Genomic DNA, 53,448 nt, shown 5'->3' with positions numbered 1-53,448 from the left:
TGTTCGCATCATTGTCAGTTAAATTGAATACGCCAGCCGTAGTGCCATCGTCGCACTGGTATAAATCTATAGGGGGGTTGGCGGTGGGTTGGGGTCTAAATGTAATTACAACCGAATTACTATCTACCCTACAAATACCATCAACGGCTTCAACTGAGTAAATACCATCCGTAGTTACTACCAATGTTGAGTTTGTAGCACCGGGAATTGCAGTACCGTTTCTAAACCATTGAATGTTAAACGGTGGATCGGTAACTCCTGAATCTAAAATAACTGGTCTCCCTAAACAAGCCGGGCCTGGGTTAAGAAGAATACCAGCAGTACTTAAATCTACTGGGTAAATATCTTCATTATTACTTTCATCTGTTTCTGACACAATACCAGTTCCATTACCAATATCATCAACTACAGCGCGTAAATTAAAGTTATTGGGGGTGGCAATAGGAATGTTAAGCGTAATGGTTCCACTTTCAGAACCACCAATGGGTATAATGTTGTTGGTAGTAGTTTGGCCAATCAATACGGCATCAGCATAAAACGCTATGGGTACATTGGCCGGTAGCGGACTCGTACTATTTACATTATAAACAGTATATTCAACATCAATATTATTGTTATCACAGAGTACACCGAGGTCATCAATTTCTATGGTAGCGTCTGGTAATTCAGAGTTTACACTAGTAATTATATTATTTACCATTATAAAATCTTGGTGAGACTCCAATTCAATGAGGATACTTGTATCTCCTTGAGCTACAATTCCTACTAAATCGTAATAATCCAAATCCATATTATAATTCTGCGCATTACCGGGCGGACCTATATAGGAATTAGTTCCATTAAAAGCATTATCAGCAGGGTTTAATGGTGGGTTGTCAATCAAAGTGCCATTAATAAACAAACTTTCTCCATTTGCTATTTCTGCCTCTCCTTCCCAAGCTAAAAAACCAATTTTTGAAAGCACATCAGAGCTAACATCAATATTTGTTAATGTAATATTTAAGTTATTATTATTTGCTGAAACACTTTCCAAGCCATCAAAAAGACTTATTTGATTTAGCAACAACGATGGATCTTCATAAATTACATAGATAGCCCAACCGCCAAAATTGGTACCGCAATACTGAGGAAGCAATGCCTGCACATCCATATCAGAAAAAGTATAAGTGCCGTTTCCAGTAGCACCTACCAAGGCTGTTACATCCGCATAGGCAGAAAAATATGGATCACCGTTAAAGGTATGGCTAAAAATTCGCTGGGCAGAAATAGGCGTGCCATTTATGGCAACGTCAAAATCACCAGTTCCTATTGAACCCCAATAAAGGTGTGCAGAAATAAACGTTTGTCCCTGATTAAGATTTAGCGTGGCGCTGCTCTGTAGCATTTGGCCGCAATAACCATTAAAGTTGGGTTGTGCATTTAATGTATTTCCAACCGCTGTAAAGTCATACCTCCCGTTAAATTGCTGAAATAGATCAATGGGCTGTGAAAAAACAAAAAGTGGAAAAAGTATAGTAAAAAAAAGTATTAATTTTTTCATAAATCTGGGTATTACAGTGCCAAATATATTGAATACATTGTTTTTCTTTTTATATTTTCGCAAAAAAAACAGCTTAATGTCCCAATTTAACATAGATATTTCAGAAACCTCCAATCCAAATATTATTAAATTTGTTGCAAACTCGTTCTTAACCCGCTCTACCAGCTACGAATTCAAAAATATTGACGAGGCAAAACAGAGTCCTTTGGCCCAACAACTTTTTCACCTCCCTTTTGTTAAAACGGTTTATATTTCGCAAAATTTTATCGCTATCGAGAAATATAACATTATTGAGTGGAAAGATGTTCAATTAGAAGTTGCCGAATCTATCGCAGAATACCTAAATACTGGCAATTCGGTAATTGTTGAAGAAAGCACTCCCAAAAAAGTTGCGATAACAATTTACGCCGAAAGCACTCCAAATCCCACAGTAATGAAATTTGTGGCCAATAAATCTCTGGCTACTGAAATATTAGAGTTTAAAAATATAGACGAAGCTGCAAGTTCACCACTGGCAAAATCGTTGTTTAATTTTCCTTTCGTGAAAGAGGTTTTTATTAGCGACAATTATGTTTCGGTAATGAAATACAATATGGTGGAGTGGCAGGATATTGTTTCGGAAATGCGTGAATTCATCAGAAAATATCTGGAGGATGGCAATCCAATTTTAAATGAAGAAGCCAACACCGCAGGTACCAACGAAACTATTTCTTCAACTGAAAACAATTCAGAAAACATTTCAGAAAAATATTCGGCACTCGAAAAGGAAATAGTTTCCATCTTAGACGAGTACGTAAAACCAGCGGTTGCTAGAGACGGCGGGAACATTCGTTTTGATTCTTTTAACGAAGAAACCAAAACGGTAAAAGTTATTCTGCAGGGTGCATGTAGTGGTTGTCCTTCTTCTACCATAACGCTGAAAAACGGAATTGAAACGATGTTAAAAGAAATGCTTCACGGCCAAATAAACAACGTTATTGCAATTAATGGATAATATTTCTGCTGCTTGCAAATTGGCGCTTCTTTTTAACTTAATATTTTGAAAATTAGCGCCTATTGTTTGTATTTTGAAGATTCACTATTTATTAACCTTTAAAATATTAATTATGGCAGTATTAAAAGTAATTGAAGTTCTTGCAAGTTCAAATAAAAGTTGGGAAGACGCCACTAGAAATGCAGTAAACGAAGCATCGCGAAGCGTGAAAAATATTCGTTCGGCATATGTTAACGAGCAGAGTTGCGTGGTTGACGGCGATAATATTTCGCAATTCCGAGTAAATGTAAAAATCACTTTTGAAGTGAAATAACATTTTAAAGTCTTAATTAAAGTACGCTTTTGGCACTTCAAAAGCGTATTTTTGTTTTTCTCAAAACCTTGCCATGCGATTGATATTTACACTTTTTGTACTACAAATATTAATAGGTTGTAATTCTTCAACAAAAAACACCTTGGAAACACCTAAACACACAAACGATTTAATTACCGAAACCAGCCCGTATTTACTGCAACACGCGCACAATCCGGTAAACTGGAAACCCTACGGCCAAGCGGCGTTACAACAGGCAAAAAAAGAAAAAAAATTAATTGTAATAAGCATTGGTTATGCGGCCTGCCACTGGTGTCACGTAATGGAGCACGAAAGTTTTGAGGATAGCACGGTTGCAGCCGTAATGAACAAGAATTTTATTTCGGTAAAAGTAGATCGCGAAGAACGACCCGATGTAGATCAAACCTACATTAACGCGGTACAATTAATGACGGGAAGCGCCGGCTGGCCCTTAAATGTGGTTACACTTCCAGATGGAAGACCGGTTTGGGGCGGCACGTATTTCAAAAAAAATGATTGGATAAATGCCTTGGAGCAAATTCAGGAAGTTTACAATACCGAACCAGAAAAATTGCTCGCCTACGCCAACCGATTGGAAGAAGGTATTAAAAGCATGGATCTAATTCATTTAAACACCAACGAGATAAGTTTTAAAGATTTTTCCACAGCACAAATTATCACCGATTGGTCGCAGAAATTCGATACTAAAAACGGCGGATTTAGAGGCGCTCCCAAATTTATGATGCCCAACAATCTTCAGTTTTTACTGCGAAAAGCCGTTGTACAAAACGACACCCAATTACTAAATTTTGTTACTCTAACTTTAAACAAAATGGCTTATGGCGGACTGTACGACCAAATTGGCGGCGGATTTTCGCGATACAGTACAGACGAAAAATGGCACGTGCCACATTTCGAAAAAATGCTTTACGACAATGCCCAACTCGTAAGTCTGTACAGCAACGCATTTCTAATAACCAAAAACCCACTTTACAAAGAAATAGTTGAAGAAACCTTAAATTTTATAACAACAGATTTAACTGACGAAGAAGGCGGATTCTACTCGTCGTTAGACGCAGATAGCAAAGATGAAAACGGCAACCTGCAAGAAGGAGCTTTTTACGTTTTTACTTCGGAAGAATTGCAGGCGCAGTTAAAAGATGACTTCAATATTTTTAAGGAATACTACAATGTAAACAGCTACGGAAAGTGGGAAAACAACCATTATGTATTAATTCGGAAAAAGACAGATGCCGAAATAATTAAAGAATTTGGGCTTACTTCCGAAGCATTTCAACAGAAAAAGAAAAACTGGAAAAAAACACTCCTCACCTACCGCAACAAAAGGCACAAACCGCGATTGGACGACAAAACACTAACGTCTTGGAATGCGTTAATGTTGAAAGGATATGCAGATGCTTACAAAGCTTTTGGCAATAAAGAATATTTAAATGCAGCTTTAAAAAACGCAGCTTTTATTTCTGAAAAACAACTTCAGAAAAACGGGGCTTTATTTCACAACTTTAAAAACGGCAAAAGTAATATCAACGGATTTTTAGAAGATTACGCCTTCACTATTGAAGCTTTTATAGATTTATACCAAATTACGCTGGATGAAAAATGGCTCAATCTTTCAAAGAAAATGGCCGATTATACAAGGGTTAACTTTTTCGATTCAGAAAAACACATGTTTTATTTTACGTCAAAGGAAGATCCGGCTATAGTTACCCGTAGTTTTGAATATCGCGACAATGTAATTCCGGCTTCAAATTCGGTGATGGCGAAGAATTTATTTCTGCTATCAAAATATTTTGAAGAAACTGGTTTTGATGAGATTTCGCATCAAATGCTTAAAAACGTTTCCGAAGAAATAAAACAGTACCCCAGTGGATTTTCCAACTGGCTAGACTTATTACTCAATTTTAAAAACGGCTTTTACGAGGTTGTAGTGGTAGGCGAAGCTGCGCCTAAAATAGTAAAGGAACTCAATACAAATTACCTGCCCAATATTATTATTGCGGGTAGCCAAAGCGAGAAAGACGGGCCGCTTTTTGAAAATAGATTTGTACCCGGGGAAACCCTAATTTATGTTTGCGAGAACAATACTTGCAAACTGCCCGTGACAGAAACAAAAATTGCAATTAAATCTTTAAACAAAAAAGAATAAGTTTTTATGGAAAAATTTAGTGACTTAGATATTTATCTTGACAAGTACGGACAAAAATTAATCGATTTTTTACCCAGTGTAATTGGCGCAGTGTTAATGTTGCTAATTGGGTGGTGGCTTATAAAGCTTATAAATCGTTTTATTCGCAAGTTTTTCGACAAGAAAGATTACGACCCAACACTCGAAAACTTTATAGCAAGCCTTATAAATTGGGGATTAAAAATAGTACTCTTTGTTTTAGTAATTACCCAACTTGGAGTAGAGTCTGCGTCGTTAGTGGCAATTATTGGTGCAGCCGGTTTAGCAGTTGGTTTGGCCCTGCAGGGTTCGCTGGCAAATTTTGCGGGCGGCATTCTTATATTATTGATAAAACCTTTTAGAGTAGGCGATTTTATTAGTGCTCAAGGCGTGGACGGAACGGTAAAAGACATATCAATATTCAATACAAAACTTACTACTTTTGGCAATCAACTCGCCATTGTACCCAATGGAAAATTGAGCAATGACAACATAATTAATTATACCGTAGAAGGAATTCGACGCGAGAATTTAACTTTCGGCATAGGTTATGATGATAATATCAAAGAAGCAAAAGATATACTTTTAAATTTGGTGAATGCGCAAGAAACGGTACTTAAAATTGAAGACAAGTTACCCATGATTGTAGTTGCCGAATTGGGTGATAGCTCTGTAAACCTCAGCCTGCGTTATTGGGCAAAAAATGAAGACTTTTGGGCACTCCGCTGGTTAATTTTGGAAGAAGGAAAAGCAAGACTGGAAGCAGCCGGAATTTCAATTCCATTTCCACAGCGCGATCTACACCATTATAACTTGGAAACACTCCAAAAATAATTTCATAAGTTTGTAGAAATAAATATTACATTTATAAATTATATTAAAAATCTAAATAATGAAAAAAATAATATTTACAACCACATTTGTTTTAATGGCAATTTCGGTTTTTGCTCAAGATAGACAGAGCAGTTATACTAGCATATATGACCGAACTATAGATATCAATCAAAAATCTTTGGCTTTTGGACTTACCGAAGCACAATTTGAATCAATTAAAGATGAAGCGTATGCAAACCCAAACTTTGTACAGGGAAAAATTTTTCAAGACGATAAATTATTGAGAGATGATGTTCCCATGCGTTACAATGCTTATGCAGATGAAATTGAAATAAAGAAATCTCCTATTGATGCAAATTATGGCGCATTAATGAAATCGCCAGATATTTATGTGAAAATGTTTAGAGACATTTATGTTTTTATTCCTTTTGAAGGAAGCAATGCAAAAGGTGGGTATTTCAATGTACTTACCGATGGAAAAACCTACGATTTATACAAAAAAACAAAAGCCGTTTTTAGAGAACCGCAAAAAGCAAAAACGAGCTATCAAAGAGATTCTCCTCCGTCTTTTCCAAAAACCGTAACCTACTATTTAGTTCAAAACGGTGTGTTTTTAGAAATGCCTAACAGCAAATCTAAAATTTTAAAAATGATGGACATCAAGAAAAGTGAGATGAAGAAATACATTAAAAACAACGATATAGATTTAGATAAAGAAGCCGATTTAATTAAAACAATTACCTATTTCGACTCTCTTTTATAAAACAGCAATATTATCCCAACATAAATTCCTTTAAATAAAAAGGTTCAAAATAAGCGACATTTTCTGTGTCGCTTATTTTGTATTTGGCCTCTGCCAAACTTGCCATTCCAGCAGATGACGGGTATTTACTATCGAGAAAGCGGGCATTTTTATGTGAGCAAAGTGCTTTAAACTTAATTGAGCCATCGCCGAGAAAAACGGTTTTTCGCGCTTCCAAATACGCACTGAAAGAATTTATGTTTACTATTTCGGCTTTTATTTCACTTATTTGCTTTATTTCGGAATTAAAAACCGCAGAATACACTTCCATCCTACGAGCGTCAAGTAGCGGAATAATGTAGCAATCTTTCTCTTCTACTTGTCGCGCAAGTATTTCAAGCGTTGAAATTGACAACAACGGAACGTCCAAAGCAAAACACAGTCCTTTTGCGGCCGATACCCCAATGCGCAGGCCAGTATATGAGCCGGGGCCTTTACTAATCGCAATGGCGTCTAGTTTGCTTTTATCTATTTTAGCTTCTGCCAAAACTTCTTCAATAAAAACGTGAAGCTTTTCGGCGTGTGAAAATTTTTGATTGTTTTCTTCACGAATGGCTTTCACTTCTCCGTCCACAGAAATTGCAACAGAACAATTTGTAGTAGCCGTTTCAAGACATAAAATAATAGCCATTATTAATCTTTTTTATCTGTTTTGGGTTCGGCAACTTCAACTTTGTCGCCTTGTTTTAACGATTTGGTAACGGTGTTATAAGGCCCCGTTATTACTGTTTCACCTTCTTTTAGACCAGAGATTATTTCAATGTTAGAATCGTCTTGAATTCCCGTTTTTACAACGCGCAACTTAGCCTCATCACCTTCTTTTAAATACACGGCTTCAAATTTTTCGTCTGTTGTAGTAGTAGTTTCAGCGGTATATAATTTTTTGGCGTCGGTGGTATCTGTTTTTATAACGATTGCACTTATTGGTACGCCGATAATATTTTTCTTTGTGTTGGTAATTATATCAACAGTAGCCGTCATACCTGGTCTAAAAGGCGAATAACTTTCGGGCTTTCCTTCGGTTAAGGCTTTATATGAATCTGGAAGAATTCGCACTTTTACTTTAAAGTTTGTAACCTGATCTGCCGTTAACGCACTTTCTGCACTGTTTGCAATTTCGCTAACCACGCCTTTAAATTCACGCTTTAAATACGCATCTACCTCAACAATGGTAGAGTCGCCTACAGCAACCTTTACAATGTCGTTTTCATTCACGTCAACCACAACTTCCATATTTTGCAGGTTTGCTACGCGAACAATTTCGGTTCCTGCCATTTGCGCTGTTCCTACTACGCGCTCTCCCAATTCTACGGAAAGTTTTGAAATGGTGCCGCTCATTGGGGCATAAATAGTAGTTCGAGCAAGGTTGTCTACAGATTGTTTTACATTTGCCGAAGCACTTTGCACATTGTAATAAGCTGCTTTTGAATTTGCTTTTGCCATATCGTAATCAGAGACAGATTTGTCCCATTCGGCTTTAGAAATTACGCCTTTTTCAAAAAGTGTTTTATTGCGCTCATAGTTTAGTTTTGCATTTTTTTCACTGGCTTGGGCTTGCGTTAACTGAGCGCGAACGTTCTGCAAACCAGCCTGCGATTGACTTACTGCAGCTTGTATAAGATCTGGATTAATTTTAACCAGCAAATCGCCCTTCTCCACAGTTTGCCCTTCTTTAACGGGAAGCTCAATAATTTCTCCAGAAACTTCAGAGGAAAGGGCTACTTCAACTTCGGGTTGAATTTTTCCAGTGGCGGCAACGGTTTCAACAATATTAATTGGTGAAATTTGGGTGATTTCAACTTCTTTAAAATCGCCAGTTTTGCCAAACCAACCTGCTTTTTTTCCAACTATTAGCAGTACGATTAACAAAGCAATCGCAATAATAACCCAAAGGAGTGTTTTTTTCTTCATACTTAAAATTTTAATTCGCTTGCTGGAACTCCAAAATATAACTCCAAAACCTTCAATTTAAAAATATATTCAAATTTAGTTCTGTTCACTTCTATTTTCGCATTGTCATAACGTAATTTTGATTGACTAAAATCGAAGGCGTTTGTCAATCCCACATCGTAACGATCTTTAGCGTATTGATAGGCAAGTTCCTGCGATTCGAGCGCCACGGTTGCTGCTTCATAGGCTTTAAGGGCGCCATTGGCATCTACGTAAGCTTGATATACGTTTGACTCTAAATCGAGCTTTGCCTGTTCTAATTGATACTCGGTATTTTTTAAATTAATTTTGTTTCGCTTAACATTACTTCTTACTGAAAAACCATTGAAAATTGGCACATTCAACTGTAGGCCATAACCAATACCGTCGTTTAAATACAGTTGTTCCACAAACGCTCTATCTAGCGGATCGTTATCTGCATAGCGCGTATTGTATCCAAAAAATGCGGAAAGCGTTGGGTAATATGCCCCGCGTGAAATCTGCAAATCTTTTTCGGCTAAGGAGACATTGCTTTGCGCTATTTTAACTTCAGAACGAGTTTCTTTCGCACTTGCAATTATTTCAGAAACATCCTTATCTGCAATGCCGCCATCAATAACTTCGTAATCTTGATCGGCAATATCAAAAGTTGAATAGTCTTTAATCAGCAATAACTGAGCTAAGCTTATCAACGAAATTTTCACGGTGTTTTCGGCTACGGCGATTCGTTGTTTTTCGCCGGCATCCGTCGCTTTAATTTCCAAAAGATCGCCACGTGGCAGCGTTCCCGCCTCTACAAGACTGTTGGTTCTATCGAGTTGTTGAAGTGTAACCAGGTTTTGCGATTTGGCAACTTCTAAGTTTGCTTTATTCAGTAAAACTTGTAAATATGAATTTGCAACAGCCAGTGCAATATCGTCTTTCATTTTATCTAACCGATATTGGGCCGCTAGTTTAGACAGTTTAGAGCGTTGCAATTGACGAACATTTCGAAGTCCATCAAAGAGCGTTAGCCCCACATTTATTGCTGCCGAAGCTGATCCAAAAGTTGTATTTTCCAGCTGGTTGTTTGTTGGGTTTAACCCCAAACCTGTATTTTTTGATGCACTGGCATTACCGTTTACTGCGGGTAAAAAATTACCAATTGCCTCCATTTTATCAATCTCGCTGTTCGCTACATCTAACGCACTTTGTTTAACCGAAATGTTATTCTCCAAAGCGTGGGTTACACATTCTTGAAGTGTCCACTGTTTTGTTTGGGCATTGAGCGAAAATCCGAGAATTAAAAAAAGGAAAGGGATTATTAGTTTCTTCATAAGTTTTACTGTTATTGAATAAGTCTTTTGCTTTGCTATTGCGTTACAAAATTTATGAAATTATAATTTTATATTGAATTTTCTGAAATGTTTCCGCAGTAACTTAAACGCTACTACCTAATAGCCGAAGGCGATTTTAATTGATTCCAAACTTTGATATTATCTTCTTTTGAAACACCGTTTTTTATTTCCACATCTATTCCATCACTTACGCCCAATTCAACATCTCTTCTTTCAAATTTTTGATCGCCAACCATTACTTCTACAAATGGCTTTTGTGTTTTAGGATCAAATTGAACCAATGCTTCTTTAATGGTTAAAACATCTTCTGCTTTGGCCAAAATAATAGATGCATTGGCACTTAAACCCGCGCGAATAAAGGTAGTGGTTGTGTCTAAATGTTTCATTGTTCCTTTAATTTCAAACTGGATTGCGCCATTTTCATCTACTCCTTTTGGGGCGATGTAATCTAAATCTGCATTAAAGGTATTGTCCGGTAGCGCGCCCACGGTAATTTCTAGCGGAAGGCCTTCTTTTATTTTTCCTACTTCGCTTTCATCTACTTTGCCTTCAAAAATCATTTTATCAACATCGGCCAAGGTAGCGATCGTAGTTCCATCGTTAAAATTGTTGGCTTCAATTACTTGGTTTCCCGTTTTCACCGGAACGTCCAACACCATTCCTGAAACGGTTGCACGGATCTCGGTATTTGCTGACGCGCCCATTCCGCTCGTAGTTCCAGTTTTTACGATATCGTAGTTTTGAGTGGCGGCGGTAAGCCCAACCTTTTCTTGTTTTAATCTTTGCTCGGCTTGATTGTAAGACAATTGTGCATTGTCAAACTCATTGGCAGAAATTACACCTTTTTCAAATAATTCCTTTTGGCGATTGTAAATGCTCTTTTGATTTTCGAAAGCAAGCCGCGCCGTTTCAACTTGTGTACGTACGCTACTAATGTTGTTTTTAGCACTGTTTAAAGAGGAAACATTCGGCACAACTTTCACCTTTGCAATGAGGTCTCCGGCTTTTACAATCTCACCAGCTTCCACGAAAATTTCATCGATAATTCCGGAAATATTTGGTTTTATAAGCACTTCTTCCTTCGGAACAATGCTGCCGGTGGCTACCGTTTTTTTAACCACCGTTCCCATAGCAGGTTTTTCGGTTTCGTACACAACGGGATCTTCAATATTTTTTGAATAGAGCCAATACATAGAAACTGTGAACAATACTGCGATTGTAACGAGGATGATTATGGTTTTTGTCTTTTTCATTTTGTTGATTATTGAAATTTTAATCTTTAATTGATGGTTCTTTCAGGTTTAATTATGTTCCCAACATTGGCAAATGTTTAACCTTATGGTATGTAAGCGCTAATGCGATACAGTGTTGTAATTCCTTCACCGGTAATTTTTCCTTTAATTTGAAAACGATAGCCCGATTGTTTTCAAACTTGAATTTGTCTTTATAAAGTATTCTAAATGTAGAAACCAGCTTGGATGTACATTTAAAATAAATGGCAAACTGATCTGGGTTCTTTTTCTTCCAATCCATTCGAACAGTGCTACCGTATTTTGTTAAATAACTCGGCTCGCTCCATTTGAGGGTTTCTTCAAGTTCAATAGGCTCATCGATCATAGATGCCGTTTTTAAAACCAACTCACGAAGTTGAAGCATTTGGCCCTTCACTTGTTTGGGGTAGTTTTCAAAAACTGCTGCAACTTTTGGATCGCTTTTTAATTCCATTACTGCTTAATTATTCAGTTCGTAATGCTTCAACAGGTTTAATTTTAATGGCATTTTGTGCGGGAATTAACCCTGCCAAAAGCCCAGAAACAATTAAAATAGTTAATGCTATAAATACAACGCCAATGTTGACGGACGGATTAATAAACATCATTTCGCTAGTATCCATACCGTCTAATTGATAGTTTACAAGCCAAAGCACAGCCGATGCCAATACAATTCCTGCCATACCCGAAACAATGGTCAAGAAAATAGATTCTAACAAAACCTGCGAACGAATGCTCCACGGCGTCGCTCCTAAGGCACGACGAATTCCAATTTCTTTAGTGCGTTCTTTTACCACGATAAGCATAATATTACTAATGCCGATAATTCCTGAAAGCAACACCAATATTCCAACGAAATAGGCAACAAAATTAAGGGCCGTAAACAAGCCCGTAATTTTGCTAAATTCTTGATAAAGGTCGAAATTTCCTATGGCACGATCGTCGTTCGGATTTATGGTGTGACGTGTTTTTATAACATCGAATACTTGCGATTTTAAATTGGTGATGGAGTATTCATCTTGGGCAGTAATCGCCATCCAACCTACGATATCGCCCATATTAAATGCTTGGGAAAATGCGGTAAATGGCACGTAAATTTCCTTTTGCATTTCTTCGGGATCGCCGTTATTGCCTTTCTTTTTATAGGTGCCTATAACCATAAAATTTACGCCATTAATCTTGAGGTAGGAACCTATAACTTCCTCTCCGGGATTATATAAAGCACTTTGGACGCCACTGCCAATAATTGCAACTTTGCGCTTTTCGTTTATATCGGAATAATTTATAAACCGTCCCGAAGTGATGTCCATTGGTTGTTGCTCGATAATTTCGGGATAATCGCCATAAACGTTGAAGGCGCCTGTTTGAAGCCCGCGCACAACGTTATTACTTCCGCGAAAGCCTCCCAATTGGTTTCTGGGAGAAACAAAACGCAAACCCGGAACATTTTGTTTAATAGCAGCAACATCATCTGTTTTAAAATTGTATCTGCGACCTTTCGGCAAGCCTTTATACGGTTGTGATGCAGTCTGCGACCACATAAACATAGAGTTGGTGGCCATGCCGTTAAAGCCTTGTTTAATTCCGTTTTCTAAACCGTTGCCTGCAGCTAGTAAAATAACCAAGATAAAAATGCCCCAAAGCACGCCAAAAGCTGTCATAACAGTTCTGAACCAATTGCTGCTAAGGGCTTCAATTATTTCGGCCCAGCTGTCTCTACTAAATAGTTTACTCATCGCGCAGGGCATCTATGGGTTTAATATTTGCGGCTCTATACGCAGGAAAAAATCCAGCAATGGCACCCGCAACAACAAGTATAATTACGGTTGTAATTGCTACTGAAAAATCTACCGAAGGATTTCTAATGTAGTCCATTTCAATAAATGGCCCAACGAGTTGCAAGAGAATTAGGCTGAAAATTAAGCCTACAAAACCCGCAATTGCGGTTACAAAAATAGATTCGTGAAGTATCATTCCAATTATGGACCACGGCTCGGCACCAATTGCTTTGCGAATACCAATTTCCTTTGTGCGTTCCTTTACTATTATTAGCATAATATTGCTTACCCCCACTACGCCCGCAATGATGGTGCAAATTCCCACACCCCAAAAAAACCAGCGAATCATATTATTGAGGTCGTAAAAACGTTTAGCATTTTCTAAAGTATTGTTTACGTTTACCGCTCTGTTATCTTCGGGGGCGATTGTGTGTTTGGCTTTTAAATCTGCTTCTAATTCTGCCGAAAAAGCTTCCGAAGCTGCCAAAGCATCTTTGTATTTATCGTGCTTCTGAAGGGTAAAAGCAATAGATCTAAGTTTATCGCCGGCGTTATAAACGCGTTGCGCTGTAGTTAACGGAATAAAAACACGAGTTTCTTCGCGTTCGCCACCGGGATCGGTATAAACTCCAACTACTTTAAATTTTATTCCGCCAATGTCTATATATTCACCAATGGCATTTTTTCCTTTAAAAAGATCTAAAAACACTTGATGCCCAATGACCGCATTTTTTTCGAAGTAATTGAGGTCGTTCTGATTAATATATCTTCCGGCGACTAAAGTTTCGTTTTCTAGAAATTGATAATCGCCACCAACACCTTCAACTCTATAGCTTCCGCTTTCTTTTTTATAGGTAGTTAATTGACCCCAACGGCTATAAACTCCCGATTTAAGTTCTATTTTATCGCTGTTTTTTTTGACAGCCATGTTGTAATCGCGATTGTCCATTTCTATTCTTCGGCCGGGATTCATCCCTTTGTATTCTACCGAAGTAACATTAGTCCAAACGCTAATACGGTTAGTAGCGTCGTTTTCAAATTCTTTTGCAACTCCATTAGACATTCCCTGCCCAATAGCGAGTAGAATAACCAAAATGAAAATACCCGAAGCTACGGAAAGCCCCGTTAAAAAGGTGCGCAGCTTATTCTTGCCAATGGCTTCAAAAATTTCTTGCCAGCGTTCAAGACTAAACATAAGCTTCATTTTTAGCTCGAACTTGGTTTACCACAGAATCGTCTATTATAAGCCCGTCCTTTAAGTTTACAATACGCTTGGTCATGTGCGCAATATCTTCTTCGTGGGTTACAATTAATATTGTTTTTCCCTCGTCGTTAATACCTTGAATAAGGTCCATTACTTCGTATGACGTTTTTGTGTCTAAGGCTCCTGTAGGTTCATCTGCAAGTAAAACTTTGGGGTCGCTGGCGAGGGCGCGCGCAATTGCCACCCGTTGTTTTTGTCCGCCCGAGAGTTCGCTGGGAAGGTGAGAAGCCCAATCTGCCAAGCCTACTTTTTCAAGATAGTGCATGGCTTTTTCGGTGCGAATGTTTCGCTTAACACCCTGATAGTAAAGCGGCATTGCAACGTTTTCTAAAGCAGATTTATAATTGATTAAGTTGAAAGATTGAAATATAAAACCCAAAAATTTATTGCGATACCGAGCGGCCACCTTTTCGTTTAAATTTTTAATTAGAGTGCCGTCTAGCGTGTATGTGCCTTCGTCTGCTTCGTCTAAAATACCCAGAATATTGAGCAAGGTAGATTTTCCGGAACCCGAAGAACCCATAATGGAAACCATTTCGCCTTCAGAAACCGAGAAATTTATTCCTTTTAAAACATGAAGCGAGTTTTTGCCCATGTGATACGATTTGTGAAGATTTTTTATTTCTATCATGCTTAAAATTGTTGGTGTGCAAAATACATGGGAAATCTCCTCCCAAATGTGAAATTGTTGTTAAGACTAAAAGCCAAAAGTGATTTCAGTTTTTTATAAGACTCAAATTGAAGGAAAGTGTTACAATTTCTCTTAAAAAATCTACAGCGAATTTTCTGCGCGTGCTTTTTTACGGCTTCGGTAAATTGCGAATCCAATTCCGCCAACCAGTAAGTAGGGAAAAATCATAAGATAGACAATTCCGTTATTGATGCCTTTAGCTGCTTGACCCCCTTCTTCACTTTCTAAAACAGCGCGACACATGGCGCATTGTGCTTCGGCAGGAGTTGCAATAAGTAACAAGATTAATACTAATATAAGAAGCGTTTTTGTGTTCATTGTAAATAATTATAAATTGAAAAAACTTCAAAATTGCACTTCAATTTTGCGCAGTGCACGGTTGGAGTCTTAACTTCAGCTATTTAATAATAAGGCGAAATCATTAAATAAACAACAACGCCAGAAATTGCAACATACAACCAAAGCGGGAAGGTAATTCGCGCAATTTTTCTATGCTTATAAAACTGTCCCGTAATACCCCTAACAAAGGTTATCAATACAAAAGGGATAACGATAATAGACAACAAAATATGCGTTAAAAGTATAAAATAATACACATATTTTACTACGCCTTCGCCACCAAAAGGCGTTGAATCTGAGGTCATATGATAGGCCATATACATTATTAAAAACAATGCTGAAAACACAATCGCAGTTTTCATAAGGCGTTCGTGCAGTTTCCTATTTCCCTTCCTAATTTGATACACTGCGGTAATTAATATAAGAGCGGTGCAGGCATTAATGGTTGCGTAGATTGGAGGTAAAAAACCCAATCGCTCCACTCCTGGAATTTTTACGGTGAATAAAACCGCCACTGCCAAAGGAATAGCAATGGAGAATATCCATATCCACAAATTGTAATTTTTAGGGCTTTGCGGGGAGGTGTGCATGGTTTATAAAAGTTTTTTAATGTCTTCTTTTAACATTTGAATTCCTTTATCGTCCAGCCCGTCGTAGTAAATAAGGGGATTACCGTTTTCATCAATTCTGGAACGAATATTTCCGTTTTGATCGATGAGTGCGAAAAAACCGGAATGTTCAAAACCACCTTCCACTTCGGGGGCGTCGCCTACGTAAAGATTAAAACCTTCGTTTGCCAACTTAAACACTTTTTCCTTTTCACCTGTTAAAAGATGCCATTGCGGCTTGGTTATGCCTTTGTTTTCGGCATATTCTTTTAAAACTGCTGCGGAGTCGTGTTCGGGGTCTATGGAAAAAGACGCAATGCCTACCTTTGGATTTCCGAAAAACTCGTTTTGAATTTTTATCATGTTTTCGGTCATAATTGGGCAAATAGACGGGCAAGTGGTGAAGAAGAATTCAACTACATATACCTTGTCTTTATAGGTGCTGTTCGTAACTACTTTTCCGTTCTGATCTGTAAAGTTAAAAGATGGTACTGTGCCAATTATAGCAAGATCTGGTCCCGAAATTGTTTTAACAATTTTAGGAACCGCCCAAATACCAAAAACCAATATTATAAATGAAATACCTATGTATGAATAATTCTTGTTCACGTTTGCTATTCTTTATTGTTTATTTCTTATTCTCTCGAAATTGCAGGGTCATTGATGGGTTATATTTCCCTATTTGAATCGTACTTTTTCAATGCTCTTCGGTATTCTGCCAAAAGCACTTTTACGTCATCGCTCATTTTGTTGTTAATCTCGGCAATGTTGCTAGAGTCAAATCCGTACATTACACCTGCGTCATCATCTTCTTTACGGCCGCGAAGGCTTCGTTCTTTGTCTATTATAAAAACATAGGGCGTAGAATAATCAGGACTCAAAACAAGATTGGAGTCAAGCGATTGAAACACTCGATTGATATTTTCAGTAGAACCAAAAGCGAAGAACCACGCATCTGTAGGCGCAATTTTTTTCAGTTTCTCTTCAATATTTTTAGCTTGTGTTTCGGTGCCCTCGGGCAAAAGAACTACAAATTGAAACTCTTTAAACTCGTGATTTTTGCTGTATATTTTTTGGGCAAGATTATAGGCGTATGCTCTATGCGCTTCCAGATTATTTCCAAAGAAACCTAAAACCGATATTCTATCTTCCAGTTGAACGGGGTTTCCATCGAGATCTTTAAAACCATCCAGCTCTGCGACTGCGGGGGTTAAAACAGGCAAGGGTTTAAAATAACTGGTACTCATTGCGAAAAAAATGTATACCGTAATGGGTAGAATAAACAGGATGCCAAGAACCAAATATTTCTTCATTATTACAAATTTTACACCTCGTTAAAAAGTGCGTATTGCTAGTTTGCAAAAATACAGGGTAAAAGGGGGCTGGACAATGTTTTGAGTGTTAATTTTAAAGAATTGAGTTATAAAAAAAGCCCTCAAAAAGAGGGCTTCAATTATAATTTCAAATTTTTAACTTAGAAGTCGAATTTTATAAATCCGTGTTTATATACTTCATAAATATAATCGCCTTCAATAAGTATAAGCAATACCATATAAGCAATTAAAAATACGCCTGTCCATACTGCGGCTCTACGCAGGCCAACGGTTTCGTCGCGCATGTGCATAAAGTCCCAAGTAATGTAATAGGCCTTACAAATTGTAAGTAAAATAAAAATCCAGTTTAGCAGATTTAGTGACAAAAATTTATGGGTAACCAAAAAGTCGGGTCTAAGAATACCCAAAGCCACTTCAATTATAGTAATAATAGAAAGTACTACAAATACTCCCCAAATTTTACTTACGTTGGACTTAAACTTTAGATTACCTCTAAAGATTGCTAATTTATGTGCTTGTTCGTGTGCCATTTTTTAAATATTGAAAATCTATACAAGATAAAAGAATGTGAATACAAATACCCATACCAAATCCACAAAGTGCCAGTAGAGTCCTACTTTTTCAACCATTTCATAATGGCCGCGGCGTTCGTATGTTCCTATAATTACATTGAAAAATACAATACAGTTAAGTAATACCCCAATGGAAACGTGAAATCCGTGGAAACCGGTAATAAAGAAGAAAAAGTCTGCAAACAAAGGATGGCCGTATTCGTTATGGCGAAGGTTTGCTCCTTCCACAACCATATTACCGTCATTTACTAGCTTTGCAATAGACTCTTCTCTTGATAATATTATATGTTGTCCGTGTTCATCTTTATTAGGAAGTCTAACTAAAAGATTGTCGTTTGCTAAAAACCCTTCCTTTACTTGTTCAAAAGAAACACTTGGTTTGTATTCTGCTTCCTGCATAAACCAAATTCCTTTTTCCTTGGTTTGCGCTACGCGACCTCCAGTATCTGAAGTAGCAAAATCGGCTAGCGCAACGCGATCGCCATCTTTATCTAAAAATTGAATAATTTGTCCACCGTTCGTTTCAACAGCGCCATAATCTCCCTTAATAAAAGTGTTCCATTCCCAAGCTTGTGAGCCTAAGAAGATTAAACCACCTATAATGGTTAGAAACATATAGAAAATTACTTTCTTCTGTTGCATTTTATGACCAGCATCCACAGCCAACACCATGGTAACCGATGAAAAAATTAGAATAAAGGTCATAAAGGCCACATAATACATGGGCGCTTCTACGCCGTGTAAAAATGGAAAGTGGGTAAAGACTTCATCGGCGATGGGCCAAGCGTCTATAAATTTGAAACGGGACATTCCATAAGAAGATAAAAATCCTGCGAATGTCAATGAATCGGAAACGATGAAAAACCACATCATCATTTTGCCATAGCTGGCTTTCAAGGGTTCGTTTCCGCCGCCCCAGGTTTTTCCTTCGGTACCTGTTTTAACAACAGTAGCTTCCATAAAAAGAGTTTGGTTTTAAATAAAGGTTCAAAAATACGTTTAATTTTTATTTAACGAAATATAAAAATAAAAAGAGGTAAATCCATACAATATCTACAAAATGCCAAAAAGTTGCAGCCAGTTCAACACCAAGGGTTTTACCGTTTTTATATTTTTGTTTATAATGATTATAAATTACAATTAAAAGCGATATAAGCCCTGCAAAAACGTGGGCAACGTGCAATAGCACCACTAAATAGATAAATGATGTAGTAATACTACTCGTGGGTCCAGTAAAATTATAACCATCTTTTATAATTTCAGAAAAACCCACAAATTGAAAAATCACGAATAAAAGCCCTAAAATAAAGGTGGTAACCAAAAGCAACATTCCCTGGCTATGTTTCTCCTTTTTTATTGCTCTAAGCGCAAAATGTACGGTGGCACTACTAAAAATTATTAGAATAAGACTAATGTAAAAGGCTTGTGGTATTTCAAAAGCAGCTATCCAATCTGGTCGCTCTTTGCTCACTACATAGGCGCTCGTTAGGCCTGCAAAACTCATCGTTAAACTAACTATTCCAAACCAAAGCATGTTCTTTTTGGCTCTGTTTATTTTTAACTCTTGACTACCTTGTGTTAAATCCATCTTATTTTTTTCTTATATATTTTCCGAAATTAATACTGTTTCGGCTATCTTAAAAATTTATCGGCTACATAAATTATCTGTAACAATGTAATATAACTCACGCTTGCGAGCATAAGCTGTTTTGCGGCTACCGAAGTTTTTTCCTTATAAAGCTTAATTGCGTAATAAAGCAGTCCAATGCCCAGCACACCAATTAAACCTGCCGATATTGGGGTGACATATAGTTTCCCAGTAATTCCCAACACAGGAATTAATGAAACAAGAACTGTCCAGATGCTGTAAAGAATAACCTGTATTGCCGTTCCTTTATCGCGTTTTCCATTTGGGAGCATAAAAAAACCGGCTTTTTTATAATCGTCAAAAAGAAACCATCCAATAGCCCAAAAGTGTGGAAATTGCCAAAAAAACTGAATCATGAATAATGTTCCGGGTTCAATACCAAACTCCCCCGTAGCAGCAACCCAGCCTAACATAAAAGGAATGGCACCAGGAAAAGCACCCACAAAAACCGAAAGCGGCGTCTTGGTCTTTAAAGGCGTATAAAGACTTACATACATAAATATGGAAATAGCGCCAAACATTGCCGTAATTGGGTTTATGGAGTATAAAACAGCAATACCAAGAACAGTTAAAGCAATAGCCAATATAAAGGCTGAACGAACCGACATTTGCCCAGCGGGCAACGGTCTGTTTTTGGTACGGTCCATTAGGGCGTCTAAGTCTTTTTCAATAATCTGATTATAAACGTTAGAGGCTCCCACCATACAGTAGCCACCAACACAGAGTAAAAAGAGTACGAAAAAATCTATAGAATCTGCGCCCAATAAGTAACCCGCAACCGATGAAAACACAACGCTTACCGAAAGCCGAAGTTTGGTAATTTCGGTGAAAATACCAATAAGGGATAGTTGGGTAATCGACTTTGAATTAATAACAGACAAGTTCTTCTTTTTAGGCGGTGCAAAGATACGCTTCCTGTGTTTTCTTCACAATATATTTTCAACAATCTTACGCTATTATTTCGGCAATTTTAGTATTTTGATCCAATATTTAAAACTAAACAAATATGATCTCAAAAATATTCTTAAATACCGTCTTTTTATTTTCAGTATTAACCGTTTTTTCACAATCTGATACGGGAGAGAAAAACAATACAAAGCTTTTAAAAGTTACCAATAAAATATATATGCTTCAAGGTAATGGTGGCAACATTGGGTTGAGTTTTGGCAATGATGGCATTTTTATGATCGACGACCAATATGCCGAAGATGTTGAGCAAATTCAAAAAGATATTAAAAAGGTAAGTAACAAACCCATTCGATTTTTAGTGAATACACATTTCCACGGAGATCACACAGGCGGAAATGTAGCATTGGCAGAAACAGGGACCGTTATTTTTTCGCAATCTAACGTGCGCGATCGACTGCATAAAATGATTAAAACAGAAACTAAAAAAATATCTGAAGCTGCACTGCCAGTAGTTACTTTTGACGAAGATCTCACCTTTCATTTTAACGGGGAGAAAATCTACGTTTTTCACGTACACGATGCACATACCGATGGCGATGCAATGGTTTACTTTACTGGCAGCAATGTATTGCACACTGGAGATGTTTTTTTTAACGGTAAATATCCATTTATCGATACAGAAAACGGAGGTAGCGTAAAAGGTTACATTGCCGCATTAGAAATGGCAACCAAAATAATAAACGAGGATACAAAAATTATTCCCGGACACGGAAATTTAGGGACTTACAAAGATTTGAAGAACACCATAAACATGCTTCAAACGCTAAATAATCGTGTAACTTCTGCCTACGTAAATAGAAAAACCGAAGCCGAAGTTTTAAGCATGACCGACCTCACCAAAACCTATGACGACCAAGGTTATGGCTCGGGTTTTATAACTACCGAAGCTTTTCTAAAAATGCTTTATAGTGAAGTTAAAAAAAATCGCGCATCTTTTGATCAAATAGATGAAGCCAACAAAGCGGCAATGAAAAAATACGAGCAAATGCAGAAGGAAAGAGAAGAAAATGAAAAAGATTAAATACCGCTAAAAATCGTAATACCAGTTAAACAAATCTGTGCGCACACCAAAGTTAACCCACGTAGTTTGGTTTTTGAAAACACTTTGCGTATTTATTTCAGGGTCGAAACTTCTAAAGATAAAACTTCCGTAAACTTTCAAATTAGTGGCTGGGTTAATAATATAACCTGCCTGTACTTCGGCGTGGAAAAAATCTGTTGTATTCCCCTGCGCTAATTCGTTTCCATTATCTGAGATGCGGTCGTCTTCGGTACCATAAATATCACTACCGTAGAAAAAGGAATCTTCCGGGGTATTAAATTCGAAGCCGCGTTTTGCAACGATAAATTTGGCATCGCCATAAATTCTCCCCTTTTGGTAGCGCGCTATTCCTATAAATTCTGAAAAATTGGCACCGAGCGTATGCGCCAAAGCTTGATTGTTATGTCCGTAATTTAGTACAACGGTATTGTGCGAGTACGTATATGGGCGTACGCGATTATACTCAGACTGCAGGTAGAGATTTTTTATTCCGAAAGCGTCGTAATACTTTAACCCAAGCTGCACACCCGTTTTGTTTTTATAACTTCCTTCGCCACCAAAAACATCACTTTTAGAAAATTCGTCGATAATAAGTTGCCCATAAATATTGACGCGGTCGTTCACTTTATATTTTGCGGCAAGCCCAATTAAAGCGTTTCCACCCCGAGAGCCAGTTGAGAATTGGATGGCCTGATAAAAAATGATTGGGTTTAAATAATTCATATCAAAACCCCGATTATTGTCGTTCTCCCAAACTACAGATTCAAAAAAACCAACATTCAGTTTCTTGGTTATATTATAACTCAAATAATGATTTGCAACAAATTTTGTGCGAAATGAACCATCTTCAGTAACTGCCGGACGCACATCGCGAAGAGACATCCAGGTGTTGGTGTATTTCAACTTCCAAAAAGTAGTATTTAATTTGAAGTAAGGATACGAGCTTGCATTGTCACTCATTAACAACGAACGGTAACCATCGCCTAAAAAGGTTTTACCGTGGCCAAGCTGCAGATTGAAATATTTTGAAGGTGTATATGAAAGATATCCAGTGGTCATTGGGTAATCGTAGGAATCTTCCTTAAACTCCTTCGCTATTCCACGCCCCGGAATAATAGCAGGGTTTCCCCCATCGGGACGAATAGATTCTGCATAACGGTTAAAATAATCTGCAAAGCGACCCTGACTTTCATAAACAACGCCAAAAAAACCAATTTTATCTCCAAGCCCACCTTGAAGAAAAACCAATCGGGTGTTATTATAAGTGTTAATATCTGCGTCTAAGTCTTTCCCAACTTGTAAATCTACTCCCGGATCTAAAGTAATCCAATAATCTTTTCCTTTAAAGGTGACAAAATGCTCATTCCAAAGTTTTCGACTAAACCACGAAGTTCCACTTTTTGCTATTTCATTATTAGCGGCCTGAAAATCGTAATATTTATTTACTTCTGAATAAATATATGGTTTTTGTGCAGTGTGATTATTTAAACCCACTCTGTTTAATGCAGGATCGAACAAGCTATAATTATGGTGCGACAACGGAATATTAATATTGCTGCTGTATTCTTCATTTAAATACGGAAGGTTTACAAGCGCATCGTATTCTTCGGTTAGGGCGTCTTTTTCACTTTTTTCCGTTACTGCCGTAGTTTGAAAAATATTTTCGCCCGGTGCTACTAACGGAATTGCAATGGGCAGTGTAAATTGTATATAGGCAGGCTTGCCATTGTACGTTGCCGGAGCTACTTGGGGAAGTGATTTAAAAACGCGGAGGGTTTCGGCACGCAATTCTTCATAAATAGCATCGGTGTAAAGCACTTTGAATTTCCCTTCCTTGGTAATTTCAAAAAGCACGTTTACATTTCCTTTGTAATTTTTTGTGAAAACAATTTCGGGAACTTTAAAATTATTAAAAATGAATTGTTGCAACGTATTGACAAAACAGTCTTGCAATGCGGCTTCTTCTGCTGTTTCACATTCCTTAAAAACAGGATATTTTTGATATTGCGCCGAAGGTATTTGTGCTAAAGAAACAATTGAAAAACAAAAAACTAAAAGGCGGAGAATCTGCTTCATTGGGTACTAATTGTTTTAAAGCCGAAAGATACAGTTTTTTTATAACGACCGTAATCAAAAAAAGCTCCCATTTTTCGGAGAGCTTTTTTGAAATGCTAGAGATGGTTTAATGAATTTGAAATGCGATTGGCACAGTATACATTACTTCAACATTTGTATCGCCCTGTTTTCCAGGTTTCATTTTTGGTAGGTTGTTTACAACACGTTGAGCCTCTTTCTTTAAGTTTGGGTTATGCGAATTGGCTACTACATCTGTAATATACCCGTTGGAATCAATTTTAAAATTTACGTAAATTCTATATGTTTGGTTTGGGCCCAAATTTTCTAAGTATTCCTTTCTAAAGTTTTTATTAATAAATGCATTGATTTTTGAAGACATACATTCTATCTTTTGGTTGTTTGTCGCTAGCGATTCACAACCGGGAAACACGGGAACAAATTCTACATTTAATAATGTTCTTGTGCCGGTTGTAACTGCCGGCATTTCTATTTTTGGTTTTGTTACAATCGGTGCTTCAATCATTGGGCCATCGGTTGTTGCAATGGGCGTTTCAATAATTGTAGCAGTATTTGGCTTTACATCAAACACAGGACTTTTGGCCGCTCTGTTCACCGGTGTTGGTTTTACAACTACATTTTTTTTAGGCGCTGGGAGCTCTGGTTTTTCAATATCCAATTCATAAGCAATGGTATGAGGTTCTTCAAAACTATAAGAGGTGTTCGTGCCAATTGTATGTTTTTGAATTTCAAAATCGGTTTGTACAATAATGAAAACAGTAAGTAAGCTAACGATTACTCCTATTTGAAAAAACAAACGTGAATTCCAACGGATATTAATTTGTTTTTTATCAGCTCTTTTGCTCGGGGTATTTTTAACGGTTGCTTTCATAATGAAGTGATTTTAATGGTTACACTTTTATATTTAACAACTATCGCGCCAAAACGCTAAAAACCCCGTCTTTACTAGTAAGGACGGGGTTTTAAAAATTATTGAAAATTCTATTTACTGAATATCGAACACTATGGGAAGTGAATAAAGTACCCCAACTGGTTTACCTCTTTGTTTTCCAGGAGTCATATCTGGAAGATCTTTAACAACATCCATTGCTTCTTTTTCCAAACGCGGATGTGGAGCACGTGCACGTACATCTACTACTTTTCCGCTTTTGTCAATTTTAAACTGAACGGCTATACGTTGTCTTCCTTCCAAACCAAGGTCTGATGCAAGGTTGGTGTTAAATTTTTTATTTATAAAGGCACTAATTTTAGAAGACATACATTTCTTCTTAGCGTCGTTACCTTTTTCTCCTTCGCAACCAGGATATACCGGTACATTTTCAATTACAGCAAAAGGTACATCGGCAATTTCTTCTTCTACCACTTCTTCTTTAATCTCCTTTACCTCAACAATTTTTTCTTCTTGATTGGTTTCGGTAGATTCTATAATTGTTTCTTCCACATCCTCTTCGTCTTCAATAACGTCAATTACTTCGGGAGCTGGTGGTGGTGGCGGTGGTGGTGGAGGAGGTGTTAATTGTTGTGTAATTGGAACTTCTTCTAAAAGTTCGTCACCAACGTCGAGCTTTCCAAAGTCGGCGTCAGATTTATCGTAAGATTTCCATTCAATAGCTTGCCATGCAAGAAAAAGCATAAGGACCATACCTAGTTGAAAAAACAACATGCTTTTTCGGCTTACGTCTGCTTTCGGATTTTTTTTAGGTTCCATAATAGTGGGTTTAACGTGATGCTAAAATATAGAAATTATCATTGAATTTAAAACTTAATTAAAATATTTAGGCTTTAATTTATGTTTTATGTTTTTGAAAAAAAAGATTCCTAGTAGCGCACCCAATAAATTTGCGGCAACATCTAGAATATCTGCACTTCGTGAATCGGTAAATAGTTCTTGAAATATCTCAATAATTATGCCATAAAACAATACTGAAAATAGTATTATTAAAATCAGCTTATTTTCAATCTTCAAGTTATTTCTAACATAAAAGTAGAGTAACCAAAGGTTGATTAAAATAAAATAGATTGAGACATGAATTAATTTATCTGCTTCAGAAATTTGTGTTTTGGGCAAATCTTGGCTCGAAAGAAAAAACAGACACGTGATTGCGCTACTATAAAATAGTGCTACCAGCAGTAAGTTTCTACCCACCAATAATTTCTTTATAAGCGGCGTCATCAAGCAGATCGGCTATTTCATCGGGGTTAGAAATTTTTAATTTTATCATCCAACCTTCACCGTAAGCATCACTATTAACATTTTCTGGCTCAGATTCTAAATTTTCGTTAAATTCAATTACCTCACCCGAGAGCGGCAGGAATAAATCGGAAACTGTTTTTACGGCTTCTACGGTGCCAAATATATCACCTCTATTAAGGGAATCGCCTGTTGTTTCTACATCTACATAAACAATGTCGCCAAGTTCACTTTGTGCAAAATCGGTAATACCGATGGTTGCAATATCGCCTTCAATCAAAACCCATTCGTGGTCGTCTGTGTATTTTAAATTTGATGGTACATTCATAATTATAATATATAAGAGTTTGTTTTTTAGTTTCCAAAGTTATATCGCAACGTAAATCCACTCCTTATCGTTGTTTGAGGGAAAGCCGTTGAAATGGCATATTCAGAGAAGGTATGATCGTAATAGAACAGCGCTGTTAGATTCTTGCTGAGTGCGTAATCTACCGAAAGTTGCGCGCCATATATGGTTTGACCAGCTGTAGTTTGATTGTTTACAATATCCAAATACCTAATTATAGTAATAATATCTCTTCGGGAAAGATCTACTTTAAAGTTTAAATCGCTTGTAATAACCGATTTTTTACCACCGAAATTAGTTGAAATTCGAAGGTCTTTAATTCTATATCCAAGCCCAATAATGTATTCGTTTCCTTTTATCTCTGTAAGTAAATTATTTGCAAAACTTAATGACAGCGCACGGTCTTTACGCATTTCGGCAAGTATTTTAATCGAATTATTCATTTCAAAATCCATGCGTAATAACGGTGAAAATTGTTCGGTTAAATTAACATTGGTCAGTAATGTTTTCACTTTAAAGTTACCGGATTGATCTATTGCTTCTGGCGTATTTGGATCGTAATCTAAATTAGACTGAAATTGGTTTACCGTATAAGCCGCGCGGTATCCGTGCGTAAGTGAAAAACGTTTGAAATTTTTCTTAAACCAAGGAATATTCATTAAACCGGTGTATTTAATATCCCAGTTTGGAAGCGGTATATCTCTAAAAATTCCCGTTTTTTCTTTTGAAGCATTACTACCTTTATAGGCCGCAAGAAATGCAGGCAATAAAACATCCTGACTGTTGCGCCCAAACCCAACTGGGAAACCTAATGAATCGCGCGGTATCGCCGCTCCTTGATAATGGTCTTCCGCGAGCCTGTTTGCAACTAGTAATCTATTATTTCTGAAATCGTCAAAAGCAGCCGAACCAGTTTCATCACTGGCACCAAAGGCCGTTTTAATTAATAGGGTAGAAATATTGAAATTACCAAAAGTGTTTGGTGTTAACGATTGGTAAAGATCGTTTTGAACAATATAATTTTCTGAATAGTTTTCTGAATAAATTCGACTTCCATTTACGTCAATCGTCAAATCATTAATAGGCTCCAGATTAGCTTGAATGTCCATTTGGCGACTTTCAACTTCGGTGTACTGTTCGTTAAATTCTGGATAAAGTGTTAACCAACCCTTGCGTGCGGCTAACTCCCGTACATCTGCTTGGCTTCCAAAAACAAAACCTGTAGTGGGCTTTAAAGTACCAATAAACCCTATTGAAGGCTGATAACCCGGCAAGTAAATACCATTGTTTTCTTGGTAATTAAACTGTACCTTTTTAAGCATTGTTGCCAAACCAATAACCGTGTTGATAGCTTTATCGCCAGCATTTAAGCCGCCAGAGTTAGCACCACCACTTAATACGTTTGGCGTTCTTGATTTTCCACCAGTCAATGTATTATTTTGCTCTGCCTCTAATTTACTTTCTCTACTGGCCTTACCTTCCTTTTCAGAATTTTCATTTGCGCCACCATCGCCAGAGGCACTTCTACTTTTACTCTTTCTAATTTTAGTTAGCCCAACATAACGGTAAAAACCATTCATGTCTAAACTAGAATTAATTTGATGTGTGCTGGCATTTTGAATAGCGTTTCCTAAATTATAAACATTTCTACTGCCATCGCTCAGTTCAATTTCAATTTCGTTGAATTGGGTACTTCCACGCTCCCATTGGTAATCACCCGTGTATGAATACGTAGCTCTAAGGAATTTTAAGAATGGAAATTTACTAAATGGCAAATCGTAATTTAGCTGAAGCGATTGAAAATGTTGATTTGGATCGCCCACATCGAAGAAGCCATCCCATACCCCAATTTCGTTATTAACGTCGCCATTTTCGTCTAAATAGTTGTTCACAACCATATTATTTGAAGACGTAAAGTTAAAACGCAACGACTTGGTTAAATTATGATTGATGGTATATTGCCAGTCGAAAAGATAATTGCGTTGATACAAAACAGGCAATCCTTTATTACCCGGAAGTAAATTGATTTCTCTAAATTTCTGCTCGTTATATTGACGTGTAATATTGGAGCTAACCGAAATATTCGTCGGCAAATAGTTAAAGTTGAAATCTTTTAAAAACTGCCAATACTTGCCGGTAAACAATGAGTCATTCTTTTTAAAAGGCTCCACAGGTTTAGCCGTAAAATTGTAATTGTACGTGGCGCCGGCACGAACACTTTGTTCTAGAGCATCTTCCACTTCAAAATCATGATGATCTGTTTGATTGTATGAAAATGAACCGGTTAAGTTTTCTACATCGTACACTTTCGGTTTGCCTTCTCCAGTTCGTTCTTTCCGCACGCCAATAAAGTTTACACTTTGGCGCTTGGTATAATCTACAGCTTGTTCCTTTATTCTGTCTTTTTCGGCTTGATCCTCGGTGTTATCTAATCTGGTATCTAGCTCTATATCTTGAAATTCGGGATCGTATTGGGGTGTAATAAGCTCTTCGGAACGTCCGTAATTGAATGGCACTTGAATGCCCCATTTCTTCGGAAGCAATTGTCCTAGATTTACGTTTGTAACAACATCATATTGCTGAAGATCTTCTCGACTGCGTTGATTAGGTCCTTGTTCAATTGAACCAAAACCAACAGTACTTCTCTTCCCCATGGCACTAACTGTAGCAAAATCGGCAATGTTTGCATCCATACTAACCACAGCAGCCCAACCGCCTTCGTTTTTTAGTTCAGACATTCGCAGTTCGTTGAACCATACTTCACCACATAAATCGCCGTTTGTACTGTTTCGCACCCCAATCATTATAGTACGTACATTTCCAAAACTCGGGTTACCTTTTATCCCAATTGTAAGTTCGTTCTCCCCTCCGGGCAGATCACCTTCAAGTTCAGATTGGGTGTAGAAAACAACATCGGTTGAATTTAACGGCGTTCGTGTTTTAACCTCCTGTAACAATGCTAAAGGAAGATTCAATCTGTTTGCCACGGGCCAAATTTCTTCGGCACTTCTCGCTCCAAAATTAGTTGGATTTAGCGGAATTTGCACTTCGTAATAATTGTTAGTAAGGTCATTACCCAAACGCATAAACGCAACCAATTGACCATCGCCCAATGCCGTTTCGTTCTGAAGCGATTCTGCGTGAATAAACATTTCCAGGTTTTTATACTGGCGCATGTCTACATTAAAGTTTTTATATACAGCGCGACCGTCATTAGGTTCTAAACCACAAACACGTAAAGAAAGTGATTGCTCGTTTTCGCGTATAATATTATTGTTGTTGTTTAACTCTTCGCGCTCAAGCCCGGGTGGTAATCTGTAAGGAATTGGCTCGCGATTTTCGTTTTCTTCAATACTTACGGCTTCCACTTCAAATAAAGTGTCGTCGTTTGATGGATCTTCAAAGGTTACGTTGTCTAGAGTCTTTTGGAATTTTCTATAATCGCCACGCACCAATTCCATAGTACCAAAACGCAAGACAGTGTTTTCAGAAAATTGTGAAAGGAACATGCGCATAAAACGAATGGATCTGTAATCTGAAATACCACCTTTTGCTTGGTCTGGTTTGCTAATTGGCACTTTAAATTGTACCCATCGTACCGGAATTACATTATTGTTTTGTGTAGTAACTTCCAATTCCTTTACATCGGAAATGTATCTGTTATTTTCTCTGTTCATTCCAGGGTAAACAGGAACGTTGTATTCAAAATAACTGTTAATCGTGTTCATAGTATTATCACGATTAATATCTTCTACATCGGGCTGCGCAGTGCTTCCACGATTAGTATTTGTGACTTCCACAGGAGAGTTACCTTCAGTACCGTTATATTTTAAATAGCGGTCTAAAATACTTCCTTCGGCTTGTAAAAAGTATTGATAATCATCATTTGAAGGATCATCGCCAAATTCTCCACCAAACTCTGCAATTTCCTGAGCATTGCTTAAACCATCCAACCCAACATCTTGATTTATTCGCTCTTGGCCTTGGGTATCAAAAGTATAGACAAGCGATTGGTTTAACGGCACTTTACCCCAAGAGGTTGAAGTAGTATTCGCAGTTCCACCATCGGGAGGCAATCCATTTTCGTATTGCTTTCTACCGTCTTTTAGAATATCTTCAGAAATACTTCCTAAGTTAAAGTTTATATTTCCGCCTTGGTTTCCGCTGGTTTCATCGTAAATAAACGGGTCCATTACCCAAAACTGAATATACTCCACGTTAGATTGTTCAAAATCTGTGGTTGTAAGCGGTCTCATTATCCCACCAAAATTGTCCTCTGGATTAGGTAACGTATTGGTGCCTGCCGCATCTGGATTAAAGTTATACTCACCGCGTTTTGACGGGTAGTATGCTAAATCTAACGTAAACAGTGCTTGGGTCTGCCCTTGAATAATATCTTGATTCGGGAAAATTTCGTTTCTAAAAACGCGACGGGTAAATGGCGAAGAAAGCTCTTCATCGTTAATACCTTCAGGTCGCTGGCTACTGTAAAATATAGGGTCTATTGTGTACCAAGCTAATTTAGCTCGTTTATAATTATATCGTAAATTATCATTTTCTAACTCGCCTCCATAATCTAAAGGAGTACTCGCTAAGAACCAACTTGCCGGCGAACTTATATCGTTACCAGTCTGTGAAGCTTCAAAATCATCAACATAAACTGTGGTTTTTCCATCAAAATCTGAAACTTTTGGAGCTCCCGGTTTTAGGTATGCAAATTCACCACGTAACGAAAGGTTAGATTCAACATCGGTATCTATGTTTGGAAGTTTATTTACCAAACGGGTAAGAAAAGGAACCTCGGTTGAATAATTTAAATTCATTCCAAAAATAGTGTTGTTGATTGGCTCAACCCCGTAAGAAGATTTTTGGGTCAACGGACGTTCGTTAAGGTTTAAATACGTAGCGCCTACCATAAACTTATCGCTAAATTTATGCTCCACATTTAAACCCGTAAAGCGCTTGCTCTGCTGTCCAAACAGTGAATTATTTTCGGTGCTAACAGAAATTGGAATGTTGCTATTTAGCAATGCAGGGTCCAAAATTTGCACCCTTCCCAATTGATAGTTTACGGTGTAATCTACACCTTCAACCAATGTTCTTCCCCCCGCAGTTACAGTAACCGAACCCTGTGGAATATTAAATGCGCCAATAGGAATACCATCAGCACCCGTAGATTTGTACGAACCCTTTAATTGAAATTTATTCTTTTCACTTTCCTCTTGTTCGGCTTGCGTTTTTGTTCCGGTATAAAGTGTTCTAAAAACATACTTAGCTTGGTTTGGGTTGTAGGTTTCCGGCATTGAATATGTAGCGGGCGCGTTGGACAGGCTCAATTTATCGAACAAATGCTTTCCGAAAGGTTCTACTGTTGTAAAGATAATTCTTCCGTTTTGTGCATCTACGGTTAACCCGGGTAAAAAGTCAAAGAAACCATCGCCACCTTGTTGCGGGTCATTATTAAAATTTAACCTATCGAGATTAAAGACTTTTAAAAGTATTTCGTCCTTTACATCTGGTGGAAGTTCCGCTCCAGCCTCGGTTAAATAGTTTAAGGGCGAAGGATCGGTATAAAGAATATTCAACTTAAAATCTTCCTTTTCTAATTGGTACCCTCCAATTGGGTAGATGTTTTTCATCATCAAATCCCAAATTGGCTCATTAACATTTGTAATGCTACTCTTCAAAAGTTTTACAACGAGGTTTTGTGCAAGACCGGTTTCCTGTTCTGGTGGGTTACCTGGGCCGCCATCGCCTCCGGGCTGGGTTCCTCCGTTTGCTTCAACACCATCGTTTGAAAATTCACCAACTTGATAAACTTTTCCGTTTACCGTAAACTGGTACGAAACTGCTAAAACTTCATCGTTGGTTAAACGCTGGTTTAACGAGATATATCCCAATTGTGAATTTAAGGTATATTCACCCGGATCTAATCTTCGAGCGCTCTCAAGGGTAACATAATCTATACCTTCATTAACTTGAACTCCCGTAAAACCGTCGCGCACGCGTGCTACATCACGAATTTGTGGGTTGAGCAAAGATGGTGGCCCGCCATTTATTCCAAAAGGATTAAAAAGGTTGTTATTGTTATCGGGATACGCATTTCTACTAGCTCTAATAAATCCTCCCGGCGGAACGTCTAAACCTATATTTGTTGGGTCGGACTCTCCAATATCTTGCAATGCCACAATGTTTCGAACATTGTCTGTACGACTCGTGCGGTTGGTAATCCAAACTTCCATTCGTGTAATTTGCACATTACTATTTATAAATGGATATTGCCCTAAAGCACGGTTGTAATTATCTCTAAAATAGTGACTTAAAAAGAAGTGACGGTTATCGTCGTAATCTAAAGCGAAAAGTTCAAAATCTGTAATAGTTGCACCTCCTTCGGCAGTAACAGTACGGGTTTCAGATTTTTGTTCAGAAAAAACTCCTGTAATTGTGGTATTTCCAAATTGAAGTTGTGTTTTAACACCAAAAAGACTTTGCGCCCCTTGAATTAACGAGCTGTTAAGCGGCATACTTACGTTACCCACTTCAATTTTTTGAATAATATCGTCTTCAGTTGGTGTGTATTCTAACTTAATTTGATTTTGAAAATCGAAGGTGCTTTCGGTGTCGTAGTTTGCATTAACTTGAAGTCTGGTTCCTACTTTTGCCAAAAGGCTTAAACTAATACGTTGGTCAAAATCAAACGAAAAATTGCTTCGGTTTCGCGGTGAATATTGCGGATTGTCCTGTTTTGTATAAAGCAAACCCAAGTCCATTTCTACAGAACCTTGTGGGATAACTTCAATAGAATTTCCACCAAAAATAGATTCAAAGAAATCTGAATTCACGTAAAAGGTAGGTAGTAAGTTTTTTTGTTGCTCTTCTGAACCTTCTTTCCGTCCATCGGCTGCATCAATTTTTTCTTTGAAATACGCCTTCATCTGCTCCTCTTGAATAAGGCGTCGATACTCCTCTGGTGTAAGAATAATGGGATAGGTAATTTTAAAACTTCCCAAAGTTTGAGAGTAAATGTATCTATCTGTTATGGGGTCGTAAGTATAAAGATTCTGAATGCTTGTGGGGTTTGGCAGATCCAAGCGCCCCATTTCATTTCCAACAGCTGTGGAATCCTGTGCCAATGAAACATTGCCAACAAATATAAAACTTACTATTGCTATCAGCTTAAAAAAGCTACCGTTGTAAACGTAATTTTTTGCCTTCAAATTTTACAAATTTTTTAAAGCTTGTTTAATGATCATTTCTACCGAAGCCAGTGGATTTTCTTTTACAATTCCATCCACCAGTTTTTCAGACTGTTTGCGAACAAAGCCCAGCGTCTCCAAAGCAGATAACGCTTCATTTTTATTAGTATTGTTTGTTCCTACAGAAATCGACGACAAACCGTACACTTTTAAAATTTTATCTTTTAAGTCTAAAACTACGCGCTGCGCGGTCTTAGCGCCTATTCCTTTTACAGATTGTATGGTTGGTAAATCGTTTTGCGCAATGGCATCAAGCACTTGCTCTGGCGCTAATGAGGACAGCATTGTTCTTGCAGTACTAGCCCCAACCCCTGAAACACTAATTAACAATCTAAATATTTCACGTTCTGCAACACTGGTAAAACCGTATAAAATATGGGCATCTTCCCGAACAATTAAATGGGTAAACAACTTAACATTTTCACTAGTGGGGAGTTCAGAAAATGTGTGCAACGAAATATTGATAAAGTACCCTACTCCATTACAATCTATTACTACGTCGGTAGGGTTTTTTTCAACCAGTTTGCCCTGTATATGGGTTATCATGTGTTAACGAAAACTTAAAGGTTCAAATATAGTATAATTATTTGCAACTGTCATTGGGGTTTTTGTGAAAATATTAGACAAGAAAGCGGCAGTTACTTACTTCCCTGTTCTCGTGCTCTTTTCTCTTTCTGTTGAGCATCGACAACGGCAACAGCCGCCATATTCACCATTTCCTCTACACTGGCTCCCAATTGCAATATATGCACGGGTTTGCGCATTCCCAGCATAATGGGCCCGATGGATTCAACTCCGTTTAGTTCTTTTAATAATTTATAATTACTATTTGCCGAATCGAGGTTCGGAAAAATAAGTGCGTTCACTTTTTTACCTGCCAATTTTGAAAACGGAAATTTCTTTTTGAGCATTTCAGGATTTAGTGCAAAATCTGTTTGTAGCTCGCCATCCACAATCATATCTGGATTGCTTTTGTGAAGCAAATCTACTGCCTCCCGTACTTTTGTTGCGTGCGGATCTTTTGAAGAACCGAAGTTAGCGTACGAAATCATTGCTATTACAGGCTCCAATCCAAACATTTTCATCGTGTAATTGGTCATTTGCGCAATCTTTGCCAGTTCCTTCGCAGTAGGATCAATATTGATGGAAGTATCGGAAAAAAACAGCGGACCGCGTTTGGTAAGCATCACGTTTGTGGTTGCTACTTTAGTTACTCCTTCAAATCTTCCAACGGTTTCAAATACGGGCACTACCACCGATGGGTATGAGCGCGCGTAACCAGAAATCATACAATCCACATCGCCTTCACTAAGCATCATTCCTGCGAAATAATTTCGTTCGGTCATTAATTTTTGTGCCGTGTAAAGTGAAATGCCGCTTCTTCTTCGTTTTTCCCAAAGCTTTTGCGCGTAATGCTGAAGCTTATCTGCATTTTCATCATTTTTTGGATCGATTATTTCAACATCTCCTTCAAAATCAATCTGCTCCATTAATTCGAGAATAATCTCTTTTCTTCCCAATAAAACAGGGATACCAATACCTTCTTCAAAAACAATCTGAGCAGCTTTTAAAACATCTAGATGATCGGCCTCCGCAAAAACAATACGCTTTGGCGCAAGTTTCGCACGGTTTAACAACAATCTAATTATTTTGTTGTCGCTACCCATGCGTTCGTAAAGCTCATCTTGGTATTTTTCCCAATCTGTAATAGCCGATGTGGCCACACCACTGTCCATTGCCGCCTTTGCTACCGCTGGTGGAATTGCAGCAATTAAGCGCGGATCAAACGGTTTCGGAATAATATACTCTCTCCCGAAGCCTAGTTTTGTTTCGCCGTAAGCAATATTTACTTGCTCTGGCACAGGTTCTTTTGCCAAAGCTGCAAGCGCTTTTACGGCAGCTTTTTTCATAGCTTCATTTATTTTTGTGGCGCGAACATCTAATGCACCTCGGAAAATAAAAGGGAAGCCAAGTACATTGTTTACTTGGTTGGGATGATCGCTACGGCCTGTAGCCATTATAATATCCTTTCGTGTTTTTACAGCCAGATCGTATTCAATTTCGGGATCGGGGTTTGCCATCGCGAACACAATTGGATTAGATGCCATACTTTTAAGCATCTTGGGCGTTACTATATCTTTTACTGAAAGACCAACAAATACATCGGCATCTACCATTGCTTCTTCCAAAGTATCAATTTTTCGACTTGATGCAAACTCGGCTTTTTCGTCGCTAAGGCTTTCGCGATCCTTGCGAATAACACCTTTACTATCAAGCATTACAATATTTTCATCTTTTGCGCCAAAGGCCTTGTAAAGTCGCGTACACGAAACAGCCGCCGCTCCGGCGCCACTGATTACAATTTTTACATCCAAAATATTTTTATCGGCAATTTCCAATGCATTCAACAATGCCGCGGCCGATATAATTGCCGTACCGTGCTGATCGTCGTGCATAACCGGAATTTGCAATTCTTCCTTTAGTCTTCGCTCTATTTCAAATGCTTCGGGAGCTTTTATATCTTCCAGGTTTATTCCGCCAAAAGTTGGAGCAATATTTTTTACGGTAGCTATAAATTCATCTATATTTTCAGTGTCAATTTCAATATCAAAAACGTCGATATCAGCAAATATTTTAAACAATAATCCTTTGCCTTCCATTACAGGTTTTGACGCTTCGGGACCAATATTTCCCAAACCTAAAACCGCGGTACCGTTTGTTATTACTGCAACTAGATTTCCTTTATTAGTGTATTTATAGACGTTATCAACATTTTTTTCAATCTCCAAACAAGGTTCCGCCACACCGGGCGAATAGGCCAAACTTAAATCGCGTTGGGTAGAATAACTTTTGGTGGGCACTACCTGTATTTTGCCAGGTTTTGGTTTGGCGTGATATAAAAGTGCTTCTCTTCTTTTGCTCTGTTTGCTCATAATTAAGGAATATTTTCGCCATTAATTCTATGGCTCGTTTTGCTAAATGCTTGGCAATTGTTCTGTAAAAAATAGAACAACGCAACCAACAAAGATAAGAGGTTATCGGCAAAGTAGAAATTATAACCGTTATTCTTTCAAGAAGTTTATGTTGCGTTTTAAACCAGCGTATTTGGTTCTTTTTACAGCACTTTTTCTAAATATTTTCTGAAATACTTCTTCAGTAATTTCTTCCCAATCTTTTTTGCTCATTGAGAGCATTTCGGGATGAGGGTTAAAAAGGGGCTGGTTATGCGGTTTGCTGAAACGATTCCACGGGCATACGTCTTGGCAAATATCGCAACCAAACATCCAATCTTCAAATTTGCCTTTTACCGAAGTGGGAATTTCATTTTTCAATTCAATGGTAAAATACGAAATGCATTTACTGCCATCCACAACTTTGTCTGCAACAATTGCATTTGTTGGACAGGCGTCTATGCAGGCGGTGCAACTTCCGCAATGGTCGGTGACTGGCGCATCGTATTCTAAATCTAAATCGACGATTAATTCAGCTATAAAGTAAAAGGACCCCAACTGTTTTGTAAGCAGATTGCTGTGTTTTCCAATCCAGCCCAAACCGCTTTTGGCAGCCCATGCCTTGTCTAAAACTGGCGCCGAATCTACAAAAGCACGGCCGTGAACTTCGCCAATTTCTTCGGAAATAAATTCCATTAACTGTTTCAATTTATCTTTTATAATGAAATGGTAATCGGTGCCATAAGCGTATTTTGAAATTTTATAAGTGTCTGAAGTTTGTGTTTCTGAAGGAAAATAATTCAGCAATAACGAAATAACACTTTTTGAACCGGGCACCAAAATTGTTGGATCCAGTCTTTTGTCGAAATGATTCTCCATATAACCCATTTCGCCATTCATATTTTTATTGAGCCAACTTTCCAATCGCGGCGCTTCTGCCTCCAAAAATTCAGCTTTGCTTATGCCACAGGAAAGAAAACCCAAACGTTTCGCTTCGGCTTTAATTAACTGGGTATATTTTGAAGTATTCTGGCTCAATTCTATCTGTAATTAAATTCTAATATAGCGTTTTTTGGTTTAAGCGTTATAAGCGGCGTTATTTCAATGGGCGTTATTTTTTCGGCAATTTTGTATGTTTTGGTGATTTCGGCAATTGCTAAAATCATTTCGTACATCGCAAAATTATTGCCAATGCACATTCGCGGTCCTGCTCCAAAAGGAAAATACTGACTTGAATAATGATTGGGGTTTACGTTGGCAAAACGTTCGGGTTTAAATTTTTCGGGTTCGTCCCAATATTTAGAATTGTTATGAATTTCTATAATTGAAAATAACAAACTTGAATTTTTTGGAATAAACAAACCTCCAAATTCATCGTCTTCAATATTTACGCGGTCTATAAAATATGCCGGCGGATATATGCGAAGTGATTCTTCTATCACGTTTTTGGTAAACGGGCAATGTTTTATAAATTCCATCAGAGATTCCGAATTCTTTTCAGCTTCAGAAATTTCAGCGAATAATTTCTCTTGAATTTCGGGATGGCGGGCTAACAGTTCGCAAGTAAAAGTTAATGCGTTCGAAGTGGTTTCGTGGCCAGCGGTAAAAAGGATGAGTATTTCGTCAATTAGTTGTTCATCGGCCATTGCGCTGCCGTCTTCGTAACGGGCGTCCAAAAGCATGTCTAGCAAGTCGTTTTCGCGCTTTGCAGATTGGCGTCTTTCGTTTACTAGCTTTTTTAAAATTGCGCGAGCCTGGTTTGTTTCAGCAATGTGTTTGCCAATTTCTCCACTTAGTTTAAACCACCATCCTAGGTAAGGCTGCCGCAATTCTTTCACCAACATTTGCTGTGCAGATTCGGTAATATGTTGCAGTTTATTAATATCATTTTGATCTACGGCACTGCTAAAAAGTGATTTGACGACCGTTTGAAATGCGAGATCGTTAAAAACCGGAAAAATATCTTTTGGTTTCCCTGTTTCAATTTTCTGTAATTCGTTATTTATTGCACTCTTGATTTTACCCAAAAGATTAATCAATTGCTTTTTATGAAAAGCGGGCTGAATAAGTTTTCTTTGCTTTTGCCACAATTCTCCTTCCGAAGTTAGAAGTCCGCGCCCCACATATTTAACGAGGTCGCGTGTTTGAATAGGCGATTTAGTATAATTTCTATGATTTTTCTGAAGTGCATATTGCGCAAGACCAGCATCTCTTGAAAAAACAACCGACTTTCCAAAACCGAGTTTTAACCGAAAAGTATCGCCTTTGGTTTCAAAATTTTTATGATGAAATGGCAACGGATTTTTAAGAATCTTTGTTGAATGAATCAGAAACCGAAATGCAGAAACGGACGGGATTTTCTTTACAGACATAGTAGGTTTTTAAAACAATCCGCCCTGCGATGGTCCTTTTACTTTGCCGAGGTGTTTATAAGCAGCCTCGGTAACTTCGCGCCCGCGTGGGGTTCGCATTATAAAACCTTGCTGGATTAAAAATGGCTCGTAAACTTCTTCAATAGTTTCGGGACTTTCGGAAACTGCGGTTGCTATTGTTGTAATTCCTACGGGACCTCCTTTAAATTTTTCGATAATTGTGCATAAAATTTTGTTGTCCATTTCGTCTAAACCATGGGCATCAACGTGTAAAGCATCCAAACCAAATTTGGCTATTTCAATATCAATTTTTCCATTTCCTTTTATTTGTGCAAAGTCACGAATTCTTCGCAAAAGTGCATTTGCAATTCTGGGAGTTCCGCGGCTTCTGCTAGCGATTTCAATGGCTGCTTCCATAGTAATAGGTACGTGCAAAATACCGGCACTTCGCTGCAGAATTGTGGTAAGTAAATCGGTTGTGTAATATTGCAATCGCGAAGAAATACCGAACCTTGCCCGCATAGGCGCAGTTAACAAACCTGAACGCGTGGTCGCTCCAATAAGGGTAAACGGGTTTAAATTTATTTGAACCGAGCGTGCATTGGGGCCAGATTCAATCATGATATCGATTTTATAGTCTTCCATTGCAGAATAAAGATATTCCTCAACAATAGGACTTAATCTATGTATTTCATCTATAAACAGGACGTCGCGTTCATCGAGGTTAGTGAGCAATCCGGCAAGATCGCCCGGTTTGTCTAAAACTGGACCTGAGGTTACACGAATATTCACGTCAAGCTCATTTGCCAAAATATAAGCAAGGGTCGTTTTTCCTAATCCGGGAGGTCCGTGAAAAAGGGTGTGGTCCAAAGCCTCACTGCGCAAATTGGCAGCTTGAACAAATATCTGAAGATTTTCTAATGCCTGGTCCTGCCCGGTAAAGTCGTTAAAACTTAGGGGGCGTAGCTTTTTTTCAATATCCAGTTCCTGTGGCGAGAGGTCTTCTCCTGAAGGATCAAGGTGTTCGTTCATAACACAAATATAGCAATCCTTTGGATGCCTTATAAAAAAAGAGAGCCATACTTTTCAGCATGGCTCTTGAAATAAATAGTAGATTCCTCACTTCCTACATATTATTAACTCAATACTGTAAAGATAAGACAAAAGGATTAAAAAATTACTACGTGTTAATACGAATTCTCTACGTATAAAAATAAACGCCCTTTCAAAAGATGAAAGGGCGTACAATAAATGTTATAAATTAAAAGATTTAGTGATCTAATTCGTCTTCGTTATCTTGAAGTGGAACGTTTTGCGGAATGAAATCCTGTCCAGGAATTACAAAATCGGTTTCGTCTTTATTCAATTTGCTATAGTCGTAAGCCCAGCGGTAAACGTGTGGTATAGGGCCATCCCAGTTTCCATGGATGTGCTGTACTTCGGCAGTCCATTCTAAGGTAGTTGCGTTCCAAGGATTTTTTGGCGCCATTTTTCCATAGAACATGGAGTGGATAAAGTTGTAAAGGAAGACCACTTGAACAGCAATAGTAAAGATGGCGAAAATGGTCATTACTACGTTTATATCGGCTAAATCATCAAAATAAGGGAAACTCGTATTGCTGTAATATCTACGTGGTAATCCGGCCAATCCTACAAAGTGCATCGGGAAGAAAATTCCGTAAGCCCCAATTGAAGTTACCCAGAAATGTATATAACCTAAATTTTTATTCATCATTCTACCTTCAAACATTTTCGGGAACCAGTGATAAACACCTGCCAAAAATCCATAGGCTGCAGAAATACCCATTACTAAGTGAAAGTGAGCCACGATAAAGTATGTGTCGTGAATATTAATATCTAAGGCACTATCTCCCATAATGATTCCAGTTAAACCACCAGTAATAAACGTGGAAACAAAGGCTATACACCACAGCATAGCTACGTTCATTTGCAGTTTACCTCGCCAGAGTGTAGTAATCCAGTTAAAAGATTTTACTGCGGAAGGGATTGCAATTAAGAGAGTAGTAAAGGTAAATACCGAACCAAGAAATGGATTCATTCCTGAAATAAACATGTGATGCCCCCAAACAATAGTGGATAAGAAAGCAATGGCTAGTAGCGATGCCACCATGGCACGATATCCAAATATAGGTTTGCGAGAATTTGTCGCCATAATTTCGGAAACGATTCCCATTGCTGGTAGAATTACGATATATACCTCGGGGTGTCCGAGAAACCAGAAAAGGTGTTCAAACAGCACAGGGGAACCTCCCTGATGGTGTAATACTTCTCCGGCAATATAAATATCAGATAGGAAAAACGATGTTCCAAAACTTCTATCCATAATCAACATTAAAGCTGCTGAAAATAATACAGGGAATGAAACAAGCCCTATCATTGCGGTAATAAAAAATGCCCAAACCGTTAGCGGAAGCCTTGTCATAGACATTCCTTTTGTTCGCATGTTGATTACGGTAACAATAAAGTTAAGCGATCCTAAAAGGGAAGACGCAATAAAGATAGCGATTGAGATTAACCAAAGAGTCATTCCCGCACCTGAACCTGGTATAGCTTGAGGCAATGCACTTAGTGGAGGATAAATAGTCCATCCAGATGATGCTGGTCCTGCTTCAACAAATAAGGAGCACAACATGATAAAACTAGACAAAAAGAACAACCAATAAGAAACCATATTCAGGAATCCTGAGGCCATATCGCGTGCTCCAATTTGAAGCGGAATTAATAAGTTACTAAAGGTTCCACTCAAACCAGCGGTTAACACAAAGAAAACCATAATTGTTCCGTGTATGGTAACCAACGCGAGATATACACTTGGATCCATTACTCCATCTGTACCCCATTTGCCTAGGAATATTTCATAAATGGTAAAAGTATGGTCTGGCCAAGCCAGTTGCAATCTAAAAAATAACGACATTAAAATACCAATCACCCCCATAAATATACCGGTGATCATGTATTGCTTTGAGATCATTTTATGATCGGTACTAAAAATATATTTAGTTACAAAGGTTTGTTTATGATGCCCGTGATCGTCGTGATGATCTTCTAATGCGTGGACCTGTGCGTTTGCTGACATATCTATTTATGCTAATATTATTTAGTTTCTTTGCTAAGCTGTTCTCCTAAGGTAGGTTGCTCTGCTAACCAAGCCTTGTAATCTTCTTCAGACTCTACAATTATTTTCATTTGCATATTGTAGTGACTTATACCACAAATTTTGTTACACAAAACAAAGTAGTCAAATTCATAAGTTTCCAAAGGTTCTTCACCTTTAGCGACAAGCTCTTCAGATTTATTTTTTCTAATGGCGTTAATGTTTGCAACCTTTTCAACAATATAATCATTTTGCCTCATCTCCTCAGTTGTAACAGTAGGCGTAAAAGCAAATTGGGTAATCATTCCAGGAACACAGTTCATTTGTGCTCTAAAGTGCGGCATATATGCAGAGTGCAGCACATCTTGTGATCGCATTTTAATCAAAACTTTTCTACCTACTGGTAAATGCAGTTCTGTTACTATTTTATCGTCTTGTCCATTGGGGTCTGCTGGGTCGACACCCAATTGATTAATACCCTTAATTAATCTTACATTCGCATTACCAAGCGTATTATCGTTTCCGCCGTAACGGGCTTTCCAGTTAAATTGCTGTGCGTAAAGTTCCACAATCAATGGATCGTCATCTTTATCTACATTCATAATATCGGTCCAAGTAAATAGACCATAAATTATAAGACCTGCAAGTACAATTACCGGAATAATGGTCCAAATAAATTCTAACTTATCATTATCGGCATAAAAAGTGGCTCGCTTTACTTTATTACCACGATAAATAAATGCGAAATAATGCAAAACTGCTTGCGTAATAATTCCGACAAAAAATATGAGAATCATAGAGATTAACATAAGGTTGTCAATATCAGAACCGTGTTCAGATCCAGATTCGGGCAAAAGTGTGTCATACCATAACCAAAAAGAAACAATGGTTAAGATGTAAATAAATGCCAGAAATCCTAACATTAAATAACCTTGGGTGTTATTATCTTTATCTGATGCTATTTCAGAATGGCCGGAAGGCTTTGTTTTTGCTAATTGGAAGATTCTGTTCATTTGCCAAACAGAGACTCCAAAAAGGACGATTACTAATATAACTAAAAATGCGGTCATCTTACAATATCTTCTTTAAACTAAATGATTAAAAATGGTAGTTTTCACTTTCTTTAATAAATGGATCATTCTTTGGTCTGAGCGAAACTTTACCTAAGCCCGTTCCAACCACAAAAATGAACAATCCTGCGAAAAACAACAGCGCTGCAATTTCCGGAATTCCGAAAGACCAATTATGGCCTACGGTTGATGGCATTACTAATAGGAAAACGTCTATATAATGACCCACCAAAATAAATACTGCGGCAATTACAACAAACCACGGCACTCGCTTATAATCGCTATTCATCAATACTAAAATAGGGAATACAAAATTAAGAATAAGCATTCCGAAAAACAATACTTTATATTCTTGTATTCTTATAATGAAATAGGTTACTTCCTCTGGAATGTTAGCATACCAAATAAGCATAAATTGACTAAACCATAAATACGTCCAGAATATACTAAAAGCGAACATATAAATTGCCAAATCGTGTAAGTGTTTATCGCTTACAAATGGAATTAACCCACGACTCTTTAAATGTATTGTTACCAATGCGATAACTGTAATCGCCGAAACAAATAAACTTGAAAAAACATACCACGGAAACAATGTACTATACCAGTGAGGTGTCATAGACATAAACCAATCTATAGACATTGAAGCTTCTGTAACTATAAAGAATATAAGGAAAAACACAGAAATCTTAAAGTTCTTTCTGTACGGTCCATAATTATTAACTTCGTCTTGAGCCAATGAATTTTTTCTAGAGAAGTAACGATAAAGGTTCCAACCTAAAAGATATATTACAGCACGAATTAAAAAGAAGGGGAGGTTTAGATACCCCGTTTTGCCTTGCAAAATTTTATCTCCGGCTACTAACTCATCATTTTGCCACGGAAAGAAATGTGTTCCCGCAAAGGCTACTATTAAGAATACAATAATAGAACCTGGCAATAAATAGGCTGTAATACCCTCCATTATTCTATAAAGCGCTGGAGACCATCCAGCTTGTGATGCGTATTGTATGGCATAAAAAACCAATACGCCCAAAGCAATCATCATAAAAAAGAAAGCTGCTACAAATGTTGCAGACCAAGGTCTCGTTTGCAACTGGTGCAACACATGTTCATCATGCGAACTTGATCCATGACCCTCTGGATTCAAATCTGTAGCGTGCTCCATTGCGGATTCTGAGTATCCCTCTTCACCTCGCGCAGAATCAACAAAATTGGCTGTCGTTTCATCACCATGTTCTGCAACAGCATGTCCTTCAGCGTGATGATCTTCTTGCTGAGCCATTATTCTTTTTACATCTTCTACAGTTTTTGGGGTCGTAAGAAAACCATAGGTCATTCCTGCAAGTCCAAGAACCATTATAATGATAGAAAACAGTTTTAATTTACTAGGTAGCGTATACATATCTTTAGCTATTCTCTTTAATTTCTTACTTTTTATCTACTTGGGAAGCAGTTACCGCTTCCATTTTATTTTCTGGCAAACTACTAATGGAATCATTAATTGCTTCGGCAGTTTCAAGAATTCCCGGTTCTCCTTTTAGGGATGCCTTTAAATCCATAACATGCATGGTGATTTGCCAGCGTTCCTTTTCACTTACCTGAGCTGCATACGAGCCCATTGCATTAAGTCCATATACCTGTACGTGATAAACACCTCCTGGTACGATTGTACGACCGGCATCAGCATAGCTCGGTATTCCAAGAAATTTTTCACGTGTTGCCAAAATTCCCTTTCCATCACCTTTGTCACCATGACAAACTGCACAATATACAGTATAGAGTTGTGCACCCGCAGAGACATTTTCTTCTGTAATTGGATATGGATATGTCAATTCTTGTTTTGCACGCAACAGCCCATCGGTACTGTTTTCATAATCATAAGCCGTATGGCCACGCGACAAGGTATTATCTGGTGGAACCATGGCTTCCTGCTCATCTGGAAATATTCTGTATTCTCCATAAGTTTCATAGCCTACTGGCTCATACATATTGGGAAAATACTGGTAATTTGGTTTTTTATCGTTAAAACAAGAAACCAAGGTTGCAGAAGCAATAATGGCTATTCCTATGTTTATTAATGTTTTCATATTAATGGTCTTGCTCGTTTTCAATTAGACTAATTTCCGATGCACCCGTATCATATAAGAACTTCGTCAAAATTTCGACGTCGTGATTATCAGCTTCAACTTCCATTAGAAAGTGGTCATCTGTTGTGCGTAAATCTGGATTTTCAGCTTTCTTAAAAGGCCAAAGTTTACTTCTCATATAAAAAGTGATCACCATTAAGTGGGCTGCAAAAAATACGGTGAGCTCAAACATAATGGGTATAAACGCCGGCATATTTTGATAGAATGTAAAACTTGGTTTCCCGCCAATGTTTTGTGGCCAGTCTTCAATCATAATATAGTTCATCATCCACACGGCAAAGCTTAACCCTACAAGACCGTATAAAAATGAAGTAATTGCTATACGGGTTGCTGCCAATCCTACAGCGTGGTCTAAGCCGTGCACGGGAAATGGTGTGAAAACCTCAGAGATATGATAGTTTGCAGCGCGCGTCTGTTTAACGGCCTGCATCAACAAGTCGTCATCAGTGTAAATTGCGTGTATCTTTTTAGAAGCCATAATTATTAGTTCTTGTTTTTTAAAATTAGTGCTTGACCCGCCCAATCATCTCGTTTGGCTCTTCCGGGGAATTCACTAATTATCTCGTCCAATAAATCGTATTCGCGGTCGGTCATTCTACTTACCTGATCAAAGGTAAAAATGCCCAATTGGTGAAGTTTTTGTTCCATTACTGGTCCCACTCCATTTATCTTTTTAAGATCGTCCTGTGTTTCAGTATCAGGATTAAATGTACCAATTGCATTTAGCAGACTGTCTATTTTACCTTTATCTTTTTCAAAATCTACCGAATTTTTTTCAACATCTTCAGAAGATGAATTAAACGGCGACTCAAAGTTCTTATCTAAAATATTTGCAGCGGGCCCCGCATCTGCCGGATATTCCTCGACAGTCTGCACATGGCTATGATCGTCTCCATGAACCGCTCGCAGTCTTTTAAAAGATGCTCCCGAAGATTTCAAAATTGTCTTTACCTCTGCTTGTGCGATAACCGGGAAGGTACGTGCATAAAGCAAGAAAAGAACAAAGAAGAATCCTATGGTTCCCATAAAGGTTCCAATGTCTACAAATGTAGGTTGAAACATAGCCCAAGAAGAAGTTAATCGGTCTTTACTTAAATCCACAACGATAATATCAAAACGTTCAAACCACATCCCGATGTTAATAATCAAGGCTACGATAAAGGTCCAGACTATATTTCTTCTCAATTTTTTAACCCATAAGCTAAGTGGCACAATAAGGTTACATATAATTAAAGCCCAGAACGCCCACCAATACGGGCCAGTAGCGGCACCAAAAGATAGGTAAGCATAATTTTCATAAGGTACGCCAGAATACCAAGCAATAAAATATTCAATTAAATAAGCAACGGTAACAATTCCTCCTGTTAGCAAGATTACTTTATTCATATATTCAATATGAAGAACAGTTATGTAATCCTCTAGGTTAGAAACCTTTCTCATAATAATCAATAGGGTCTGCACCATTGCAAATCCTGAGAAAATTGCCCCAGCAACAAAATAAGGTGGATAAATAGTACTATGCCATCCTGGAACTACCGATGTAGCAAAGTCAAAGGATACAATGGTATGTACCGAAAGTACCAACGGCGTTGCCAAACCTGCCAACACAAGGGACACTTCTTCAAAACGTTGCCAATCTTTTACGCGGCCACTCCATCCAAAACTAAGGATGCTGTATATTTTTTTCTGAAATGGGCTATTTGTTCTATCCCGTATCATCGCAAAATCTGGAAGCAATCCGGTCCACCAGAAAACAAGTGAAACAGAAAGGTATGTTGAAATTGCAAATACATCCCAAAGCAATGGCGAGTTAAAGTTTACCCAGAGCGAACCAAACTGGTTTGGAATAGGAAGTACCCAATATGCCAACCATGGGCGACCCATGTGAATAATAGGAAACAGTCCTGCTTGAACAACTGCAAATATTGTCATTGCTTCGGCAGAACGGTTAACGGCCATTCTCCATTTTTGGCGGAAAAGTAATAATACGGCAGAAATAAGTGTTCCTGCGTGACCAATACCTACCCACCAAACAAAGTTTGTAATATCCCAAGCCCAACCAATGGTCTTGTTCAATCCCCAAACCCCAATACCAGTTGATACGGTGTAGATAATGCATCCCAATCCCCATAAAAATGCTATTAAGGATATGGTAAAAACAATCCACCAAGATTTATTGGCCTTTCCCAGAACGGGGGCCCCAACATCTACACTGATGTCATGATAGGACTTATCTCCCAGAACCAAGGGCTCTCTTATAGGTGCTTCGTAGTGTGACGACATATATAATTCTTAAATAATTGGTTTTTATTAGTTTTATGCTTCTGAGGTATTTTTTATAATTGCGTGATAGAAAACATTTGGTTTTGTACCAACATTCTCTAATAAATGATACATTCTATCATCTTTTTTAAGCTTCAACACTTCAGATTCTTCATCATTAACATCTCCAAATACCATAGCTCCGGTATCGCAAGCTTTTGAACAAGCAGTTTGGAATTCACCATCTTTAACAGGTCTTCCTTCACGTTTGGCATCTAAAATGGTTTTTTGAGTCATTTGGATGCACAACGAACATTTTTCCATAACCCCTCTAGAACGCACAACCACATCTGGGTTAAGCACCATTCTACCAAGGTCATTGTTCATGTTATAATCAAATGCATCATTTTCGCTATAAAGGAACCAGTTGAAACGACGCACTTTATACGGACAGTTATTTGCACAGTAACGCGTACCCACACAACGGTTATAAGCCATATGGTTTTGTCCCTGGCGCCCGTGAGAAGTTGCCGCAACCGGACAAACAGTTTCACAAGGAGCATGATTACAGTGTTGGCACATTACAGGTTGAAATGCAACCTGCGGATTCTCGTAAGCTGGAACTTCTACTACTTTATACGAATCAAAAGCAGGAAGGTTTTCCAAGGTTTCAATTTCTTCTTTAAAGGTTTCGCCAGCAGCATAATATCTATCCACACGCAACCAGTGCATATCGCGGAACTTTCTTACCTCATCTTTACCTACAACGGGAACATTGTTTTCCGCGTGACAAGCAATAACGCAGGCTCCACATCCAGTACAAGCGTTTAAATCAATTGAAAGATTGAAGTGATGCCCAATACTCGTATCAAATGGGCTCCAAATATCGGCCTTTTCTTCACGTACAGAAATTGGACTGTGATCGTAATCTGTTACAGGAATTGAGTTCCAAACAGATCTATCTTTAGTATTGAATATTTCAAGAGTGGTTTCTTTTATAATATCTTCGCTTCGACCAGCCATTGTACTTTGTAACTGTACGCAAGCAAATTCGTGCATTCCACTAGCTTTTTCAATAGAAACTTTTTGAATGTTTGAAAAATTCTGATAAAGCGCATAGGCATTTACCCCCGTTTGCATTTCTTCTTGAATGGCAGCGGTTTTACCGTAACCTAAAGCCAATCCTACAGAACCTTTTGCCTGTCCCGGCTGGATGATTACTGGTACATTTTCGATAACTACATTGCCTAACTTCACATTTGCATAACTTCCGTTAAGTGCACCGTTAGACACGTGTTTATTAACAAGATCTAATGCTTCAGCATCGGGAGCCGAAACAGTTAAATAGTTATCCCAAGATGCTCTCGTAATAGGATCCGGAAACTCTTGCAACCATGGGTTGTTTGCCTGTTGCCCATCACCCAATCCAGTAGAAGTGTACAAAGTAAGATCGTATCCACCCTCTTGTGTTAAGAATGAAAGCGCACCATTAGAAGTACTCTCCTCCATAAGTCCAGCTCCTTCAGAAGCGGGCTTAACAGTTTCCATCATCACTTCGGCATCACTAGTTGTAAATCCATCGTGAAGTGCTTTACTCCAAGAACCACCAGCTAAAACTGAAGCAGTCCAAGTTTCTTTTATGTAATCGTAATATTTTTTTGAATTTCCTGTCCATTGCAATAAACACTCCTGAAATTGACGTGTATTAAACAATGGTCGGATAGTAGGTTGGGTAAGACTGTATGTACCTTTTTTTAATTGTGCATCGCCCCACGATTCTAAATAGTGTGGTGTAGCAGCAACCATTTTCGCCAATGACGCCGTAGCATCTTGCTTAATAGCAAATGCAAGGCTCATCTCCAATTTTTGATATGCTTCAGCAAATTCAGTAGCATTAGGCAAAGAATATACAGGATCAACACCAACGGTAATTAAACCTTTAATGTTGCCCGAGATAACACCGTTTACAACGTTCATTACTTCACTATTGCTTCCTTGTCTAGTTAGCAAGGGTTTGTTAACATCCATCGCCTCACTACCGGCATTAAAGTTTAAAGCCATGGTTTGTGAAGCAACATCTGGTAAATTTGTAACCAATAGTGCTTTATTTCCAGCTTTTTGAAGCTGCGCCTTAGCCTTATTTACAGCATCAGCTATATTTTCTGGCAAACCTGAAGTACTTCCTCCTGTTAGTGCCTTTAATATTTGTACTTGTTGCGTAGGTGTAGCAGGAACACGTTTATCGGCTTTACCACCAGTTAAGGTCAGGTTTGCCTCAAACTGAATATGACGAGACATTTTACCGTTTTTAGGCACGCGTCCTTTAGCATAACTTCTGCTGTAACTACCACCTTGCCAATCGCCTAAGAAATCGGCGCCTACCGAAACAATTACTTCAGCCTTCGAAAAATCGTAATCTGGTAAGGCACGGCTTCCGTATTTATTCTGAAAAGCATCTAAAGCGCCTGAGCACGAAACCGTATCATAAACAACGTGTTTTATGTTCGGGTATTTTGAAGTAAATTCAGCAATTAATTTTGACGTAGATGGGCTTGCGAAAGTTTGCGTAAGCAAAACAATGTCTTTCCCAGACATCTCATTCATTTTTTGAGCCATAGCTGTATCAAACTCTGGCCAAGTAACACCAGCACCATTTAATAAAGGGCCGGTTAATCTATTTTTATCGTAAAGCCCAAGAATTGACGCATGCACACGTGCATTAGCGCTCCCTCCGTTTTCCGATAGGTCGTTTCTTTCAATTTTAATTGGGCGTCCTTCGCGCGTTTTCACCAAAACATTGGCAAAATCGAAACCATCGGCCATAGTTGAAGCATAATAATTTGCTACCCCAGGCACGACATCGTGAGGTTGAACAACATAGGGAATTGACTTAACTACGGGACCTTCGCAAGCCGCTAAAGTAGCAGCTGCTGTAGAAAAGCCCACATATTTTAAGAAATCACGACGCGTGGTTGATGAAGATTCTAACGCTCCTTTATTGCCAAGAAACTCGTCTGTAGGAATTTCAGTTACAAACTCATTGTCCTGCAGCGCCTTGACAATTGCGCTGTCTTCGTTCAGCTCTTCAACACTTCTCCAGTATTTCTTGTTTGATGCCATATTGCTATCTGTAATTATCCTTTAATTTTATTAATAGTGACATTTTCCACATTCCAAACCACCCATTTCGGCGATTGTTAACTTCTCAACTCCATACTTTTTGGAAAGTTCTTCGTGTATTTTGGCATAGTATTCATTAGTAGCCAAATTAACGTTAGTCTCGCGGTGACAATTAATACACCATCCCATTGTGAGCGGCGCAAATTGCTCTACCACCTCCATTTCCTGAATTTCTCCATGGCAGGTTTGACAAGCAATACCCGCAACAGTAACGTGTTGTGAGTGATTAAAATACACAAAATCTGGAAGGTTGTGGATTCGAACCCATTTTACAGGTTCTGTTTTGCCGGTGTACTCTTGGTTTTCTGCATCCCAGCCAACTGCCTTGTAAAGTTTCTGAATTTCGCCATCATAGAATTCTTTTGAATATTCCTCTGTAGCTGTTTCAGGAGCAACTTCTGAAATATTTTTATGACAATTCATACAAACATTCAATGAAGGAATTCCAGAGTGTTTACTTTTTCTAGCGGAACTATGACAGAAATTACAATCTATCTGATTGTCGCCAGCGTGAATTTTATGCGAGTAATGAATTGGCTGCACAGGGGCGTAACCTTGATCTACCCCCACTTGCATCATATAACCAAAACCGAAATAAGCTGCGGCAAGCAATAAGAACACCGTAAACACCAAAACCAAGAATTGATTTTGCACAAATGCTTTCCAAATTGGAGTGCCCTTTTCCTTTTCTTCGTACACAACACCGTTTGCCTCTGCAATACGTTTAAGGGTATTGGTTACCAAGTAAAGCATAATAACCAACAACAAAAAGATAAGCGCCAGCGCACCAATAACGAGTGTGTTTGAAACAGATCCACCACCAGAGGCTGCTGTACCATCGGCAGGAGCGGCACCTGCAGCTGCGGGTGCAGGCTCAGCTTTTGGCTGATCAACATATGCTAAAATATCATCTATATCAGCGTCTGATAGCGCTGGAAAGGCAGTCATTATAGCCTTATTATTTTCTTCAAACAGTTTAATAGCTTGCGCATCTCCCGAAGCGATTAACGCTTGGCTGTTTCTAATCCATTTATGCAACCAATCACGGTCAAATTTATCGCCAACTCCTCTTAATGCGGGCCCAACCGCTTTCTTGTCTAATTTATGACAGGCAGCACAATTGGCCTTAAACAACGCCTCTCCTGCAGCCACATCGCCTCCCGCGGCAGCGTTGTCTGCTGCTGCGTCTTGAGAATATATAGTAGTTGAAAAAGTTAGTAAAAACACTAACAAAAGAAGTGGCAATTTTGAGCGTAGATGTATAAAATTCACCTTTTTCATCTGTTGATTATATAGTTTTTTATTGGTCACTGGAATGTGCATATAAAGTATTTCGAGATAAGTTCGAAACTCTTTGAAGTGCTCATTTCATTACTAATGATTAATTTTTTATCGATCGTTTTGGAACAGAATTAATTACGATTCCCTAGAAACTTAATACGCATCCTGCACCACAAACAAAGGCACAAAAGTACATTATAAAGTCGATTTTGAAAATGCAAACAAAGTGTTAACTATTAATTTATATCTGTTCTAAATAATAAATTGGGTGTCTGCAATGTTATTAAGTTTTACCTTTGCCGTAAAGACATAAGCTTATGATTCCACAGTCCTATTTCAAAATTTTAATTACCAGCATTTTAATTGTCACTTTTTCAGAAAACGCAATGGCACAAAACGCGACGTTAACTGTAAATACAGATTCGAAAATAACCCAATTGCTGGAACTGAAGAAAAATTTAGAAAAAGAAAATAAACTCGCTGACGGTTACACCATCCAATTGTATTATGGCGAGCTGGATAAGGCCAACCAAGTTTTACACAAATACCGAAGCAATTATAGCAATTGGCCAGCATCAATAGGGTATGAAACACCAAATTTTAAAGTTTGGGCCGGCAATTTTACTTCGCGAATAGAAGCTGAAAGAGCACTCATTGAGATTCAAAAAAACTTTTCGTCTGCCTTTATTTTGAAACCCGAACGACGCAAATAATAACTAGGTATATTTAGTTATTACTGTTTAAAAACGAAAATCAATTTACTTTTGTATCAATAAATCCCAATGGTTTCGTTTTTGACGAATTACCCACCCAATTTTTTACACTGTTGTAATCTAAATAATAACTTACACGCAACGAAATACTATTTAATTGTGGCTCATTGTAGAGGTTATTGAAGTTGTTTGAAAAACTTACCCCCGATTTGTCAATATAACTTTCTATCGCATTTCGGTATAAAAGCGTCAATTGGCTACCGGGGGCAAACCACCACGAAAATCGTAAATCTACATTCCAACTGTTGTAAGTTGCATTGCGATTTTCAGTATAAGTTGTATTTTCAACCAATTCACCAGAATTTTGTAAGGTAAAAAACTGACTGTAATCCACTTGGGAGTAATAATGGCGAAACGATAAATTTAAAGCCATTTTATTGTTAAAAATATACTGCGATTCCAATGTATTTACAACGGTATTTCTGTCGCGTTTCCCAAAAATAATAGTTTCGTTTACTACGCTAACAAAGCCTTCTTCATTAGTAGAAAAAGTTACATCGGTGTTGAAAAACATTTTTAATTTATCTGATACGCGATATTTAGGTCCAAATTCAAGAATCAATCGGTCGCGACCTCTTTCGTTATATTTATACCAGTCTGCTTTTATATCTAGCGCCAATTTCTTTCTATAATCTGTAGAAAACCAAGCCCAAATATCGTAATATTCCGGCACCTTTACATAGCGTTCTTTAACCCTAGGCTCATAGATATCGTTTGTTCCAAATGGGGTCATTTCAAAACCTCCGCCAAAGCCCAAAAACTTTTTGGTAGTAAAACTAGAGTTGAAGTTAAAAAGAAAATTGCTATAAAGATCTGTTTCCAGCCTTCGTATATAATTTAAATTAAAATTTAAAAATAAATTGTTCAAATTGCCTTTGGGCTGAAGGTATCGATAGCCGTAATATGCACTATACCGAATAAAATTGGTTTCGCTAG

44 protein-coding genes (1 of these 44 running past the window's edge) are annotated in these 53,448 nt (G+C 38.0%); 7 read left to right on the top strand and 37 right to left on the bottom strand.

Going from position 1 to position 53,448, the window contains the following annotated elements; all coding sequences use genetic code 11:
- The coding region (locus tag K8089_RS01975) for a CARDB domain-containing protein (RefSeq protein WP_237601586.1) at positions 1-1,540 on the bottom strand (1,540 nt) is incomplete at its 3' end.
- Between the two features lie 76 nt (positions 1,541-1,616).
- Here K8089_RS01975 and K8089_RS01970 point away from each other — a divergent pair.
- From K8089_RS01970 to K8089_RS01950, 5 genes are all read left to right on the top strand, one after another.
- Entirely contained in the window at positions 1,617-2,534 is a 918-nt protein-coding gene (locus K8089_RS01970) for a NifU family protein (RefSeq protein ID WP_237601585.1), read from the top strand.
- A gap of 112 nt (positions 2,535-2,646) precedes the next feature.
- Positions 2,647-2,847, top strand: a complete 201-nt coding sequence (locus K8089_RS01965; protein WP_237601584.1) for a dodecin family protein — start codon at positions 2,647-2,649, stop codon at positions 2,845-2,847.
- Between the two features lie 73 nt (positions 2,848-2,920).
- A complete protein-coding gene (locus tag K8089_RS01960; protein WP_237601583.1) occupies positions 2,921-5,035 on the top strand; it encodes a thioredoxin domain-containing protein in 2,115 nt (704 codons plus the stop codon).
- Positions 5,036-5,041: 6 nt separating this feature from the next.
- Positions 5,042-5,887, top strand: coding sequence for a mechanosensitive ion channel family protein (locus tag K8089_RS01955; RefSeq protein ID WP_237601582.1), 846 nt, complete (start codon positions 5,042-5,044; stop codon positions 5,885-5,887).
- Between the two features lie 58 nt (positions 5,888-5,945).
- Complete coding sequence (locus K8089_RS01950) at positions 5,946-6,650, top strand: hypothetical protein (protein WP_237601581.1); 705 nt, start codon at positions 5,946-5,948, stop codon at positions 6,648-6,650.
- Positions 6,651-6,660: 10 nt separating this feature from the next.
- Here the strand turns inward: K8089_RS01950 and tsaB are convergent, their stop codons facing one another.
- From tsaB to cyoE, 16 genes are all read right to left on the bottom strand, one after another.
- Positions 6,661-7,320, bottom strand: a complete 660-nt coding sequence (tsaB, locus tag K8089_RS01945) for a tRNA (adenosine(37)-N6)-threonylcarbamoyltransferase complex dimerization subunit type 1 TsaB (RefSeq protein ID WP_237601580.1) — start codon at positions 7,318-7,320, stop codon at positions 6,661-6,663.
- A gap of 2 nt (positions 7,321-7,322) precedes the next feature.
- Complete coding sequence (locus tag K8089_RS01940) at positions 7,323-8,600, bottom strand: efflux RND transporter periplasmic adaptor subunit (protein WP_237601579.1); 1,278 nt, start codon at positions 8,598-8,600, stop codon at positions 7,323-7,325.
- A gap of 2 nt (positions 8,601-8,602) precedes the next feature.
- Entirely contained in the window at positions 8,603-9,934 is a 1,332-nt protein-coding gene (locus K8089_RS01935; RefSeq protein WP_237601578.1) for a TolC family protein, read from the bottom strand.
- A gap of 113 nt (positions 9,935-10,047) precedes the next feature.
- Positions 10,048-11,208, bottom strand: coding sequence for an efflux RND transporter periplasmic adaptor subunit (locus tag K8089_RS01930; RefSeq protein WP_237601577.1), 1,161 nt, complete (start codon positions 11,206-11,208; stop codon positions 10,048-10,050).
- A gap of 52 nt (positions 11,209-11,260) precedes the next feature.
- Positions 11,261-11,680: a DUF1801 domain-containing protein gene (locus tag K8089_RS01925; protein ID WP_237601576.1), complete on the bottom strand. Its 420-nt coding sequence runs from the start codon at positions 11,678-11,680 to the stop codon at positions 11,261-11,263.
- 10 nt (positions 11,681-11,690) lie between these two features.
- Positions 11,691-12,962 (bottom strand): ABC transporter permease, encoded by a 1,272-nt coding sequence (locus K8089_RS01920; protein ID WP_237601575.1) that lies wholly within the window; start codon positions 12,960-12,962, stop codon positions 11,691-11,693.
- Entirely contained in the window at positions 12,955-14,199 is a 1,245-nt protein-coding gene (locus tag K8089_RS01915) for an ABC transporter permease (protein WP_237601574.1), read from the bottom strand. Before K8089_RS01915 ends, K8089_RS01920 begins: the two co-directional genes overlap by 8 nt.
- Positions 14,192-14,899: an ABC transporter ATP-binding protein gene (locus K8089_RS01910; protein ID WP_237601573.1), complete on the bottom strand. Its 708-nt coding sequence runs from the start codon at positions 14,897-14,899 to the stop codon at positions 14,192-14,194. The genes K8089_RS01915 and K8089_RS01910 overlap by 8 nt, the downstream gene beginning before the upstream one ends.
- 141 nt (positions 14,900-15,040) lie before the next feature.
- Positions 15,041-15,277: a hypothetical protein gene (locus K8089_RS01905; protein ID WP_237601572.1), complete on the bottom strand. Its 237-nt coding sequence runs from the start codon at positions 15,275-15,277 to the stop codon at positions 15,041-15,043.
- An 83-nt stretch (positions 15,278-15,360) separates the two neighbouring features.
- Positions 15,361-15,888, bottom strand: coding sequence for a DUF420 domain-containing protein (locus K8089_RS01900; protein WP_237601571.1), 528 nt, complete (start codon positions 15,886-15,888; stop codon positions 15,361-15,363).
- A 3-nt stretch (positions 15,889-15,891) separates the two neighbouring features.
- A complete protein-coding gene (locus tag K8089_RS01895) occupies positions 15,892-16,515 on the bottom strand; it encodes an SCO family protein (RefSeq protein WP_237601570.1) in 624 nt (207 codons plus the stop codon).
- 59 nt (positions 16,516-16,574) lie between these two features.
- Complete coding sequence (locus K8089_RS01890) at positions 16,575-17,219, bottom strand: hypothetical protein (RefSeq protein WP_237601569.1); 645 nt, start codon at positions 17,217-17,219, stop codon at positions 16,575-16,577.
- A 161-nt stretch (positions 17,220-17,380) separates the two neighbouring features.
- Positions 17,381-17,770: a cytochrome C oxidase subunit IV family protein gene (locus K8089_RS01885; RefSeq protein ID WP_237601568.1), complete on the bottom strand. Its 390-nt coding sequence runs from the start codon at positions 17,768-17,770 to the stop codon at positions 17,381-17,383.
- Positions 17,771-17,788: 18 nt separating this feature from the next.
- The gene (locus K8089_RS01880) at positions 17,789-18,772 is read right to left on the bottom strand and encodes a cytochrome c oxidase subunit 3 (protein ID WP_237601567.1); all 984 of its coding nucleotides are present in this window, start codon (positions 18,770-18,772) and stop codon (positions 17,789-17,791) included.
- Between the two features lie 46 nt (positions 18,773-18,818).
- Complete coding sequence (locus K8089_RS01875; protein ID WP_237601566.1) at positions 18,819-19,400, bottom strand: cytochrome c oxidase subunit 3; 582 nt, start codon at positions 19,398-19,400, stop codon at positions 18,819-18,821.
- A gap of 44 nt (positions 19,401-19,444) precedes the next feature.
- On the bottom strand, positions 19,445-20,341 hold the full coding sequence (cyoE, locus tag K8089_RS01870; protein ID WP_262913883.1) for a heme o synthase: 897 nt from the start codon (positions 20,339-20,341) through the stop codon (positions 19,445-19,447).
- A 125-nt stretch (positions 20,342-20,466) separates the two neighbouring features.
- Here cyoE and K8089_RS01865 point away from each other — a divergent pair, with 125 nt between their 5' ends.
- The gene (locus K8089_RS01865; RefSeq protein ID WP_237601565.1) at positions 20,467-21,450 is read left to right on the top strand and encodes an MBL fold metallo-hydrolase; all 984 of its coding nucleotides are present in this window, start codon (positions 20,467-20,469) and stop codon (positions 21,448-21,450) included.
- Between the two features lie 6 nt (positions 21,451-21,456).
- On the opposite strand, the gene K8089_RS01860 is transcribed toward K8089_RS01865, so the two are convergent.
- From K8089_RS01860 to K8089_RS01775, 19 genes are all read right to left on the bottom strand, one after another.
- Positions 21,457-23,547, bottom strand: a complete 2,091-nt coding sequence (locus tag K8089_RS01860) for a gliding motility protein RemB (RefSeq protein WP_237601564.1) — start codon at positions 23,545-23,547, stop codon at positions 21,457-21,459.
- Between the two features lie 106 nt (positions 23,548-23,653).
- Complete coding sequence (locus tag K8089_RS01855) at positions 23,654-24,436, bottom strand: energy transducer TonB (RefSeq protein ID WP_237601563.1); 783 nt, start codon at positions 24,434-24,436, stop codon at positions 23,654-23,656.
- A 114-nt stretch (positions 24,437-24,550) separates the two neighbouring features.
- Positions 24,551-25,273, bottom strand: a complete 723-nt coding sequence (locus tag K8089_RS01850; RefSeq protein WP_237601562.1) for an energy transducer TonB — start codon at positions 25,271-25,273, stop codon at positions 24,551-24,553.
- Positions 25,274-25,327: 54 nt separating this feature from the next.
- Complete coding sequence (locus K8089_RS16685) at positions 25,328-25,738, bottom strand: VanZ family protein (protein ID WP_407932372.1); 411 nt, start codon at positions 25,736-25,738, stop codon at positions 25,328-25,330.
- Entirely contained in the window at positions 25,704-26,084 is a 381-nt protein-coding gene (gcvH, locus tag K8089_RS01845; RefSeq protein ID WP_237601561.1) for a glycine cleavage system protein GcvH, read from the bottom strand. Before gcvH ends, K8089_RS16685 begins: the two co-directional genes overlap by 35 nt.
- Before the next feature lie 26 nt (positions 26,085-26,110).
- Complete coding sequence (gene sov, locus K8089_RS01840; protein WP_237601560.1) at positions 26,111-33,319, bottom strand: T9SS outer membrane translocon Sov/SprA; 7,209 nt, start codon at positions 33,317-33,319, stop codon at positions 26,111-26,113.
- Positions 33,320-33,322: 3 nt separating this feature from the next.
- Positions 33,323-33,904 (bottom strand): Holliday junction branch migration protein RuvA, encoded by a 582-nt coding sequence (gene ruvA / locus K8089_RS01835; RefSeq protein ID WP_237601559.1) that lies wholly within the window; start codon positions 33,902-33,904, stop codon positions 33,323-33,325.
- A gap of 92 nt (positions 33,905-33,996) precedes the next feature.
- Positions 33,997-36,291 carry an NADP-dependent malic enzyme gene (locus K8089_RS01830; RefSeq protein WP_237601558.1) on the bottom strand — a complete coding sequence of 765 codons (2,295 nt, stop codon included), beginning with the start codon at positions 36,289-36,291 and terminating at the stop codon, positions 33,997-33,999.
- 129 nt (positions 36,292-36,420) lie between these two features.
- Positions 36,421-37,347: a tRNA epoxyqueuosine(34) reductase QueG gene (queG, locus tag K8089_RS01825; protein ID WP_237601557.1), complete on the bottom strand. Its 927-nt coding sequence runs from the start codon at positions 37,345-37,347 to the stop codon at positions 36,421-36,423.
- Between the two features lie 2 nt (positions 37,348-37,349).
- The gene (locus K8089_RS01820; protein ID WP_237601556.1) at positions 37,350-38,681 is read right to left on the bottom strand and encodes a cytochrome P450; all 1,332 of its coding nucleotides are present in this window, start codon (positions 38,679-38,681) and stop codon (positions 37,350-37,352) included.
- Between the two features lie 9 nt (positions 38,682-38,690).
- Positions 38,691-39,713, bottom strand: a complete 1,023-nt coding sequence (gene ruvB, locus K8089_RS01815; RefSeq protein ID WP_237601555.1) for a Holliday junction branch migration DNA helicase RuvB — start codon at positions 39,711-39,713, stop codon at positions 38,691-38,693.
- A 238-nt stretch (positions 39,714-39,951) separates the two neighbouring features.
- The gene (locus K8089_RS01810) at positions 39,952-41,778 is read right to left on the bottom strand and encodes a cytochrome c oxidase subunit I (protein ID WP_237601554.1); all 1,827 of its coding nucleotides are present in this window, start codon (positions 41,776-41,778) and stop codon (positions 39,952-39,954) included.
- A 17-nt stretch (positions 41,779-41,795) separates the two neighbouring features.
- Positions 41,796-42,866 carry a cytochrome c oxidase subunit II gene (locus K8089_RS01805; protein WP_237601553.1) on the bottom strand — a complete coding sequence of 357 codons (1,071 nt, stop codon included), beginning with the start codon at positions 42,864-42,866 and terminating at the stop codon, positions 41,796-41,798.
- 28 nt (positions 42,867-42,894) lie between these two features.
- On the bottom strand, positions 42,895-44,271 hold the full coding sequence (locus tag K8089_RS01800) for a quinol:cytochrome C oxidoreductase (protein WP_237601552.1): 1,377 nt from the start codon (positions 44,269-44,271) through the stop codon (positions 42,895-42,897).
- A gap of 25 nt (positions 44,272-44,296) precedes the next feature.
- A complete protein-coding gene (locus tag K8089_RS01795) occupies positions 44,297-44,956 on the bottom strand; it encodes a c-type cytochrome (protein WP_237601551.1) in 660 nt (219 codons plus the stop codon).
- A gap of 1 nt (position 44,957) precedes the next feature.
- Positions 44,958-45,494 carry a DUF3341 domain-containing protein gene (locus tag K8089_RS01790; protein ID WP_237601550.1) on the bottom strand — a complete coding sequence of 179 codons (537 nt, stop codon included), beginning with the start codon at positions 45,492-45,494 and terminating at the stop codon, positions 44,958-44,960.
- 5 nt (positions 45,495-45,499) lie between these two features.
- Complete coding sequence (gene nrfD / locus K8089_RS01785) at positions 45,500-47,299, bottom strand: NrfD/PsrC family molybdoenzyme membrane anchor subunit (protein WP_237601549.1); 1,800 nt, start codon at positions 47,297-47,299, stop codon at positions 45,500-45,502.
- Between the two features lie 33 nt (positions 47,300-47,332).
- On the bottom strand, positions 47,333-50,398 hold the full coding sequence (locus tag K8089_RS01780; RefSeq protein ID WP_237601548.1) for a TAT-variant-translocated molybdopterin oxidoreductase: 3,066 nt from the start codon (positions 50,396-50,398) through the stop codon (positions 47,333-47,335).
- 30 nt (positions 50,399-50,428) lie between these two features.
- Entirely contained in the window at positions 50,429-51,739 is a 1,311-nt protein-coding gene (locus K8089_RS01775) for a c-type cytochrome (protein ID WP_237601592.1), read from the bottom strand.
- Between the two features lie 317 nt (positions 51,740-52,056).
- Here K8089_RS01775 and K8089_RS01770 point away from each other — a divergent pair, with 317 nt between their 5' ends.
- Positions 52,057-52,452, top strand: coding sequence for an SPOR domain-containing protein (locus K8089_RS01770; RefSeq protein ID WP_237601547.1), 396 nt, complete (start codon positions 52,057-52,059; stop codon positions 52,450-52,452).
- A 40-nt stretch (positions 52,453-52,492) separates the two neighbouring features.
- Here K8089_RS01770 and K8089_RS01765 read toward each other — a convergent pair whose 3' ends face one another.
- On the bottom strand, positions 52,493-53,448 hold the 3' portion of the coding sequence (locus tag K8089_RS01765; protein WP_237601546.1) for a DUF5916 domain-containing protein. It continues 1,510 nt past the right edge of the window; only the last 956 of its 2,466 coding nucleotides appear in the window; the start codon falls outside the window, past its right edge; it ends in the stop codon at positions 52,493-52,495.

The sequence above is a fragment of the Aequorivita vitellina genome, assembly GCF_022008365.1.
In the GTDB taxonomy this organism is placed as follows: domain Bacteria; phylum Bacteroidota; class Bacteroidia; order Flavobacteriales; family Flavobacteriaceae; genus Aequorivita; species Aequorivita vitellina.
Note: the sequence above shows the minus strand (reverse complement) of the source record. Positions and strands in the feature narration are given on the sequence as shown.

Coding starts and splice junctions, on each gene's coding strand:
- K8089_RS01920 (WP_237601575.1), bottom strand. CDS start 12,962: ATGAGTAAACTATTTAGTAGAGACAGCTGGGCCGAAATAATTGAAGCC.
- K8089_RS01960 (WP_237601583.1), top strand. CDS start 2,921: ATGCGATTGATATTTACACTTTTTGTACTACAAATATTAATAGGTTGT.
- K8089_RS01820 (WP_237601556.1), bottom strand. CDS start 38,681: ATGTCTGTAAAGAAAATCCCGTCCGTTTCTGCATTTCGGTTTCTGATT.
- ruvB (WP_237601555.1), bottom strand. CDS start 39,713: ATGAACGAACACCTTGATCCTTCAGGAGAAGACCTCTCGCCACAGGAA.
- tsaB (WP_237601580.1), bottom strand. CDS start 7,320: ATGGCTATTATTTTATGTCTTGAAACGGCTACTACAAATTGTTCTGTT.
- K8089_RS01915 (WP_237601574.1), bottom strand. CDS start 14,199: ATGTTTAGTCTTGAACGCTGGCAAGAAATTTTTGAAGCCATTGGCAAG.
- K8089_RS01790 (WP_237601550.1), bottom strand. CDS start 45,494: ATGGCTTCTAAAAAGATACACGCAATTTACACTGATGACGACTTGTTG.
- gcvH (WP_237601561.1), bottom strand. CDS start 26,084: ATGAATGTACCATCAAATTTAAAATACACAGACGACCACGAATGGGTT.
- K8089_RS01795 (WP_237601551.1), bottom strand. CDS start 44,956: ATGAAAACATTAATAAACATAGGAATAGCCATTATTGCTTCTGCAACC.
- nrfD (WP_237601549.1), bottom strand. CDS start 47,299: ATGTCGTCACACTACGAAGCACCTATAAGAGAGCCCTTGGTTCTGGGA.
- K8089_RS01800 (WP_237601552.1), bottom strand. CDS start 44,271: ATGTATACGCTACCTAGTAAATTAAAACTGTTTTCTATCATTATAATG.
- K8089_RS01780 (WP_237601548.1), bottom strand. CDS start 50,398: ATGGCATCAAACAAGAAATACTGGAGAAGTGTTGAAGAGCTGAACGAA.
- K8089_RS01930 (WP_237601577.1), bottom strand. CDS start 11,208: ATGAAAAAGACAAAAACCATAATCATCCTCGTTACAATCGCAGTATTG.
- K8089_RS01935 (WP_237601578.1), bottom strand. CDS start 9,934: ATGAAGAAACTAATAATCCCTTTCCTTTTTTTAATTCTCGGATTTTCG.
- K8089_RS01890 (WP_237601569.1), bottom strand. CDS start 17,219: ATGAAGAAATATTTGGTTCTTGGCATCCTGTTTATTCTACCCATTACG.
- K8089_RS01770 (WP_237601547.1), top strand. CDS start 52,057: ATGATTCCACAGTCCTATTTCAAAATTTTAATTACCAGCATTTTAATT.
- K8089_RS01910 (WP_237601573.1), bottom strand. CDS start 14,899: ATGATAGAAATAAAAAATCTTCACAAATCGTATCACATGGGCAAAAAC.
- K8089_RS16685 (WP_407932372.1), bottom strand. CDS start 25,738: ATGACGCCGCTTATAAAGAAATTATTGGTGGGTAGAAACTTACTGCTG.
- K8089_RS01885 (WP_237601568.1), bottom strand. CDS start 17,770: ATGGCACACGAACAAGCACATAAATTAGCAATCTTTAGAGGTAATCTA.
- K8089_RS01830 (WP_237601558.1), bottom strand. CDS start 36,291: ATGAGCAAACAGAGCAAAAGAAGAGAAGCACTTTTATATCACGCCAAA.
- K8089_RS01810 (WP_237601554.1), bottom strand. CDS start 41,778: ATGTCAGCAAACGCACAGGTCCACGCATTAGAAGATCATCACGACGAT.
- K8089_RS01850 (WP_237601562.1), bottom strand. CDS start 25,273: ATGGAACCTAAAAAAAATCCGAAAGCAGACGTAAGCCGAAAAAGCATG.
- K8089_RS01950 (WP_237601581.1), top strand. CDS start 5,946: ATGAAAAAAATAATATTTACAACCACATTTGTTTTAATGGCAATTTCG.
- K8089_RS01875 (WP_237601566.1), bottom strand. CDS start 19,400: ATGGATTTAACACAAGGTAGTCAAGAGTTAAAAATAAACAGAGCCAAA.
- K8089_RS01855 (WP_237601563.1), bottom strand. CDS start 24,436: ATGAAAGCAACCGTTAAAAATACCCCGAGCAAAAGAGCTGATAAAAAA.
- K8089_RS01925 (WP_237601576.1), bottom strand. CDS start 11,680: ATGGAATTAAAAAGCGATCCAAAAGTTGCAGCAGTTTTTGAAAACTAC.
- K8089_RS01955 (WP_237601582.1), top strand. CDS start 5,042: ATGGAAAAATTTAGTGACTTAGATATTTATCTTGACAAGTACGGACAA.
- ruvA (WP_237601559.1), bottom strand. CDS start 33,904: ATGATAACCCATATACAGGGCAAACTGGTTGAAAAAAACCCTACCGAC.
- K8089_RS01860 (WP_237601564.1), bottom strand. CDS start 23,547: ATGAAGCAGATTCTCCGCCTTTTAGTTTTTTGTTTTTCAATTGTTTCT.
- K8089_RS01865 (WP_237601565.1), top strand. CDS start 20,467: ATGATCTCAAAAATATTCTTAAATACCGTCTTTTTATTTTCAGTATTA.
- K8089_RS01940 (WP_237601579.1), bottom strand. CDS start 8,600: ATGAAGAAAAAAACACTCCTTTGGGTTATTATTGCGATTGCTTTGTTA.
- K8089_RS01965 (WP_237601584.1), top strand. CDS start 2,647: ATGGCAGTATTAAAAGTAATTGAAGTTCTTGCAAGTTCAAATAAAAGT.
- K8089_RS01880 (WP_237601567.1), bottom strand. CDS start 18,772: ATGGAAGCTACTGTTGTTAAAACAGGTACCGAAGGAAAAACCTGGGGC.
- K8089_RS01970 (WP_237601585.1), top strand. CDS start 1,617: ATGTCCCAATTTAACATAGATATTTCAGAAACCTCCAATCCAAATATT.
- K8089_RS01905 (WP_237601572.1), bottom strand. CDS start 15,277: ATGAACACAAAAACGCTTCTTATATTAGTATTAATCTTGTTACTTATT.
- K8089_RS01900 (WP_237601571.1), bottom strand. CDS start 15,888: ATGCACACCTCCCCGCAAAGCCCTAAAAATTACAATTTGTGGATATGG.
- K8089_RS01805 (WP_237601553.1), bottom strand. CDS start 42,866: ATGACCGCATTTTTAGTTATATTAGTAATCGTCCTTTTTGGAGTCTCT.
- K8089_RS01775 (WP_237601592.1), bottom strand. CDS start 51,739: ATGAAAAAGGTGAATTTTATACATCTACGCTCAAAATTGCCACTTCTT.